Source organism: Snodgrassella sp. ESL0304 (genome assembly GCF_013344995.1).
GTDB classification, from domain to species: domain Bacteria; phylum Pseudomonadota; class Gammaproteobacteria; order Burkholderiales; family Neisseriaceae; genus Snodgrassella; species Snodgrassella alvi.
The window spans coordinates 57,672-115,342 of the sequence record NZ_JAAEDR010000015.1 but is presented as its reverse complement, the minus strand read 5'-3'; the positions used below and the strand labels follow the sequence as shown (position 1 = coordinate 115,342).

54 protein-coding genes, 2 tRNA genes and 1 other RNA gene (2 of these 57 cut by a window edge) are annotated in these 57,671 nt (G+C 43.9%); 37 read left to right on the top strand and 20 right to left on the bottom strand.

Annotated elements, in window-relative coordinates:
• Window positions 1–149: the 3' end of an SCP2 domain-containing protein gene (locus GYX91_RS08965; protein ID WP_174830633.1), read on the top strand. Its footprint begins 289 nt before the window's first position; only the last 149 of its 438 coding nucleotides appear in the window; its start codon lies off the left edge, out of view; its stop codon occupies window positions 147–149.
• A gap of 75 nt (window positions 150–224) precedes the next feature.
• Here the strand turns inward: GYX91_RS08965 and ubiG are convergent, their stop codons facing one another.
• From ubiG to GYX91_RS08945, 4 genes are all read right to left on the bottom strand, one after another.
• On the bottom strand, window positions 225–974 hold the full coding sequence (gene ubiG, locus GYX91_RS08960; protein ID WP_110414587.1) for a bifunctional 2-polyprenyl-6-hydroxyphenol methylase/3-demethylubiquinol 3-O-methyltransferase UbiG: 750 nt from the start codon (window positions 972–974) through the stop codon (window positions 225–227).
• Between the two features lie 5 nt (window positions 975–979).
• Window positions 980–2,644 (bottom strand): glycosyltransferase family 39 protein, encoded by a 1,665-nt coding sequence (locus GYX91_RS08955; protein ID WP_174830632.1) that lies wholly within the window; start codon window positions 2,642–2,644, stop codon window positions 980–982.
• Window positions 2,645–2,756: 112 nt separating this feature from the next.
• Entirely contained in the window at window positions 2,757–4,169 is a 1,413-nt protein-coding gene (locus GYX91_RS08950; RefSeq protein ID WP_219999562.1) for an amino acid permease, read from the bottom strand.
• 310 nt (window positions 4,170–4,479) lie between these two features.
• Entirely contained in the window at window positions 4,480–5,550 is a 1,071-nt protein-coding gene (locus GYX91_RS08945; RefSeq protein WP_084585615.1) for a metallophosphoesterase, read from the bottom strand.
• A gap of 306 nt (window positions 5,551–5,856) precedes the next feature.
• Here GYX91_RS08945 and GYX91_RS08940 point away from each other — a divergent pair.
• A tRNA-Arg gene (locus tag GYX91_RS08940) sits at window positions 5,857–5,932 on the top strand.
• Between the two features lie 313 nt (window positions 5,933–6,245).
• Window positions 6,246–7,139 carry a DMT family transporter gene (locus GYX91_RS08935; RefSeq protein WP_100125729.1) on the top strand — a complete coding sequence of 298 codons (894 nt, stop codon included), beginning with the start codon at window positions 6,246–6,248 and terminating at the stop codon, window positions 7,137–7,139.
• A gap of 95 nt (window positions 7,140–7,234) precedes the next feature.
• On the opposite strand, the gene GYX91_RS08930 is transcribed toward GYX91_RS08935, so the two are convergent.
• The 3 genes from GYX91_RS08930 to GYX91_RS08920 all read right to left on the bottom strand — a co-directional run bounded on the left by GYX91_RS08930 (window position 7,235) and on the right by GYX91_RS08920 (window position 9,577).
• Window positions 7,235–7,558 (bottom strand): rhodanese-like domain-containing protein, encoded by a 324-nt coding sequence (locus GYX91_RS08930; RefSeq protein WP_025331462.1) that lies wholly within the window; start codon window positions 7,556–7,558, stop codon window positions 7,235–7,237.
• 798 nt (window positions 7,559–8,356) lie between these two features.
• Entirely contained in the window at window positions 8,357–8,584 is a 228-nt protein-coding gene (locus GYX91_RS08925) for a ChaB family protein (protein ID WP_025331461.1), read from the bottom strand.
• A 336-nt stretch (window positions 8,585–8,920) separates the two neighbouring features.
• Entirely contained in the window at window positions 8,921–9,577 is a 657-nt protein-coding gene (locus GYX91_RS08920; RefSeq protein WP_084587176.1) for a protein-L-isoaspartate O-methyltransferase, read from the bottom strand.
• Between the two features lie 586 nt (window positions 9,578–10,163).
• Between GYX91_RS08920 and tpiA the strand changes: the two genes are divergently transcribed.
• The 12 genes from tpiA (at window position 10,164) to GYX91_RS08860 (ending at window position 22,242) form a co-directional block, all read left to right on the top strand.
• Window positions 10,164–10,919 carry a triose-phosphate isomerase gene (tpiA, locus tag GYX91_RS08915; protein ID WP_084563470.1) on the top strand — a complete coding sequence of 252 codons (756 nt, stop codon included), beginning with the start codon at window positions 10,164–10,166 and terminating at the stop codon, window positions 10,917–10,919.
• Between the two features lie 14 nt (window positions 10,920–10,933).
• Complete coding sequence (gene secG / locus GYX91_RS08910) at window positions 10,934–11,296, top strand: preprotein translocase subunit SecG (protein ID WP_025331458.1); 363 nt, start codon at window positions 10,934–10,936, stop codon at window positions 11,294–11,296.
• Between the two features lie 19 nt (window positions 11,297–11,315).
• Window positions 11,316–11,401: transfer RNA gene (locus tag GYX91_RS08905), tRNA-Leu, on the top strand.
• 236 nt (window positions 11,402–11,637) lie between these two features.
• Window positions 11,638–13,662: a prolyl oligopeptidase family serine peptidase gene (locus GYX91_RS08900; RefSeq protein ID WP_174830631.1), complete on the top strand. Its 2,025-nt coding sequence runs from the start codon at window positions 11,638–11,640 to the stop codon at window positions 13,660–13,662.
• A gap of 248 nt (window positions 13,663–13,910) precedes the next feature.
• Window positions 13,911–14,150: an acyl carrier protein gene (acpP, locus tag GYX91_RS08895; RefSeq protein ID WP_025331393.1), complete on the top strand. Its 240-nt coding sequence runs from the start codon at window positions 13,911–13,913 to the stop codon at window positions 14,148–14,150.
• 95 nt (window positions 14,151–14,245) lie between these two features.
• Entirely contained in the window at window positions 14,246–15,493 is a 1,248-nt protein-coding gene (fabF, locus tag GYX91_RS08890) for a beta-ketoacyl-ACP synthase II (protein ID WP_037393358.1), read from the top strand.
• A gap of 326 nt (window positions 15,494–15,819) precedes the next feature.
• Entirely contained in the window at window positions 15,820–16,800 is a 981-nt protein-coding gene (locus GYX91_RS08885) for an NAD(P)H-dependent glycerol-3-phosphate dehydrogenase (RefSeq protein WP_174830630.1), read from the top strand.
• 92 nt (window positions 16,801–16,892) lie between these two features.
• Complete coding sequence (locus tag GYX91_RS08880) at window positions 16,893–17,225, top strand: hypothetical protein (protein WP_037393362.1); 333 nt, start codon at window positions 16,893–16,895, stop codon at window positions 17,223–17,225.
• A complete protein-coding gene (locus GYX91_RS08875; protein WP_025331389.1) occupies window positions 17,218–17,520 on the top strand; it encodes a cell division protein ZapA in 303 nt (100 codons plus the stop codon). The genes GYX91_RS08880 and GYX91_RS08875 overlap by 8 nt, the downstream gene beginning before the upstream one ends.
• A gap of 6 nt (window positions 17,521–17,526) precedes the next feature.
• A non-coding RNA gene (ssrS, locus tag GYX91_RS08870) (6S RNA) lies at window positions 17,527–17,706 on the top strand.
• Between the two features lie 457 nt (window positions 17,707–18,163).
• Window positions 18,164–21,610, top strand: a complete 3,447-nt coding sequence (dnaE, locus tag GYX91_RS08865) for a DNA polymerase III subunit alpha (protein WP_174830629.1) — start codon at window positions 18,164–18,166, stop codon at window positions 21,608–21,610.
• Window positions 21,611–21,921: 311 nt separating this feature from the next.
• Window positions 21,922–22,242, top strand: coding sequence for a GIY-YIG nuclease family protein (locus GYX91_RS08860; RefSeq protein WP_078475390.1), 321 nt, complete (start codon window positions 21,922–21,924; stop codon window positions 22,240–22,242).
• Between the two features lie 38 nt (window positions 22,243–22,280).
• Here the strand turns inward: GYX91_RS08860 and GYX91_RS08855 are convergent, their stop codons facing one another.
• The gene (locus GYX91_RS08855) at window positions 22,281–23,297 is read right to left on the bottom strand and encodes a L,D-transpeptidase (RefSeq protein ID WP_174830628.1); all 1,017 of its coding nucleotides are present in this window, start codon (window positions 23,295–23,297) and stop codon (window positions 22,281–22,283) included.
• 116 nt (window positions 23,298–23,413) lie between these two features.
• Here GYX91_RS08855 and rlmD point away from each other — a divergent pair, with 116 nt between their 5' ends.
• From rlmD to GYX91_RS08840, 3 genes are all read left to right on the top strand, one after another.
• Window positions 23,414–24,727: a 23S rRNA (uracil(1939)-C(5))-methyltransferase RlmD gene (rlmD, locus tag GYX91_RS08850; RefSeq protein ID WP_174830627.1), complete on the top strand. Its 1,314-nt coding sequence runs from the start codon at window positions 23,414–23,416 to the stop codon at window positions 24,725–24,727.
• A 166-nt stretch (window positions 24,728–24,893) separates the two neighbouring features.
• Window positions 24,894–25,469 carry a YceI family protein gene (locus GYX91_RS08845; RefSeq protein WP_084587169.1) on the top strand — a complete coding sequence of 192 codons (576 nt, stop codon included), beginning with the start codon at window positions 24,894–24,896 and terminating at the stop codon, window positions 25,467–25,469.
• A 314-nt stretch (window positions 25,470–25,783) separates the two neighbouring features.
• A complete protein-coding gene (locus GYX91_RS08840) occupies window positions 25,784–26,230 on the top strand; it encodes a GNAT family N-acetyltransferase (protein WP_084551733.1) in 447 nt (148 codons plus the stop codon).
• A 97-nt stretch (window positions 26,231–26,327) separates the two neighbouring features.
• Here GYX91_RS08840 and GYX91_RS08835 read toward each other — a convergent pair whose 3' ends face one another.
• The 5 genes from GYX91_RS08835 to GYX91_RS08815 are packed head-to-tail and all read right to left on the bottom strand — an operon-like array spanning window position 26,328 to window position 29,148.
• A complete protein-coding gene (locus tag GYX91_RS08835; RefSeq protein WP_025331382.1) occupies window positions 26,328–27,089 on the bottom strand; it encodes a peptidyl-prolyl cis-trans isomerase in 762 nt (253 codons plus the stop codon).
• A 55-nt stretch (window positions 27,090–27,144) separates the two neighbouring features.
• Window positions 27,145–28,011 (bottom strand): SurA N-terminal domain-containing protein, encoded by an 867-nt coding sequence (locus tag GYX91_RS08830; RefSeq protein WP_084548346.1) that lies wholly within the window; start codon window positions 28,009–28,011, stop codon window positions 27,145–27,147.
• Between the two features lie 39 nt (window positions 28,012–28,050).
• Entirely contained in the window at window positions 28,051–28,326 is a 276-nt protein-coding gene (locus GYX91_RS08825) for a BolA family transcriptional regulator (RefSeq protein ID WP_084551735.1), read from the bottom strand.
• The gene (locus GYX91_RS08820) at window positions 28,319–28,612 is read right to left on the bottom strand and encodes a YciI family protein (RefSeq protein WP_084551736.1); all 294 of its coding nucleotides are present in this window, start codon (window positions 28,610–28,612) and stop codon (window positions 28,319–28,321) included. The genes GYX91_RS08825 and GYX91_RS08820 overlap by 8 nt, the downstream gene beginning before the upstream one ends.
• A complete protein-coding gene (locus tag GYX91_RS08815) occupies window positions 28,612–29,148 on the bottom strand; it encodes a septation protein A (RefSeq protein ID WP_025331378.1) in 537 nt (178 codons plus the stop codon). Before GYX91_RS08815 ends, GYX91_RS08820 begins: the two co-directional genes overlap by 1 nt.
• Before the next feature lie 443 nt (window positions 29,149–29,591).
• Here GYX91_RS08815 and GYX91_RS08810 point away from each other — a divergent pair, with 443 nt between their 5' ends.
• The 9 genes from GYX91_RS08810 (at window position 29,592) to accD (ending at window position 40,772) form a co-directional block, all read left to right on the top strand.
• Complete coding sequence (locus GYX91_RS08810; protein ID WP_174830626.1) at window positions 29,592–31,955, top strand: FimV/HubP family polar landmark protein; 2,364 nt, start codon at window positions 29,592–29,594, stop codon at window positions 31,953–31,955.
• Window positions 31,956–32,424: 469 nt separating this feature from the next.
• The gene (gene truA / locus GYX91_RS08805; RefSeq protein WP_174830625.1) at window positions 32,425–33,276 is read left to right on the top strand and encodes a tRNA pseudouridine(38-40) synthase TruA; all 852 of its coding nucleotides are present in this window, start codon (window positions 32,425–32,427) and stop codon (window positions 33,274–33,276) included.
• Window positions 33,277–33,313: 37 nt separating this feature from the next.
• Window positions 33,314–33,937: a phosphoribosylanthranilate isomerase gene (locus GYX91_RS08800; protein ID WP_174830624.1), complete on the top strand. Its 624-nt coding sequence runs from the start codon at window positions 33,314–33,316 to the stop codon at window positions 33,935–33,937.
• 817 nt (window positions 33,938–34,754) lie between these two features.
• On the top strand, window positions 34,755–35,957 hold the full coding sequence (gene trpB, locus GYX91_RS08795; RefSeq protein ID WP_174830623.1) for a tryptophan synthase subunit beta: 1,203 nt from the start codon (window positions 34,755–34,757) through the stop codon (window positions 35,955–35,957).
• An 18-nt stretch (window positions 35,958–35,975) separates the two neighbouring features.
• Window positions 35,976–37,154 (top strand): MFS transporter, encoded by a 1,179-nt coding sequence (locus GYX91_RS08790; RefSeq protein ID WP_100125740.1) that lies wholly within the window; start codon window positions 35,976–35,978, stop codon window positions 37,152–37,154.
• 89 nt (window positions 37,155–37,243) lie between these two features.
• The gene (locus GYX91_RS08785) at window positions 37,244–37,519 is read left to right on the top strand and encodes an ACT domain-containing protein (protein ID WP_025331370.1); all 276 of its coding nucleotides are present in this window, start codon (window positions 37,244–37,246) and stop codon (window positions 37,517–37,519) included.
• A gap of 9 nt (window positions 37,520–37,528) precedes the next feature.
• Entirely contained in the window at window positions 37,529–38,890 is a 1,362-nt protein-coding gene (locus GYX91_RS08780; protein ID WP_078475379.1) for a PFL family protein, read from the top strand.
• Window positions 38,891–39,046: 156 nt separating this feature from the next.
• Window positions 39,047–39,832, top strand: a complete 786-nt coding sequence (gene trpA, locus GYX91_RS08775; RefSeq protein ID WP_038649010.1) for a tryptophan synthase subunit alpha — start codon at window positions 39,047–39,049, stop codon at window positions 39,830–39,832.
• 67 nt (window positions 39,833–39,899) lie between these two features.
• Window positions 39,900–40,772 (top strand): acetyl-CoA carboxylase, carboxyltransferase subunit beta, encoded by an 873-nt coding sequence (gene accD, locus GYX91_RS08770; protein ID WP_025331368.1) that lies wholly within the window; start codon window positions 39,900–39,902, stop codon window positions 40,770–40,772.
• Between the two features lie 110 nt (window positions 40,773–40,882).
• Here the strand turns inward: accD and GYX91_RS08765 are convergent, their stop codons facing one another.
• Both GYX91_RS08765 and GYX91_RS08760 read right to left on the bottom strand, forming a co-directional pair.
• The gene (locus tag GYX91_RS08765) at window positions 40,883–41,230 is read right to left on the bottom strand and encodes a DUF488 domain-containing protein (RefSeq protein WP_078475377.1); all 348 of its coding nucleotides are present in this window, start codon (window positions 41,228–41,230) and stop codon (window positions 40,883–40,885) included.
• 219 nt (window positions 41,231–41,449) lie between these two features.
• Entirely contained in the window at window positions 41,450–42,304 is an 855-nt protein-coding gene (locus tag GYX91_RS08760; protein WP_037393391.1) for a DsbC family protein, read from the bottom strand.
• Between the two features lie 299 nt (window positions 42,305–42,603).
• Between GYX91_RS08760 and GYX91_RS08755 the strand changes: the two genes are divergently transcribed.
• The 3 genes from GYX91_RS08755 (at window position 42,604) to GYX91_RS08745 (ending at window position 45,317) form a co-directional block, all read left to right on the top strand.
• Entirely contained in the window at window positions 42,604–43,401 is a 798-nt protein-coding gene (locus GYX91_RS08755; protein WP_084548356.1) for a 3'-5' exonuclease, read from the top strand.
• Between the two features lie 58 nt (window positions 43,402–43,459).
• A complete protein-coding gene (locus GYX91_RS08750) occupies window positions 43,460–44,323 on the top strand; it encodes a prephenate dehydrogenase/arogenate dehydrogenase family protein (RefSeq protein ID WP_037393395.1) in 864 nt (287 codons plus the stop codon).
• A 583-nt stretch (window positions 44,324–44,906) separates the two neighbouring features.
• Window positions 44,907–45,317: an ACT domain-containing protein gene (locus GYX91_RS08745; protein ID WP_194240763.1), complete on the top strand. Its 411-nt coding sequence runs from the start codon at window positions 44,907–44,909 to the stop codon at window positions 45,315–45,317.
• 125 nt (window positions 45,318–45,442) lie between these two features.
• Here the strand turns inward: GYX91_RS08745 and GYX91_RS08740 are convergent, their stop codons facing one another.
• The 4 genes from GYX91_RS08740 to GYX91_RS08725 all read right to left on the bottom strand — a co-directional run bounded on the left by GYX91_RS08740 (window position 45,443) and on the right by GYX91_RS08725 (window position 48,861).
• Window positions 45,443–45,709: a hypothetical protein gene (locus tag GYX91_RS08740; RefSeq protein WP_174830622.1), complete on the bottom strand. Its 267-nt coding sequence runs from the start codon at window positions 45,707–45,709 to the stop codon at window positions 45,443–45,445.
• A gap of 60 nt (window positions 45,710–45,769) precedes the next feature.
• On the bottom strand, window positions 45,770–46,978 hold the full coding sequence (locus tag GYX91_RS08735; RefSeq protein WP_084565312.1) for an MFS transporter: 1,209 nt from the start codon (window positions 46,976–46,978) through the stop codon (window positions 45,770–45,772).
• 220 nt (window positions 46,979–47,198) lie between these two features.
• Window positions 47,199–48,080, bottom strand: a complete 882-nt coding sequence (locus GYX91_RS08730) for a LysR family transcriptional regulator (protein ID WP_025331360.1) — start codon at window positions 48,078–48,080, stop codon at window positions 47,199–47,201.
• A gap of 277 nt (window positions 48,081–48,357) precedes the next feature.
• Entirely contained in the window at window positions 48,358–48,861 is a 504-nt protein-coding gene (locus GYX91_RS08725; protein ID WP_174830621.1) for a phenolic acid decarboxylase, read from the bottom strand.
• Between the two features lie 120 nt (window positions 48,862–48,981).
• Between GYX91_RS08725 and GYX91_RS08720 the strand changes: the two genes are divergently transcribed.
• Complete coding sequence (locus GYX91_RS08720; protein WP_174830620.1) at window positions 48,982–49,857, top strand: LysR family transcriptional regulator; 876 nt, start codon at window positions 48,982–48,984, stop codon at window positions 49,855–49,857.
• Window positions 49,858–49,904: 47 nt separating this feature from the next.
• On the opposite strand, the gene GYX91_RS08715 is transcribed toward GYX91_RS08720, so the two are convergent.
• A complete protein-coding gene (locus tag GYX91_RS08715; RefSeq protein ID WP_025331357.1) occupies window positions 49,905–50,369 on the bottom strand; it encodes an Lrp/AsnC ligand binding domain-containing protein in 465 nt (154 codons plus the stop codon).
• Between the two features lie 177 nt (window positions 50,370–50,546).
• On the opposite strand from GYX91_RS08715, the gene GYX91_RS08710 reads away from it, so the two are divergent.
• The 6 genes from GYX91_RS08710 to pheA form a co-directional block, all read left to right on the top strand.
• A complete protein-coding gene (locus GYX91_RS08710; RefSeq protein ID WP_174830619.1) occupies window positions 50,547–51,803 on the top strand; it encodes a D-amino acid dehydrogenase in 1,257 nt (418 codons plus the stop codon).
• A gap of 257 nt (window positions 51,804–52,060) precedes the next feature.
• Window positions 52,061–53,119: an alanine racemase gene (gene alr / locus GYX91_RS08705; protein ID WP_025331355.1), complete on the top strand. Its 1,059-nt coding sequence runs from the start codon at window positions 52,061–52,063 to the stop codon at window positions 53,117–53,119.
• Window positions 53,120–53,238: 119 nt separating this feature from the next.
• Window positions 53,239–54,396, top strand: coding sequence for a succinyl-diaminopimelate desuccinylase (gene dapE, locus GYX91_RS08700; protein WP_172349918.1), 1,158 nt, complete (start codon window positions 53,239–53,241; stop codon window positions 54,394–54,396).
• Window positions 54,397–54,406: 10 nt separating this feature from the next.
• Window positions 54,407–55,405, top strand: coding sequence for an ornithine carbamoyltransferase (gene argF / locus GYX91_RS08695; RefSeq protein ID WP_370520384.1), 999 nt, complete (start codon window positions 54,407–54,409; stop codon window positions 55,403–55,405).
• Between the two features lie 35 nt (window positions 55,406–55,440).
• Entirely contained in the window at window positions 55,441–56,664 is a 1,224-nt protein-coding gene (locus GYX91_RS08690) for a multidrug effflux MFS transporter (RefSeq protein WP_084565316.1), read from the top strand.
• Between the two features lie 70 nt (window positions 56,665–56,734).
• Window positions 56,735–57,671, top strand: partial view of a prephenate dehydratase gene (gene pheA / locus GYX91_RS08685; RefSeq protein WP_037393084.1) — the 5' portion only. Its footprint extends 140 nt past the window's final position; 937 of the gene's 1,077 nt are visible here — the first part of the coding sequence; the start codon lies at window positions 56,735–56,737; its stop codon lies off the right edge, out of view.

Below are 57,671 nucleotides of genomic sequence, written 5' to 3'. Positions count from 1 at the left end.
TGTTGCGGCAGGAAGATCCGGACACGCTGTTTTTCAATCGCCGGCTGAAAATCGAGGGTGATACAGAGCTGGGATTGGTGGTAAAAAATCTGCTCGACAGTATTGACTGGTCGACTGTTCCTGTTATGAAGTCACTGGTAGGGCAGTAGCTACAGGCGGTGATTCAGGAACAGTTACAGTAGCCGGTATCTGGTTATGATACCGGCTTTTTAAACAGGCTGTTATTAATCTAAAGGACGGCGGCAGGCAATCATGTAATTGACATCCAGACTGTCGGTAAGGTGATAGCGTCTGGTTAACGGGTTGTAGGTAAAGCCACTGCTACCCAGCCATTCCAGACCAGCCTGACGACACAGGCGTGCCAGTTCTGCCGGCGTGATGAATTTGCGATGATCATGGGTGCCGTGCGGCATCAGTTGCAAGATGTATTCTGCTGCAATGATGGCTTGCATATATGATTTGATATTGCGGTTGATAGTGGAAAAACAAACTACGCCGCCAGGTTGGACTAATTGTGCGCAAGCATGCACTACACTGCCCGGATCGGGTACATGTTCCAGCATCTCCATACAGATAACTGCTCCGAAGCCGGCCGGCATTTCTGCGGCTAAATCTTCTACACTGACCATACGGTAGCTTACGTTGCCGACATGTTCCTGCATAGCGTGTAACTGGGCGATTTTCAGGGATTTTTTGGCTAAATCGATACCAGTAACGCTACTGGCACCGGCTTTTGCCATGGCTTCACTCAGAATTCCGCCGCCACAGCCTACATCCAGTACATCTTTACCGGCCAGCCGGGCATAACTATCAATAAAACTGAGCCGCAAGGGATTAATGTCATGCAGAGGTTTAAACTCGCTCTCTTTATCCCACCACTTATGTGCCAGCTGGCTGAATTTGTCGATTTCGCCGGCATCGACGTTGGCGGGTGTGGCCGGCAGACTGGTTTGTTGCTCTACTGGAGTATTCATAATTGTTATTCCTTTGTTGCAGTGGATTTAACCCACAAGGCGATGATGTTGTTTTTTTCACGCGGACGGGCACCAGACCAGATTTCATGCCATTCAGGCGGCGGAGTGTTTTTGGAGTCTCTGCTGATCAGACGATAGTTACAGTGCGGATTATCCGGCAGCAGAGGAATCCAGCTATATTGCTGCCATGCAATACGCATGCTAAAGCTATTCTGGTTAACACTGATGCAGTCATGCATATTAATAAAAGCCTGTTGTTGTTCTTCGCTCAGACTGTTTTGCATTTGCTGGACAACCGGCCGGGCGGATTTGGCTGCATCCAGCCATGGTAAGAACAGAGTAAGCAGCAGAGACCACACCAGTAATACGCCGGCAGCCCAGTTAGTGACTGCCTGTCTGCCGCGGATATGCTGTCGGGTAATGGCCCATAGCCATAATGGTGTCAGTACGCAGGCAACAATTACCGGAAAGTAGTTTACATCGTAGCGGTAGTACGGGCTGAAATAAACTGCCCGTTCGGCCAGTTTGGCCGGCCAGCCGTAATTCATGGCAATAAAGCCCAGCCAGAGAAATACAGCCAGAAAGCCGAAAGCCATAATGCCGAACCAGTTGAGAAATGCTATGGCGTTGCGACGCAGGGCATCCAGCTGTGCTGCTCCTAATACAGCCAGCGGTGGCAGGAGAAATACTAATAAATCCTGATATTGCTGTGGCAGCAGAGCAAATACAAGCAGAGACAGGCTCAGCCAGATAATACCGAGAATACCCCAGCGCAGATTGTTCAGTTTACAGCGTGTAGCTGTCCAGATGGCTAATGGCCATGCAGGAAAAGCAAACCAGATAAGATTTTTCAGGTAATACCCAAGTGAGAAATGTGCCTCAAAATGGCGGAAACCGCCGAATGGTGCGAGGGCATGGTATTGCCACCACAAATTGAATATATTGGCAGCAGTCTGATGTAAGGCCAGTGGCCAGATCAGCATCAGCGGTAAAGCACAGAGCAAGGAGATGAGTAATACCAGATGGTAGCGCCTGCTTTGCCATTTCGAATGCAGCAGCAGGCTGAATGCGATCAGAATCAGCAATAGCGGCCAAAGTAAACTGCCGGTTAAAGACAGAACTGCCAGACCGCCGCCGAGCATCATGCTGGCCATCATAATACGTCGTTCCGCCAGCGCAAAACCATACCAGCACATGGATGCACCAAGACAGAGAATCATGCTGTCGTTAATAAAGTGTGCCGGAATCAGCAGACCGGTACATCCTAATAAAATCAGTACCGCAATCCGGCCATAGCCACGCCCGAGAAATTCGCGTGCGGAACCGCCAATACAGGAAAACGTGAGTACTATAAGGATAACATTGGTAAGGCGGGTGGCTTCATAGACATCCATCCGTTTCGGGCTGAATAAGTGCTGACATAAGACTGCCAGCCATGTATATAACGGAGAAGCTTCCCAGTTTATCTCACCAAAAATAGTCGGAACTGCCCAGTTTGAAGTTTGCCACTGACTGACGGTAGTAAACAGATAAGGTTCACCCGGTGTCCATAAATCATGATGCAGTACACCCGGCCACAGCCACACAAATACCAGTAACAGCAGCAGCCATGAACGTTTTTTGTTCATCTGAGGTGAACTGCCGGATTTTGCGGGGGTATAGGTAAGCATGTGATTCTGACTGCAATAAATAATAAGTAAACGGGCTTAATGTTAGCTGAAAATGCAGCAGGCAGCCAGTTGTGGCTGCCTGTAGTCTGTATGATTAATGTAAATACCGGTTTTAATCGATATGTTTGCTGAGATTCACCTTATCAAGAGGTACTTTGCGAGTATGGTAGCGTAACTTGTGATACAGATAGAATGCTGCGAATACCGGCAGCCCCATATAGGTGATGGCAAAGCGCTGCCATTTAAAATCACCATGCAATAGTAACTGGCTGTCCTGTCCGATTATCACCAGAATACATAGTAAAAGCGCCAAAATGGGACCAAACGGGAACCATTTAGCACGATAAACCAGAGAATTCACATCATTACCTTGCCGTACAAAAGCACGCCGGAAACGATAGTGGCTGATGGCAATACCCAGCCAGGCAATAAAACCGGTAAGACCGGATGCCGCAACAATGTATTCGTATGCACCTTCATCGACACTTTCCAGCAGGAAAATAGCCAGTACGACAATTGCTGTCGCCAGCAGTGCCAGCACAGGTACACCGCGACGGTTTACTTCAGCAAAAGTGCGGTGAGCCATGCCGTCTTTACCCATTGCATACAACATACGGGTAGATGCATAAAGACCGGAATTGCCGGCAGAAAGAATAGAAGTCAGAATCACAGTGTTCATTATGGCTGCGGCAAAAGCCAGACCGGCACGCTCAAATACCAGTGTAAAGGGCGATTTTGCAACCTGATCCACATCTGCACCAAGCAGAGCATCGCTGTTATAAGGAATAAGCAGACCAATTACCAGCATGGCCAGAATATAAAAAATCAGAATGCGCCAGAATACCTGTTTGATTGCTTTGGGAATACTTTCCTGCGGATTTTCTGACTCACCGGCAGTAATACCGATAAGTTCTGTTCCCTGAAATGAGAAACCGGCAATCAGAAATACACCGAGTACGGTAAAAAATCCGCCCGACCAGCCATGTCCGAGAATTGGTGCGTCGCCGATAGTGAAATTACTTAAGCCTATATACTGGCCGCCAAGAATACCGAAAATAGTCAGTACACCCACGCCCAGAAACACAATTACCGTAACTACTTTAATCAGAGCAAACCAGTATTCTGATTCGCCGTAGGCTCGTACAGATAAAATATTCAGCAGAAACACGAGAGCAAAAAACAGTAGGCTCCAGCTCCATGCCGGCATAAAGCGCAATGGTTCCCAGTAGGTAATGACCAATGAAGCTATGGAAATATCGGCTGCAACGGTAATCACCCAGTTAAACCAGTAATTCCAGCCCAATGCAAATCCCAGTGACGGATCCACAAAACGGGCGGCATAGGTAGAGAAGGAACCGGAGGTAGGCAGATAAGTTGCCATTTCCCCGAGCGAGGTCATCAGGAAATACACCATAACCCCGATAGCCATATAGGCGAGCAGTGCACCTCCCGGCCCGGCATCGTGAATGGCACTGCCGCTGGCCATGAATAATCCCGTACCAATACTGCCGCCAATGGCAATCATTGACAGATGGCGGGTTTTCAGATGGCGTTTAACTTGATTGGAAGAGGAGTTGGCGTCTGTCATTCTGGTATTGAGTAAATAATCTCTGGTATACATGAATGTATGGCAGTATCCGGCATACATTCATTACTCTGATACCGGCATAATGATGCAACGGCACCATCTGAAACAATGTCCAGTGTGCTATACCAAAGTGGATTGCAGATTAATGTATAAACAGCATTTGCCGGAGTTATTATCCTTTTTGCATATACTGTTTTGCTGTAAAAACGTTCATTATAACAAATGTATTGTTGACTGGCAGGATTATTCAGCGATTGCGTTGAGCAGGGCAGTATTTACCACTATTTAACATGATGAGATTTTCCGGCCAGCGCAATGCGGCCAGATGCATCCGGCTGTCTGCCGGTAAGATGGCATTTTTGCGCTCACGCCAGCGGGCACCTATGGAAAAATCCACACAGAATACCTGTTGCTGCTTACCCAGCCAGTGAGTTGGCGGTTCGGGAAACAGATCTTTGCGATGTTCGGCTACTCCTGCTGTGCCATACCAGCTGCGCCAGTAATGCCCGATAATTACCGCCACCGGATCAGTATATTGCTGCCACCACGGCTTTCTTACCGTAAATCGCCAGCGGCCGTTTATATAAAATGGCTGCTGAGTTAAAGCCTGAATACCGCTGGTCAGTGCACGTATAGGATTATGGCAGCTACGTAATAAATCATAATGAGCAACACCGGGCTGAAATGGCATGGTGTAGTTTTCATCTTCCAGTTCTGTTTTTAGCTGCTGTGTTTCCTGTATATAAGATTCGTACCATTCAGTCTGACGAAAATCATCAAAAAAACGGTTCTCCCAGTAGTGATACTGTTTACTCAGAGATTTTTCGCCACAATGAATCAGTTTATCAATGCTGTCCGGCAGCCATGCGGCATGAACAATGCGTAAATCGTCGCGTTGCAGAATCAATGGCCATTGTGCCATGGTTTCCTGTAGTTGCCTGCGCTTGTCTTTCGGATAATGCTGCCATGGTGCAAAACGTGTTTCGTCCTGCGGACGGTTGTCAAAATACCAGCCCGAACCGTCTTTAGGATCATCAATCAATAAATTCAGTTCATGATTGCCAATAATGGTAAATGCATTTTCAGCTGCGACTGCTTGAATTACCCAGTCGAGTACAGCCGGGCTATCTGGTCCGCGATCACATAAATCGCCGACAAATACCAGCTTTCTGCCATGTTTATGCCGTCCGTTCTCATCATAACCGAGAAAGTGCAATAATTGCTGTAAAGCTTCCCACTCGCCATGTACATCACCAATAACATCCAGTGCAGTACTGGCAGGAAGAGGACGTATAAATGAACATGAATCAGAATACATATATGTGGCCTGTCAAACAGACCTTACAGCTGTCTGTAGGGATATTTCTTTGTTATAAAACAAAATTTAATGCACCAAAGTTATTAAACATAGCACAAAAATTTTACGTATGCCAAATTTACTGCAATTAATCTCTCATTTTGTGTGATTATTACCAGTATGAATAAAAATATGAATAAAATATTTAATTTCATATGGTTGCTTTTTAGAAACAGGCGGAGGATAATTTTTATGTTATATGGGTATAGATTGCTTTTGCCAAACTGTCTGATTTGGGCTAAAATCTGCCACTCTTAATATTTATCAGCATCCATAGCTCAGTTGGAAGAGTGTCGGTTTCCGAAGCCGGAGGTCACAGGTTCGATCCCTGTTGGGTGCACCAGAATTTTTTTAAGGGCTTTTAGTTTTACTAAAAGCCCTTAAATTTTATATGTATCAATTATTTTTGTTGATAAAGATATTTGATTTTAAATAACCTGTTACATTCTTTAATCATCAAATCATAATTGTTGCTATCATAATGTATTCATAATTATCTCTTATTTTGTTGCAAAGACTTTGAGTAATACATTCTGAACTATTTGCCTTGCCGAAAAAATTTATTAATTATTTAATTTAATATCAATAAAAGTTCAAACTGTTTTGGATAAAAAAATTCTGATGGCATTTGATTTATATAAATAGAGAGATTTTTCATGCTAGTGTCAAAAAAAGCCCAAGGGCATTTGATTGCGCTGTTTACGATATTTATCTGGGGAACAACCTATATTTCCACCAAGGTTTTACTGACAGAATTCAAACCTATAGAAATTCTATTTTTCCGATTTATGCTGGGTTACTTTACACTATGGGTTCTGGCTCCTCATTTTTTGAGCTGGCAGGGCATCAGGAAAGAGCTTTTGTTTATGGCTGCCGGTTTTTGTGGAGTCACCTGCTATTTTTTATGTGAGAATATTGCATTAACTTATACAACAGCTTCTAACGTGGGGGTAATCGCCAGTCTGGCTCCGGTATTTACCGCCATTTTAGCGATGTTCTTTTTAAAAGCAGAAACACCTTCTCTGCGTTTTTATATTGGCTGTCTGCTGGCAGTTTTTGGTGTGGTCTTAATTAGCTTTAATGGTAAGTTTGTTCTTTCTCTGAATCCGCTCGGTGATTTTCTGGCAGTTGTAGCCTGTCTGTTCTGGGCTGGCTATTCGATTTTAACCAAAAAAAGCAGCAGTTTTGATTGCAATATTATTTTACTGACCAGACGCTTCTTTTTTTATGGCTTGATTCTGATGTTGCCTGCATTGTATTTATTTAATTTTGAATGGGGACTGGTACGTTTTTACAAGCCGGTTAATATGCTTAATATCCTGTTTCTAGGAGTAGGTGCTTCTGCAATCTGCTTTGTTTCATGGAATTATGCGGTTAAGTTAGTCGGGGCTGTTAAAATCAGTATTTATATTTATTTAGTACCTGTTATTACAATAATCAGTGCAGTAATTATTTTGAAAGAACCATTTAACTTAATTGCTGCTGTGGGTACATTGCTGACACTAAGTGGTGTGGTATTATCACAGGGTAAGAGGAGTAAAAAGCAGTAATTACTATGTATTCTGATAATAATTAAAATTTTACTGTGCCAAAAAAAGCTCCATGAATTAAGGAGCTTTTCAATTTAAATTGTCAATGCTGATAATTAATAGGTTGGTACACTTGCATCTACTTCATGTGACCATGCATTGATACCGCCGTTGAGATTATAGAGATTTTCAAAGCCGGCTTCCTGCAGATATAAAGCTACCTGCATGCTGCGCATACCAAGGTGGCAATATAAGACGATGGGTTTATCATCCGGTAATTCATTCTGGCGTAACGGAATCATATTCATCGGAATGTGTATAGAGCCAGGTATGGCTGCATACTGAACTTCATTATCTTCCCGAACGTCGAGTAAGACAAAATCCTGATTTTGCTGTTGCCATTGCTGCAATTGGACAGCGTTCAATGTTTGGATACTCATATTATAAACTGATTTGTGAAATGTCATTTATGGTTTAAATTATAGAAACTGATTTATTCCTCAAATTCTACTCGTACGTATTCAACCATAAAATTGGATAAGTTATCTACCTCAATGTATTCTCTTACTATAGGAAGAGTAATTTAAGCGTTTAGATTGTTATAATTATATTGCTTAATCAAAAATCTTCCGTTTGTTTTTTGTCTTAAACTGAGTCAGCATTCATAATTTAAAGCTCTCGCTAAGATGGTGATAAAAATCTTCATTTGAAAGTTTCTGACAAAACTATCTTGAAACTCCATCATGGTTTTATCTCTTTTTAGTTTATTCTGTCTGACTTTTTAGTATGTCCTATTTCTAATGAGAAATTCACTGTCACAGTATGCGGTTTTAGAGGAAAGTAAGGTCTGTACCGCGCTAATTACGACAATGTTTTGTCAAATGGCATATATATAATCACTATATTTTGTTCTAGTGATGGTTGATAGTAATCAGACGATAACTGAAAGAGGATAAAACCAAAGCAGGTTTTGGTTTGATACATGAAATGTAATATTGATTAGTGCTTCATCTAGCAGGAAAAAGTCTGGCGGGCAGGGTGTTAAAAGAAATGTGTTCTCATAATTATCATTTGAGATACACGCTATGCTTTGGAAAAGAGACTTACACCTGCATCCCCACAGTGTAATTAAAATAGAGTCAACAAATTGATTGCCTTAAATACAGGTTTGCGTTGCTTTTTTGTCGTTTACTCTTACAGATTATTGCTGGTGGTTGGTATTAAGGCAATCACAAAGATTATTTAGGCTGCCACTTGCCATCTTTACCTTTATGGTAAGTTTTTTCTACTGCCGCCCACGCAACTTTATATGCAATGGTTTCGGCATCACTGTTATCACGGCGTTTTTTCGGATCCTGATATTCCTGAATTGCGTGATTAAAAGCTTCTTTGAAAATATCCTGTGCATGTTCAGGCAATGCCTGTTTTACTGCTGCCGGTAAGTCTGCGCGGGTTTGATAAGGCATGATTCTGCTCCTGAAGATAAAATTATTTTAAATATTACCAGAGCAATGAAATAAGTATTCGAAATTTCGGAATATCTTTTTTATTTTACAGTTTTTAAAACAATGTGTTGCTGTTTTTCAATATACTGGCTTATGGTTGCCGGGATTGCTATTTAAAGTAGTATCAGACAAAAAAATAAAAAATAAATTTATCTGTTAAATACTGATATTAATTAAAGTTTGCGGATGATTATTGATAGCCTGTCAGGTGTATATTGTCTTAAAAAAAGAATTTTCTGATAACAGCACAATTTTCAAAATGATAAATTGCGCTGCTTATTTTGAATTAAAGTTTGTTCAGAATTTAAACTGACTTGGTGCAGGTATTTCTAAGCTATGTAGAGCTGGTGCTACAGTTTCAAATAAAACAGTTTCTCTAAGCTGATTATTCTGACGTTCAAATAAAATAGCACGCATTACCGGCGCTTCACCGATAATAGCAACCATGCGCCCATCCTCTGCCAGCTGATCCAGTAATAAATCAGGTAGTTTGGGTAATGAACCGCCAACATAAATGGCACTGAACGGTGCGCCGGGGAGTTTGTCCGCCAAGCCATCACAGGTTTTATAGCTGATATTAGTATAGTCCATATCGCTAAGTATTAACTGGGCGCGCTGTTGCTGTTCAGCATCAATATCAACACTGATTACTTTACCGGCCATTTTTGCCAGTATGGCTGTAGCATAGCCGGAGCCTGTGCCGATTTCTACTACGGTATCGGTCAGATTAAGTTTCAGTGCCTGAATCATTCTGGCTACGACTTTGGGTTCAAGCATTTTGCCACCGTTAGCCAGCCCGAGTGCCTGATCTGTATAGGCTACTTCCTGCTGCTGAGGCAGGACAAAACGTTCACGCGGAATGTCGGACAGGACATCCAGTAAATCAAAATCTAATACGTCCCAAGGACGGATTTGCTGCTCAACCATGTTATAGCGGGCGTTATTGAAATCCATGTCTGCTCCGAAATGCTGATACCCGCCGGGCGGGTGGAATAGTAAGTGGTTTAGAAAGCAATATGCTCTGTTATTAGGCTATTATATACGAATATAGTTTAAGTGAATTATAAAACTATTTACGGTACGGCAGTAGGGTATTGGTTAATCAATTCTGCTGTTCAGATTACAGGTAGTCAGACAGAATCATGTCTGATGCTTTTTCTGGCATGGAAAAAATCATACGGCTATTTATTCAATACGATATAAGATAATTGTTTTTAATTTGTTTTTATCTGTTTTTTTGCAGATAAGTAGATTTCCTTATGGCTGTTTTCTATTATTTTCTTTCTATTAGAAGATATAAAGAATAAATCTGGTCAACAGAATTATTTTGATCAAGTTAAGACAATATTTACCTTGGGTTAAATGTATATAGTTGCAGTTAAACATGTGCTTAATTCTGAGTAATGACAAGGCACAAATGGTAATTTTCCGTTACAATGCCGCCATTTTAAAGCTGAAGCTAATTTATGGCATGAATAATAGCTTTCTGTCATAGCCATACGCTCAGGTTTGGCATGTTATTTGTCTTAAGGGAAAATATATGTGGCAGCAAAAGTGGGTAATAGGTAATTGGAAAATGAATGGCAGTAATGCAGCTAACCGCACGCTGCTGCAAGGATTGCTTCAACCTGTAAACGCGGCTGCGGCACAGGTATATTGTGGTATTGCCGCCCCGAATGTTTATCTTGCCGGTATCAAAGAATTTGCTGCCAATACAGCACTGGCTGTAGGCGCGGAAGATGTCAGCCGGTTTGCTGTTAATGGAGCTTTTACCGGTGAAGTAAGTGCACAGATGCTGGCTGATGTCGGAGCGCAGTTTGTGCTGGTCGGACATTCGGAGCGCAGACAGTATTTTCAGGAAGATAATACTATTCTGCTGGAAAAGATGCAGAACAGTATTGCAGCAGGATTGCTGCCTATTTTGTGTGTAGGCGAAACACTTGCCGAACGGGAAGCCGGACAGGAAGAGCAGGTAGTAGCTGCACAGTTGTCATTGCTGGCAGAGGCAGATCTGAGTGAAGTAGCGGTGGCATATGAGCCGGTATGGGCAATAGGGACGGGGAAAGTTCCGGTTACAGAACAGATTGCCGCCATGCATGAGTTAATTTACCGGCAAATCTTGTCTTTATGTGGTAAAGATGTTAAAATCCGCGTCCTTTATGGCGGTAGTGTCAATGCGGGCAACGCGGCTGAAATTCTGGCTGTGTCACATGTTGACGGTGCTTTGGTTGGCGGTGCCTCATTGCAGGCTGACAGTTTTGCCGCTATTATTCAGGCTGCATATGCGCCTGCTTGATAAAAGTTGATATCATGGAAGCATTTAAAACCCTTATTTTAATCGTGAATATTTTCGCGGCGCTGAGTGTTATTGTGCTGGTGCTGATGCAGCAGGGCAAAGGTGCTGATGCGGGCGCGGCATTTGGTTCCGGTAGTGCTCAGGGTGTTTTTGGTGCAGCCGGCAATGCAAATTTCCTCAGTCGCAGCACAGCAATTGCTGCTACTGTATTCTTTGTTACCTGTTTAGCTTTAGGCTATATTTCCACACACCGGCACAGCGGGCTGGATTTTAGTAATGTGAAACCGAAGCAACAGGTAGTAGTACCGGCAGCCACACCTGCCAGTGCGCCAGCCGTACCGGCGAAACCGGCACAAAAACCGCTGATACCGGAATAAACATTTTTTACAGTTAATTGCCGACATGGTGAAATTGGTAGACACGCCATCTTGAGGGGGTGGTGACCTCAGGTCGTACGAGTTCGATTCTCGTTGTCGGCACCATATAAAAATTAATAATTTATATTTTGTACATCGTATATACGAATGTGTGTGGCTAGTAAAAAGCATAATGAAATTATATTGTTGATTTTATTTAAATAATAGGGCAGCCTGTCTGGGCTGCCCTATTTGTTTATATTTATATCTGTATACCGTCTGATTCGTCCGGCCAGATAAACAGTCTGCTATATCAGAAGTGTTATATGGATTAAAAGATATAAATTATTGGAAAAATAAAGATGACAGATACTGATCCTTTTGTGCATTTTGAAGACCTGGATAGTGAACTAACTCAGTCTTTTATTCAGCAGGCAGATGCAGCTGCTCAGGCTGAGTTTGCATCGAGTGATGAATATACAGCGGTGCGTGATGATATTGTGACAATGTTGCAGGATGAGCAGCAAATTCCTTTTTGTCAGGAACACCGTGCACATATGTATCATTTTTATCAGTCAGCGGAATTTCCGAAGGGTGTGTACAGGGTATGTTCTGCGGCCAGTTATCGTGCAGGCTTGCCTGAATGGAAAATTTTGTTTTCAGTAGCTGATTTTGATTCTCTGCTTAACGATGATGTGTACTTACAGGGAGTGGCTCATTATGTGCAGGCACCGGAGCATGTATTAATCAGTCTGAGTGCGGGCGGATCTGATGCTGCTTATACAATTGAATTTAATCTGGCTGAGCGTAAAGTTGTCGAAGGCGGTTTTCATTTTCCGCTCAGTAAAAGCATTATTAGCTGGCGTGATACTGAAAGCGTATGGGTATGTCCGGCCTGGGATGAGCGGCAGTTAACGCAGGCGGGTTATCCCAGACAAGTGTGGCTGATGCGCCGCGGACAATCTTTTGCAGAAGCACTGCCGATACTGGAAATGGCCGCAGAAGGCATGATGGTTAATGCCTGGCGTTATCTGGATAGCCAGGGCGCACCGATTGATTTACTTGAAGCAGCAGAAGGGTTTTATCACAAACAGTATTATCAGGTACTGGCTGATTTTAGTGTTAAGCCGCTGGGATTGCCGGATGATTGTGAATTGATGGGTTATCTGTACGGGCAATTGCTGGTGCAGTTACGCAGTGACTGGCAGCGGGCAAATAAATCCTATCCGGCAGGCAGTCTGGTGGCAGTGAAGTTGCACAAAGGTGAGCTTGGTGCGGCTGAGCTGATTTTTTTACCAACTGAAACTCAGGCTATTGAAAATATTGAAACTACACGACGGTTTGTGCTGGTGTCCATACTGGATAATGTGCATAGCCGTTTGCTGGCGTGGCATTTTGCAGATAGCCGCTGGCAGGAAATTACTTTGCCGAATTTGCCGGAAGGTGCACTGGAAATTACTGATCAGCCGTGGGGCGGTGATGTGGTGTATCTAGCTATCAGTAATTTTCTTGAGCCTCTGACTTTATATACGCTGGATATACATCTGGGTGAGTTGTGTGTTATGCGCCGCCAGCCACGGCAATTTAATCCGCAAGGAATGCAGGTACGGCAATTTAATGCAGTTGCAGCTGATGGCACATTTATTCCTTATTTTCATGTTGGTAAACAAATCGGTGAGGATACGCCAACAATTGTTTATGTGTATGGTGGTTTCGCTATGCCGCAACTGCCGTATTATCTGGGCAGTATTGGCAGGCACTGGCTGGCCAGAGGCTATGCTTTTGTGCTGGCAAATGTCCGTGGCGGAGGTGAATTCGGACCATTATGGCATCAGGCTGCTCAAGGGATTAATAAACATATCAGTGTTGGTGATTTGCTGGCTGTGCTGCATGATTTATATAAACATCATCGAGCTGTGGCAGCACATACAGCGATACAGGGCGGTAGTAATGGCGGTCTGGTAGTGGCATCTGCTTTCTGCCGTGAGCCGCAGAGTATGGGGGCAATGGTGTGCGAAGTGCCACTGACAGATATGTTGCGTTACCCTTATCTTTCAGCAGGTTCTTCGTGGATTGATGAATACGGAAATCCTGAGAATTCTTTGGAAAGACCGGCATTAAAGCTGCTTTCTCCTTATCATAATTTGGGTGATTTGCAACACTATCCGCCGGCATTGATTACTACTAACCGGCACGATGATCGTGTGCATCCGGCACATGCACTGAAGTTCTATGCACGTCTGCGGCAGCTGAAGCAGCGGGTATGGCTGGCAGCACCTGATACTGGCGGGCATGCAGGTGGCGGAACACAGGAAAATACAGCAGCGGAGCTGGCTCTGATTATGAATTTTTTATATAAAACTATTGTTAATAATGATTCAATATAAATCATATTGCTTGTCGCAAAAAATCAGGCTGTGCTAATATGGCTGCCGCTTGCTGTTAAATTTGCACTTGGGTGATAAGTAAAAGTGCGGTGAAAATCACTGAAAACCACGGAAAAGACGGCAAAAAACAATTTAAATGGAAAACTCTATTTTTATTAGGTACAATAATATCAACAACTAAAAAAGTTGATTTATTCAATTAACCCTGTCCGCACTTACTGCCGGGCAAAGAAAAGAAAGATCAGTCAATGGATAATAATATCGAACAACGTGTGAAAAAGATTGTTGCAGAACAATTAGGCGTGAGTGAAGCTGAAGTAAAAAATGAATCTTCTTTCCAGGAAGATCTGGGTGCTGACTCACTGGACACCGTTGAATTGGTAATGGCTCTGGAAGAAGCTTTTGGTTGCGAAATTCCGGACGAAGAAGCTGAAAAAATTACTACCGTACAACAAGCTATCGACTTTGTTGGCGCTCACTTGAATTAATTCCGTGTAGTGTTGGTCAAATTCAAATTCCTCTGTCGAAATAAGGCGCACTTTTCGTCTGATTCGGTAGAGGTTTTTTTCTTACGAGCAAAATTATGAGTAAAAAAAGAGTAGTCATTACCGGCCTGGGTCAGGTATCTCCTGTGGGTAATGATGTAACCACAGCATGGCAAAATCTACTTGCAGGTAAAAGCGGCATTGGCACTATTACCCATTTTGATGCTTCGTCTTTAGTTTGCCAGATTGCCGGTGAAGTTAAGAATTTTGATGTAACTCAGTACATCAGCGCAAAAGAAGCACGCAGAATGGATTCGTTTATTCATTTTGGTGTAGCTGCTGCGATGCAGGCAATTGCAGATGCCGGACTGGATGACATACCGGGGCTGGATAAAACCCGGGTAGGGGTGAATATCGGTGCCGGTATCGGTGGATTACCTGCGATTGAAGCAACGGCACGGACTGTTGTGGAACATGGGGCACGTAAAATTAATCCGTTTTTCATTCCCAGTTCTCTGATTAATCTGATTTCCGGTCATGTTACTATTCTTAAAGGCTATCAGGGACCGAGCTATGGCATGGTTTCAGCCTGTACCACCGGTGCGCACAGTATTGGTGATTCAGCACGTCTGATTAAGTATGGTGATGCAGATATTATGATAGCCGGCGGGGCAGAGGCGGCTATTTGTGAGCTGGGTGTAGGTGGTTTTGCTGCAATGAAAGCATTATCAACCCGCAATGATGATCCGGCTACAGCATCCAGACCATGGGACAAACAGCGTGACGGCTTTGTGATGGGTGAAGGTGCCGGGGTAATGGTGCTGGAAGAGTATGAGCATGCACGTAAACGCGGTGCCAGAATCTATGCTGAACTGGTGGGTTTTGGTATGAGTTCAGATGCATATCATATTACTGCGCCCAATACTGAGGGGCCGGCACTGGGTGTGACACGTGCTCTGAAAGACGGTGGTTTAAACCCTGAAGATATTGATTATGTGAATGCTCACGGTACATCGACCCCGCTGGGTGATGTAAATGAAACCAATGCATTAAAACTGGCTTTGGGTGAGCATGCTAAAAAACTGGTTGTGAATTCAACTAAATCCATGACCGGCCATCTGCTGGGCGGTGCCGGCGGTGTGGAAGCGGTATATACAGTAATGGCTATTCATACCCAAAAATCTCCGCCAACAATCAATATCTTTGAACAGGATACTGAAGCGGGATGTGATCTGGATTATTGCGCCAATGAGGCGCGTGATTTGCCGATTCGTGCAGCTATTTCCAATTCGTTTGGTTTTGGTGGTACGAATGGTTCACTGGCGTTTAAACGCTTTGAGGATTAATCATTTTTAAATGTATTTTATGAGCACAGGTTGTCTGACAACAGGCAGCCTGTGTTTTTCTATTCATGCAGCTATGATTGAATTGAGCAGATTAATGCCCGAAGCGTTCTTTGCAGACTGGTGCATAATGTGAATCAGCTGTATTCTGCTAATTTGGTACGGTATTTCAGGCAACCTGAGTCTGAGTTTTTGGATACAATATGTTTCGTTAAAGCTGTTTGTGCCGGTAATGAATGAAATGCCGTATTTGTAAGTTATCTGGCTTCTGAAAGTATTGAGAAACAGGGCAGTTATTTGCTGATAGTTTGTTAAAGGGAATATTTGACATGAATATTGGTGTGCTGGGTGCAGGAGCGTGGGGAACGGCTCTTGCCATTCACTTTTCTCTGCATGCACACAAGGTCTGGTTATGGACACACAATATCCGGCATGTGCAGCAATTACAGCAGGAGAGGGTAAACAAACGGTATCTGCCTGATTTTGTTCTGCCAGAAAACCTTTCTGTTGTTGATGCGTTTGCGCCGGCAGATTTAATCATTATTGCCACACCGGTATCTGCTTTGCGGGAAAGTGCCCGGAAGCTGGTTGAGGCCGGTATGGGTGAAGTACCTGTTATTGCAGCCTGTAAAGGATTTGAGCAGCAAACCGGCTTGTTACCGCAACAGGTACTGGCAGAGGTTATGCCGGAGAATAATAACTGCATCGGTGTGCTGTCCGGACCAAGTTTTGCACAGGAACTGGCTCAGCAGTTACCTTGTGCTGTTACGCTGGCATCGGAAAATTTTGCCTGGATTCAGTCTCTGGCGGCTACGCTGAATAATACTGTTCTGCGCTTATATGCGAATGCTGATGTGATCGGGGCGGCAGTAGGCGGGGCAGTAAAGAATGTCATGGCTATTGCAACGGGGATTGCTGACGGTCTGCACTACGGGATTAATGCCAGAGTGGCATTAATGACACGGGGTATGGCAGAAATATCGCGCCTGAATCATGCTCTGGGTGGTCAGGCTACAACGTTAATGGGTTTGTCCGGTATGGGGGATTTGATTCTTACCTGTACGGGATCACTGTCGCGTAATCGCCGGGTAGGTTTATTGCTGGCAGAGGGTAAATCACTGCCTGAAGCATTAACTGAACTTGGACATGTCGCCGAAGGTGTATATACTGTAGAAGAGGTTTGCAGGCAGGCGGATTCACTGGGGGTTGATATGCCGATTGCCAATATCCTGAAACAGCTGTTTCATGGTCGTACTGAGGTACAGGCAATGGCAGAAATTCTGATGGAAAGAGCGCCTAAAGCGGAATAATAATTATTTGTTATAACGAAAAAACCGGATTAGCAGTACTGAGAAATCAGGTAATTCATGCTGCATTAATTAAGGACGGAAGCGGGTAGGGAATGGAAAATCAATTAGAACAACTGGAAGATAGTGTTAAGCGGCTGGTAATACAATTCAATTCTCTTTTGGCAGAAAAACATCAGCTGACTCAGCAGCTGGCAACTGCAAAAGAACAGTTACACAAACAAAATGAAGATTTTCAGTTAGAACGTGAACGGATACGTAGTCAGCATGAAAAGGAAAAATTTCATTTACAGGAAAGCATGCAAACTACTATTGACGGGCTGATTGCTGAAAAGAACCGCACTACTTCGGTAGTGAAAGCATCCAGTGATGAGCTGCTGCGGCTGCTGCAACGGCTACCTCAAATGCAGGAGGATTTAAATGGATGAAATTCAACAGGTTCGTGTGGAAATTCTTGGTCGTCCTTTTAATATAGGCACGCCCAGAAGTGAACACGAAACGTTGATGCAGGCAGTAAAAATGCTGAATGAAAAAATTACTGCTATTCAGAGTTCCGGAAGAATTGTTGAAACAGATAAAATTGTAATTATGGCTGCGCTCAATCTGGCTCACGATCTGCTCAAACTGACCGTGCACGGAAATTTGGCAATTGGCGATTATGAGCGTAAAATGCAGGATATGATACAGTTGTGTGAAAGTACACTCACACTTGTGGTAAAATAAAGTTTTCTTCCCCTGCGGTGTTCGTAAGGACATATATTCCTTTGAACCAATAATTCGCTTTTTTGGCGGTTGGGTAATGGTGGGCGTGAGCATTCCCTGTGAATGAACCCGAAGCCATTCGATACTGCCAGCCTTGTCCTCAAGGTTCAAGCGGATGGCGTCCAAACCGGCACCTGCGGGGGAAACTTTCATAAACAGGCTGTCTGATGATTCAGGCAGCCTGTTTTCATTAGCCGATTTGCCGTATGTATCGGTTAGCTGCGTAGCACTTGCTGAATTTCCAAGTTCTGGCGGCTCAGTTAAATGACAAAGGTTTTATGGGTAGTTTGGTGGCCGGATATATTTCTTTCAACTGTAGAAGTATGAATTAATGCTTTTTGGTCTGTATATTTATATTACTACCCGCTTTACTGCTGCTGAATAATCAACTAGCCAGTTTTTAACCCAGATTATTGCTGTTCACTTGAACAAATCAGGTAAAATTAACGCGGTAATAATGTGCTTGTGCACTGGCCGACACACTGGATGCTGTTATTTGTAATTTTCAGTATATTGCTCAGAAAGCTGAAAGTTCAGCCGGCCGGTTTTCTCTCTTTTTATTTCGGATAAACCAGATAATAATTGTTCTGGTATGAAAAGTACTATGTCCAAAAATTTTTCCTATGTTCCATTGCGTCTGCATACCGAATTTTCTATTGAAGACGGTATTGTACGGATAAAAGAGGCAGTTAAACGCGCCAGTACTTTGGGAATACCTGCATTAGGTATCAGCGACCTGATGAATGTATTTGGCATGGTGAAATTTTATAAGGCATGCCGTAATGCGGGAATCAAGCCGATTATGGCGGTAGATGTGCGTCTGGAGAATCCGGAACAGCCGGACAAGCCTTTTCGCCTGATGCTTGTGGTCAAAAATCATGCAGGTTATTTACGTCTGAATGAGTTACTGACAAATGCTTATGTGGGTGAAGACCGCAATCCGCATCAGGCAATAGTACGTCAGCAGTGGCTGGCAGAAGGAGACAATACTGGCTTAATCTGTTTATCCGGAGCACAGTATGGTGAAATTGGTCAGGCTTTACTGTCACAGAAACCTGAGCAGGCTGCACAAGCTTTAATTAAATACCGGCAATGGTTTGGTGATGGTTTTTATCTCGAAGTGCAGCGTTTGCCTGAGCGGCCGGAATGGGAGGCAGTGGTAGCCGGTAGTGTGGCGCTGGCGGCTGAGCATCAGATAGCCGTGGTGGCAACCCATCCGGTACAGTTTATGGATACTGATGATTTTCAGGCACATGAAGCACGGGTTTGTATTGCCAGCGGATATGTACTGACTGATAAACGCCGTCCGCATGATTTTGTGCCCAGTCAGTATTTTGTTACGCCTGAAGAAATGGCGGCACGTTTTGCCGACATACCTGAAGCTTTATCCAATACGGTGGCTATAGCTCAACGCTGTAATCTGACGCTGACACTGGGGAAAAACTATTTGCCGCTTTTTCCGACACCGGAAGGGATGACGCTGGATGATCTGCTGGTTCAGCTGAGTAATGAAGGATTGCGTGAGCGCATGGTATTTCTGTATCCGGATGAAACTGAGCGGGCACAGAAAATGCCGGAATATCAGCAGAGACTGGATTATGAGCTGGGAATTATTATTCAAATGCAGTTTCCCGGTTATTTTCTGATTGTGCAGGACTTTATTAACTGGGCTAAGCAGAATGGCTGTCCGGTAGGTCCGGGACGTGGTTCCGGTGCCGGTTCGCTAGTGGCGTATTCATTGAAAATTACTGATTTGGATCCGTTGCGTTATAACCTGCTGTTCGAACGTTTTCTGAACCCGGAACGGGTATCAATGCCAGACTTCGATATCGATTTTTGTCAGGAAAACCGTGGTCGGGTTATTCAGTATGTACGCCATAAATATGGTGTGCCTGCGGTTAGTCAGATTGTTACTTTCGGTACGATGTCGTCGAAATCTGTGGTACGTGATGTCGGGCGTGTGCTGGATTTACCGTTTGGTTTGTGTGACCGTTTGTCCAAACTGATACCGGTTGAAACAAATAAACCACTCAGTCTGACAAAAGCAATGGAAGCAGAACCGCAAATCCGGCAACTATTGCAGGAAGAAGAAGCTGAAGAGCTAATGACGCTGGCGCTGAAACTGGAAGATCTGACGCGCGGTCTGGGTATGCATGCAGGCGGTGTGCTGATGGCTCCGGGAAAAATTGCCGATTTTTGCCCGATTTATCAGGCTAGCGGTGATGATGCGTCTCCGGTTTCGATGTTTGATAAAGATGATGTTGAGCAGATTGGTTTGGTGAAATTCGACTTTCTCGGACTGCGCAATTTAACCATCATCGAAATGACGCAAAAATTTATTCTGGAAACCACTGGTCAGAAGGTTGATGTCAATCATATTCCGCTGGACGATGCAGAGACGTATGCCAGTATTTTTGCTAAAGGTAATACAACAGCAGTATTCCAGTTTGAGTCGGTAGGTATGAAAAAGATGCTGGTGACAGCACGTCCGACCAAATTTGAAGAAATTATTGCGTTTGTGGCTCTGTATCGTCCGGGGCCGATGGATCTGATTCCGGATTTTATCCGGCGTATGCATGGTGAGGAAAAAGTAGAGTATCTGCATCCCAATCTTGAACCGGTATTAAATTCTACTTACGGGGTGATGGTTTATCAGGAACAGGTAATGCAGGCAGCACAGGTTTGCGGCGGCTATACACTGGGTGGTGCCGATTTGCTGCGTCGTGCTATGGGTAAGAAAAAAGTTGAGGAAATGGTGAAGCATCGCGCCATTTTTGAGGCTGGTGCCGCTGAAAAAGGCATAGATAAGCAAACGGCCAATGAAATTTTCAATTATATGGAAAAGTTTGCCGGCTATGGTTTCAATAAATCGCATGCTGCGGCTTATGCTCTGGTGTCTTATCAGACTGCATGGCTCAAATGCCATTATCTGGCTGAATATCTGGCCGGTACGATGTCCAGTGAATTGACTAATACAGATCAGCTGAAAATTTTTGTTGATGATGGTATTGAAAACGGGATTACTTTCCTGCCACCGAGTATTAATGAATCCTTTTACCGGTTTACCCCGAATAATAAAAAGCAGATTCGTTATGCACTTGGAGCAATTAAGGGAACGGGCGAAGGTGCTGTAGAGGCTATTGTACGTGCGCGCGAAACAGGTGGCGCATTTACAGATTTATTCGATTTTTGTCAGCGAGTAGATCGCCAGCATCTGAATCGTCGTACGATTGAGGCTTTGGTGCGCGCCGGTGCTTTTGATGAATTGAATCCGAATCGGGCTCAGTTACTGGCCAATATCGGTCTGGCGATGGAGAATGCTGAGCAGGTAGCTGCCAATGCGAATCAGGGCGGGCTGTTCGATATGGTTGAAGATGCTATAGAGCCTTTACAAATGGAAAAGGTGGCACCATGGCCACTGGCAGTAAAGCTGGCCGAAGAGAAGCAGGCAATGGGTTTTTATTTTTCCGGCCATCCGTTTGAACCATATGCTGATAAAGTACGTGCACTGGTTAGCAGCAAACTGGCAACACTGAAACCATCTAATAATAAGCAGAAAGTAGCCGGTTTTGTTACCGGTGTCCGCTATATTATGGGAAAACGCGGCAAATTTGCTGTGGTGCAGCTTGAGGATGGTACCGCTAAACAGGAAGTTGTAGTAGCGGGGCAGGCGCTGGAAGAATACGGAGCCAGCCTGAAAGCAGATCAGGTATTGATTATGGAATGTAAGGTTGCTGTTGATGAATACAATGGCGGTGACGGATTACGTATCACTGCTGATGATGCATTCACGCTGGCACAAGCCAGCGCCCGCTATGCACGCAGTCTGCATTTACACATTACTGCGGATACTCCTGTCGGACAATTGGCCAGATTACTGGAACCATACCGTGAACAGCAGGCTCATGTGCCACTGAAATTTTGCTGCCGACATCAGCAGGCATATGGTGAATTGCGAGCGGATAGAAACTGGCTTATCAAACCTGAGGCTACCTTATTTGATGAACTGTATACCTTGCTTGGCGATGAGGCAGTACAGGTGAGTTTCTGAGTGTAAACCTAAAAATTGAGCGTATTTATGTACGATATGTACCCTCTTGTCTGAATGTATGATAAAGATAATTATTTTAAATTTTATGTGTTATTGGTAAATGTTTAAGAACATCGGCGAAGTGCGGCCAGGTGTTCGGCCTGTATTCAGTATCTGTAAAATTTGAAATTATCGGTTTTTGCTTAAAATCATATTATTTTATTGCTGTGAATTAAGTGTGTTTATTATTAACACGCTGTATATCATAATTTTTACCGGAGTTTGGAATAACTGAATTTCAATCAGTCCGGGATTGCGGTTTATACTGAACTATGAAGCTGATTTTGTCTGCATCTGTTCTGAATGCATTACCACCCTTACCTCAGACAGATGCTGATTGGGCTGTCTATTTTTTATACTGTGCTAATGATACATTTTATTGCGGGATAACTAATCGGCCGTTAAAGCGCTGGCAGGCGCATTATGCGGGTAAGGGGGCAAGATATACACGCATGTATCCGCCACTTGAGATGCGTCTGATTTGCCGGAACATTACTAAAGCCGCTGCAGCACGATGTGAATATCGGCTGAAGCGGCTTAAATCTTCAGACAAGGCAGTTTTATGGCAATTGCTGGAAAATTATCTTCCTTAAAACTGAGTTTATATATCAGTTAAACTGCTAGTCCGATGTTACATCAGAGAATCAAAACCCTCATCGGATGAGGCAGGAGTGGTAGTAATTGGAACCTTCTTTACTGATGTGGGTTGTTTTTTTGCAGGTGTGGTGGTTGGATGTAACGGAGTAATATTTTGTTGCTTAGGTGTTTCGTCCGTGTCCTCATCTACTTCAATACTACTGCCTTCCGGTGTGATTTCCTGTTTAGAATTGATATTGTCTGAATTAACGTTTTTGAATTCTACAGTTTCACCTTTACCGCTTGTCCACTGTAGTGAGCTCAGATTGCCGCTAACTTTGGTTTTGCCCGTACTGCAGGTAAGACAAATCAAAGTATTGGCCGGTTTGCCCAGAGCATTGTTTAAACGTTGCTGGTCAACCCGAAGCTGATGCTGTTCTGCCCATGAACTGATACTCTGGTTTAAGAGCTTTCTGTTCAGGTTTCGTTTATTATAAGGATCGCGATAAACGGCAATCCAGATATCATTTTGTTCATCTGTGTTAACTGATACCTGCTGGTAAATGACGGCAGCATCAGCACCGCTTTGTACTGTTGCGGCAAAATCCAGTGCATTCGGGCTGCGTAAACGCACACAGCCATGACTGCGTACACCAGGTACGCTGCTGGGTACATTGGTACCATGAATGCCAAGCCCCAGCCGCGGTTCACCGAGACGGACAAATACGGGACCAAGCGGGTTATTCGGGCCGGGTGGTACAGATTTTTGTACGGCTTTACCGCTTGCCGCCATTTCTTTTTGAATACTGCGCGGGACACTCCATGTAGGATTAGATACTTTGGCACCAATTTTGTATTCACCCAGCGGTGTTTGTGTGCTGGCTTTACCTACAGTTATCGGATAAGTTTTAATTAATTTTCCGTCCTGAAACAGAAATAACCGCAGTTGCGGAACATTCAGGATAACTTGCTGTCCCTGACTGGGTACTGCGTAGTCAGGCATGGGAATGGCAGCATATACACCAGTGGAGATAAGGGTAGTGGCCACTGCATAAAGTATTGGTTTTAACATTATTCTTAAAATCCAGTATGGCAATATGGATATAATCATAACGTAATTTGTCTGTAATGTGAGAAATTAAATACAATTAAATTTATTTAAGTTCATTTCTGGCTTGAGGTTATAGCTTGGAACAACGATTTACAGCACAAATTACAGACTGGAATCAGGAAGGGCGCGGCGTTGCCCGGGTAGACGGTAAGGCGGTATTTATTGATGAGGCATTACCAGGTGAATTAGTAGAATGGCAGCCGGTGCGGATAAAAAAATCCTATACTGAAGGTAGGATTAGCCGAATACTGATGCCGGCTAATGCTCGTGTACAACCGCCTTGTGAATATTATGCTCATTGTGGCGGTTGTAACAGCCAGCATATCGAGTTTACTGCTCAGGTGGCACTAAAACAGCGTGCATGGCTAAGTCAGATGCGGCGTCTGGGTAAGGTTCTGCCTGATGAATTGATGCCGCCTGTTTATGGCTTAGCATGGCATTATCGCCAACGAGTGCGATTACGTGCAGTCTATGATAAAGGCCGGTTAAAGCTGGGTTTTCAGGCCAGACAAAGCCATGCAATTATAGATATTGATTATTGTCTGGTATTACCTGAGGTAATGTCGAAAGCTTTAAAACCAATTAAGCTGTTTTTACAAAACTGGTCTGCAAATACGGTTAAGGGCATTATGCTGCATCAGGGTAATGATGCTATTGCACTCACTATACAGGCTGATGAGTTAAATCAGGCCAAGCGTATGCAGATTGATGGTCTGCTGCAACAGTTACAGCAGCAAAGCGGTTATGTGTGGCAGTGCTGGTTACAAAAAGGTAATAAAACCACTTTAATATCTTCATCTGCGACTTCGGTTCTTGCTTATCGTCTGCCTGAATATCAAATTGAGATTCCATATCAGCCTGAAGATTTTACTCAGGTTAATCATGTGACTAATGCGCTTATGGTACAGCGGGCAATGCAATGGTTGCAGCCATGTGCCGGCGAGCGGATTATTGACTGGTTTTGTGGTTTAGGGAATTTTAGTTTACCGATTGCACGGATGCAGGCAGAGGTGCTGGGTATTGAGGGTGTTGCAGCCATGTGTCAACGTGCTGTGCGTAATGCCAGGCATAATGGTTTGGCCAAACTTGTACGTTTTCAGCAGGCTGATCTTTTTGCTATGAGTACGCAGCGTCTGCGTGAGCTGGGTTATGCGCATAAATGGTTGCTTGATCCGCCACGTGCAGGTGCTCAGGCATTAATACAGTCTTTAAATGAAATTGAAGAGCGGCTGTTACCACGCCGGATAGTTTATATTTCCTGCGATCCGGCTACTCTGGCACGAGACGCAGGTTTACTCGTTAAGCGCGGTTACCGTTATCGCGCCGGCGGTATTATGAATCTGTTTGCGCAAACAGCACATGTGGAGTCGATCGCTGTATTTGACTGGTAAAACAATAATAATGAAACAGGTAAAATTATCTGTTTAGTTAAAAGTAGATGAATATCCTGTAATTATTTCATGATAAGAAATAATATTTTTACTCTTCGAGATGTTGTTATCTGGTTATTCACGTTAATATTGTTGCTGTCAGACTAATGTTTAGAGGTGTTTCTTCATGAATAAATTGGCCAGTATTTTGATGGCAGCGTTGCTGGGAATAACCGTGCCGGCTGTAGCTGCAAATTATAAAATCGATCCTTTGCATGCCAATGCCCGTTTTACACTTGATCACTTTGCAACCTCCAGTAATGTGGGTGGTTTTTATAATCTTAATGGTGAACTTCAATATGATGCTGGTGCGAAAACTGGTTCTGTAGATATAACTATCCCGCTTAGTACTCTGGATACTGGCCGCAGTGAGTTCACGAAACACCTGCAAAGCGAAGCTTTTTTTAATGCGGCAAAGTATCCGAATCTGCGTTTTTCTTCACAGGACTGGATTTTTGATAAGCAAGGCAAGGTCAGAGCATTACGTGGCCAGCTGACTATGGTTGGACGAACTCATCCTGTGACATTACGGGCAACTAAATTTAATTGTTATAAAAGCCCTATGACTCAGTCTCAGGTATGCGGCGGTGATTTTGAGGCTATTATTGATCGCTCACAATGGGGGATCGATGAATATCTGACGGCCATACCAGCCAGCCGGTATGTTAAAATTAATATTCAGATTGAAGCAGCCAGACAGTAAACTAACTGGGTAATTTACACGGATTATCTGTTTTAATAGCAGATAATCCGTTTGTGCTTTGCACAATACTCAGTTTTTAGCCGGTTAGGTATTTAATATACCGGATTGTAATACTTAACCGAGCGCATTTTGATTAAAAGGGTTGCTTTTATTGAAAACAATATTAGATCACAGAGCGGATTTTAAGCTAGAAACAGGTGTAAAGCTGAAATGTTGATTCAAAGATTTGATATTGGTACTCTGTTAATATTATGATTAGGGTTATGGTGTGAATAATCAGATATTCGTTCTTAATGTAAAAGGTGGAAATCGTTATGTGGTGTATCAAAAAATTTAATGAAATTTCATCACACGATTTTTTTCATATTGCTCGCTTGCGTATCGATACTTTCATAGTAGAACAACAACGTATTTATCCTGAGCTGGATGATTGGGATTTGCAGGCTAAACATGTTTATTATCAGCGGGACGGGCAGATACTGGCATATGCACGAATGTTTCTGACTGGTGTTCACTTTACCTTTGGACGGTTTGTGATACATCCAACGGTACGCGGTACCGGATTGGGTGATCAGCTGGTTAAGCTTATTCTGCATTACGCAAAAAATCATTATGCTGAATATCCGGTTAAAATTGAGGCTGACCGGCGAGTACTTAAATTTTATCAGCGGCATGATTTTCAGATACAGGGAACGCCCTATATTTCTAATGGAATCCCTTACGTACAAATGCTGTATCAGCCAAAAAAAACAACGGGCTGAACAGAGTCGGTTATCAGAACTTGTTTATCGCTGTGATTAATATTCTGGCAATAGAAAAAACCGGTACGATTGTACCGGTTTTATTTTTCAGCAAAACTTATTGATCATTCAGACTAATACCATTTTTTTGTAAAAGCTGATTAATTTGTTCCTGTACCTTTTGCTGTTTGGCCTGTTCACGCAACTGCTCTTTAATCTGATTAAATGCAGGTGCGTTAGGAGCCTGACGCATACCGGCTACTTTCAGCAGAAAAAAATGACCATCAATGTTGATGACATTAGGTGAGATCTGACCATTTTTCAGCTGAGAAGCTAACTGAGCAAATTCAGGCGGCAACTGTTGCGGGTTCATCCAGTTGCTGGCAGGAGCCTCCGGATTAACCTGTTTATACAGGGTTTCGTAAGCCAAACCTTTTTTCAGTTTAGTTAAGCCTTCTTCAGCCGCTTCTTTGCTTGGAAAAACAATTGGCAGTAAATTGATTTCCTGACTCACTTGTTCATATTGCCGGCGCAAATCACTGTCGTTGATTTCAGTTTTGGCAGCCAGATAATCCACATACTGGGCAGCATAAAATTGTGCCTGTACATTTTGCCATGCAGCCTGAGTATCAGGTTGTTTATCGAGCCCGGCCTTAATAGCTTCAGCTTTTAATATTTCAGCTGATTGCAGGCGCAAGGTGATTTCTTTCTGAATTTCTGCCTTATCCGGTGCCGGAGCATCTGGCTGAGTCTGCATCTGACGCTCAATCTGTTTCAGCATAACGTTAATACGCTGGCTGTCAATTTTGGGCGCATCAGCAAAAGCGAGCCCGGCCGCCATGATACTCAGCCCGGCCAGCCAAGGAATGCTTTTTTTCATGTTGAGTATTCCTTATTTTATCTTCTGATTAGTCAATCAAACCAGAGTTAAATTATTATTTGATTGTTGCATTTTTATAAAGCTGATCAATTGCCTGTGCTATTAAAGCGCTTTGCAGACGGCGTGACAGAACAGGTGTCATTTCTTTCTGACTCGGCAGTTTAACATTGCGCTTATCGTTTACATAGAATACAGCATATATATTGCTGTTACCCTGTACTGGTGTGGCAGTGTACTGACCTTTTTTCAGGTCTTTAATGGCGTTATAAACCGGAGTGGCACTTTCCTGTAAATCTTTAATGGCAACGTAACCTTTAGGAATGCCTCCGTTTTCGCGACCGGCAGGATCAATAGTGTATTCTTTAGCTACAGTGCTAAAGTTTTTATTCGCTTTTAACTGAGCAATGGCCTTATTTGCAGTATCAGCATCACGGGTAATGATTTCACCTAATTGTACTTCCTGTGTGCCGCTGTAATATTTGACCATGTCGTTATATGCGTTACTTACATCCTGAGGTTTTACCGGATTGTTTTTTGCCACGTTGGCCAGATAGGCCTGAGTCAGCAAATTGTCTTTAAAGAAAGACCATTCTTCTTTGAAACCCGGTTTTTTATCATCGCCCAGACGTTTGGCTTCCGCTTCAGCCTGACTTAAAGCTTTCAAGTATTCAGGATCTTTATCCAGATTCTGGTTTTTTGCAGCCTGAATCAGCAAAATTCGGGTAATCAGGCGGTTGGTAATATTTTTACGCAATTCAGGGGAATCCTGAATCTGATTCTGGCTTTCCTGTACCAGTATGGCTACCTGGTTATCGACTTCTTTGCTGTCAATTTTGGTTCCGTTAACAGTGACTACTGTCTGGGCAGCAGCAATACCGGTTAATCCAAACATAATGGCAGCAGCAATAAATTGTTTTTTCATGGTTCACTCTCTTTTAGTTTAAGTAGATAAAGTAAATTATTATCTGGTTAAATATTCAATGTTTGTGCATGCCCTGATGCTTAAAGCATGAATGGTATTTGTTCTGAATAAATCTTCAAGTAATTGATGGATCTTACGCTGTCGGGCTAAACGTGATAAACCGATAAAAGCATCGCTGACAATCAGCAGGCTGTAATGTCCGCCACCACCGTGACCTTTATGTCCTGCATGTAAATGACTGTCATCGGTTAGTTCCAGTTGCTGCGGAGCCAGTATTTGCAGACGTGTTTGAATAATAGTCTGAATATCAGTCATTTGGCAGAATTTTTTTAAAAGGGCGGATGAGAATTTCTTCAAATACTCCGGCATCAACGTAAGGATCCTGTTCGGCCCATGCTTGCGCTTCGTCCAGAGAATCAAATTCAGCAACAATCAGACTGCCAGAAAAATGGCTGTCGTCATCCGGGAGGGGATTGGGACCTGCCAGAACCAAACGGTTTTGTGCCTTTAGTTCTTCTAAACGCGCCAAATGTTTTGGCCGTGCTTGCATACGCGCTTCGTGACTGTTATCGGCATCAGTGGCCATTAGCATAAACAGCATTACAACTCATCCTTTTTAGTATACTGACTAATATATACTGCTTGTCCAATAAGAAATAAAAATAATATGGTGGTACTGCCAAAGAGTTTGAAATTAACCCATTGTGCTTCTGTAAAGGTATAAGCCACCCAGAGATTAAGCGAACCCAGTGCCAGCAGAAATACTACCCAGATATAAGTAAGTTTACGCCATGCAGGTTCAGGCATATTTATTTCTTTGCCAATGGTACTTTTCAGTACATTTTTACCACACAAATGTGAAATCATCAGACCGGCGGACATAACCCAGAACAGGACGGTCGGCTTCCACATAATGAAGTGCGCATTTTTTAAAATTATAGTCGCTCCGCCCAGTATGACGACCAGTAACAGACTAACCCACTGCATTGTTTGCAGGCGCCGGTATTTAAACAGGCACCACACAGCCTGAATAATACCTGCTGCGACGGCTACTTCGGTGGCAAGAATAATATTTTTAGTTAAGGCATAGGTAGCAAAGAAAAGAATGACTACCAAAAATTCAAATGCAGCTTTCATTATCAGGACTGAATATCTTTATTTTCCGGTTACGGGTTAAATTAAAGGTGACAGATATACGCCATGATACCCTGAGTTTTTACACTTGGCACGTGTTAAAGCAAGGTATTAAACAAAATTTAACAGTTGTTGTATCAGTTGTTGTATATTGGTTTCAGGCCTTCCTGAGTGTGGTTCGTATGAAAATGTCCACAGATAAATACAGTTAGAAAGCAAATCAGGTACAGGTAACTTGGCATTAAAGTGTCGCAAAAGCTATTATAGCGTGAGATAATATAAAAACAGGTTTAGTGAAAGTTAAACGCCAATTGCATTTATTTAAGTATACTTGTAGAAATTTTCATAATGAATAGGCACACGCTTGACGGCATTGGTGCATTACCGGTGAGGGTACGGGATTGAAAAACGCAAATAATTTAAAGATCATCGCACTGTCTTTATGTATGTTGGCCAGTGCACCTGCATGGGCAGGTCTGGGTAGCTTACAGGTTAATTCGGCGCTGGGAGAGCCGTTCTCAGGTAGTATTGTGGTAACTGGTGATGAAGCCAAAGCAGCATTGCACGGGCGACCTGCTGTTTCCGGAGCTCCGTTACAGGTGCGTGTAACAGCACAAGGACAAAATGCCGTAATTCATTTGCGCTCCAGTAAACCTGTGCATGATCCGATGCTGACTTTCAGTCTTGCTGCCGGTAGTCAGGGGCGGCAGTATACTGCGTTGCTGGATCCACCTGAACGCCATCATTCGGCTGGAAAAAATAAAGCAACCGGCAAACATCCTAAATCTGTACATTCTGCACCAGTGCGTTCTGCAAGAGAAAAATCTGCAGCACGAGCTACTGTCGCACTGCAAAACGGCCTTGCTTCCGAAAATGCGGTAGTGAAATATAATGTCGATAATAATGAAACCTTGATGGATGTTGCGCGTAAGGTACGGCCGCAGGGACTGAGTTTAGAGCAGACCATGCATGCTATACAGGTTGCTAACCCGAATGCTTTTCGTAACGGTAATCCTGATTTGATGTATCGCAATATTAGTCTGAATATTCCTTCTACTTCACAGCTGAAAAAATTATCCAAAGTACCACTTAAAACAGCTGTAAAACCGGAAGTGACACAAAATACAACACCGGCGGTAACAAAAGAAAAAGACAATCCCAAAGTAGCCGCTAATACCAGAGATACGGCTGCGTCGGAAGCTCAAACTAAAGAAAACACTGTTAAAGCAGAAACATCAGCAGCGTCTTCAGTTCCTGCTCAGGCTTCAGCCACTATTCAGGCTTCAGAAGTTGCACAGGCTTCAGCTCCGGCTGCAAGTGCGGCATCTGTGGTGAAGGCAGTACCTGTACAGCCTAAAGTTAATACACAACCTGTTCAGCCTGCAGAAGAACCGGCTGAAGAATCCATGCTGCCTTCATGGTGGCCATATGCTCTGGCCGGTTTGGCCGGTGTTCTGTTGATTGCTGCCTTACTCTGGCAACGAAGCAGAAAACGCAACAGCATAGAATACAGTACTGAGTATGATGAAGATTATTCTTCTGATGATGAAGATGATGATGTGGTATTTGAGACTGAACCTTCTGTAGTCAGTCAGTCTACATCTGTACCAGCTACTACAGCTAAAACAGCTGCGGCTGCTACAGCAGTAACGACTACAGCCAATGCTGCTGCAGATGACGACGATTGGTCGTGGCTGAATGATGCCGCTGCATCGGATAAACCGGCTCAGGCAGATAATAAATCTGCTCCTGCTAAGGAAGTACATTCAGAGCCTGTATCACAGGTACCTGATAAAAAAGTAACAGAAGCCAAGCAGGAAGAAGACGATACTGACTGGCTGAATTTCAATTTCACTGATAATACACCTGCAACTAGCGCAGATACGGCTGCACCGTCATCTGCTGAGCTGGATAGTAATGACGATTTATCATGGCTGGATCAGATTGATGCAACTGAACAGCCCGAAGTTCTGACTTCGCATGAACAACCGGCTGTTACAGAACCTCAGCAAGAGGTGGCAGACAATACGGATTTTGAATGGGTAGTTGCGGAAGAGCAACACCCGGATGAATCTCAGGCTGAAGCACATCAGGATTTTGTGTTACAGGATAACGCATCATCAGACAGTAATGATTTACAACCGTCAGATATATCCTTTAGCTCTGATTTGGATGCGGTTCAGCCCGAACAACAGTCTAAACCGGCAGCAGCAGAAGATGACTCATTAAATTCTCTGGCTGATTTGCAGTGGGATGAAGACTTTAAATTTGATGATGAATCTAAACAGGATACTTCTGCCCTTGAAGAAGTGCATTCCTCTATTGAGCAGACTTTGGCTCCGCATGATCAGCATGCATTTGCAGCAGAAGATGATGCCATTTCCACAGATATTGATTGGGATTCACTAGGAGTAAGTGATGATTCCGACAATCAACCCATTGTTGTTCCTGAGGCCGACACGGAAGAGATTGATATTCCGTCCATGGACTTTGCGCTTGAAGACGATAACTCTAAACCGGCACCAGCTGTTAATGCAACTACTGCACCAACAAGGTCGACCTCTTCATTTGCTACCGGTGATGGTGGGCAGGACTGGCTGGAACAATCAGCCAAACCTGAGCAGGTTGATAAACCTCTGACTCCTGAACAGCAGGCTATTCCATTACAAGCAAAGCTGGAACTGGCAAAAATGTATCTGGAAATGGATGATGCAGTTACTGCTCGTCAAACGTTGCGTGAATTGGTTGATGAAGCTAATGGCGCGATACTGGCAGAGGCACAAAATCTGTTACAGCAATTAGGTGGCTAATTCGCCTTATTTTGGTTGAATTGTCAGTTGCTTTAATTTCTGTATCTGAAACACTAAAATGGTCGAATTCTGTTTATGGAATTCGGCTATTTTATTTGCTGTAAATTTGCCGTATTTTTTAATATATTACGCATATAAATTTCAGTTATTAATTGATTTTATTGCGGTTTATAAGTTTGCATTTAAGGTGTATCAGCTTATGAAACAAGCTGAATAGAATTGTTAAGAAATAGGGTAGTGGTGCGTAATGGCGCGCAGAAGCGGGTTTTGTCGTCAGATAAAATCATTCTGAACTAATATATATTCTGATTTGACTGGACTATTAATGATGTAAGCGATTTATTACCAGGCAATTTTTTATTGCTGCTTTGCTATGAGTAATTATATAGGTTTCAAATATGAAGGCAGTTAACGGCTATGCGATAATAATGGATGTGGTTGATGTGATTTATTTGGATTAGAAACAGGCATGGTTGCTAACAGAGAAGAAAATCAGGTGATTACGCATGAAGGTGGTTTGCCTGTACAGCGCTGGGCATTAACTTTGGCTTATGATGGGCGTGCCTTTCATGGTTGGCAAAAGCAGCCGGATGGTTTGTATACTATTCAGTCGGTTCTGGAAGATGCTTTGAGTTCCATTGCTGCTGAACAAATCAATGTTGTGGTAGCAGGACGTACCGATGCCGGTGTTCATGCAACGGGGCAGGTGGTACATTTTGATACGAGTGCGCTGCGAAGTGCCGAAGCATGGTTGCGCGGTACGAATACAGCGATGGATAAAAATATTCGTATTATCAAAGCACAACCGGTAGCCGCTGAATTTCATGCCCGTTTTGACGCATTCGGGCGACGTTATCGTTATATGCTTGAATCCAGCAGGGTACGTATGCCGCAACTGCGTAGCCGTGTCGGCTGGACTCACTATCCGCTGAATATGGCGCTAATGCGTGAAGCTGCGGCAATGCTGGTGGGAGAACATGATTTTTCCAGTTTCCGCTCCAGTGACTGTCAGGCTAAATCACCGGTAAAAACTTTATATAAACTAAACCTTGTCGGCAGCCCGGAATTAATGGCGATCGATTTTTATGGCAGTGCGTTTTTACACAATATGGTACGTAATATTGTTGGTGCTTTGGTGTATGTGGGTGCAGGTAAATTGAGTGTGGCCGGCTTTGCTCAATTGCTGGCAGCCAGAAACCGGCGGCTGGCACCGCCAACATTTATGCCGGACGGATTATATCTGACCGGTATTGATTATCCGCAGCAATGGGGTGTGGAAACAGCTGCTTTACCGGTATGGCTGTGGCCATATCTGGATTAATGCCAATATTGCGGGCAAGTTTAAAAAGGGGCCGTGGATGAAAATTCGAAGCAAGATTTGCGGGATGACCCGCGCTGAAGATGCAATACTCGCTGCCAAGCTTGGGGCAGATGCAATCGGACTGATATTTTTTTCTGGTAGTAAACGCTGTGTTTCTATTGAGCAGGCGCAGACAATTGCTCAGTGTATACCTCCGTTTGTAACAGTAGTAGGGTTGTTTGTTAATGCTGCTACAACTGAAGTACAGGAAGTGCTGAGGCATGTGCCTCTGGATGTACTGCAATTTCACGGGGATGAAAATGCTGAATTCTGCCGTCAGTTTCAGCGTCCGTATATTAAGGCAATAAGAGTACGTGAAACAGCTGATATTGAAGCTGCAGCAGCTACATATACAGATGCCCGTGCTTTGCTGTTTGATGCAGCTGTTGCCGGGCAGTATGGCGGTACAGGTCAGACTTTTGACTGGCAGATGCTGCCAGACAGGCTAGATATTCCATGGATACTTTCTGGTGGTCTGAAGCCGGAAAATATTACTTCGGCAATCAGACAAAGCAAAGCTATGGCTATTGATGTATCCAGTGGTGTGGAAGCATCGCCCGGAATTAAAGATGAGCAAAAAATGCGGGCTCTGATGGCGGCAGTTAATCAGTTTTCTGAATAAGTAATAATCTGATTTTATAATAAAAAATAAGAATTTTTATGCGGTATTTATTATTGCATAGGAACTGAAAGCAATATCCGCAAGTCTGATTTTTATTCAGTTTATTACTGAGCAATAAAAATATATTTATAAGGAAAGTGCGGTTCTGGTTTTGAAGATGAAAAGCCGGAGAGTGAAATCATCCTGTTTGAATATTATTTTTGTACTCAAACAAATATGGCTGAAATGATTGAACTTGTGGATATTCTGGTGCTGAAACTGGCTATTTTACGTTTTATTGACAGATCATCATAACAGACCCGATAAAAATAATACTAACCAGTACGACTGATTTATTTTTCTGTTTTAAAACAGAAAAATAAAAGAAAATTTTGTATCGTGATTCTATTTTTCCAGATTTTTATTGGAAGTAATGTCTTGATGTTGGTGCTAGATTATCAGACAGCCGATATTGGTTTTATTAAGATTGGGTTTTTAAATAATGACAGCTATATCAATAAGCATGTAATCAAGTTCATGTTGTTATTTGAAACAGCGCTTATTTATGAATTTAACAACCTGTATTTTTTATTGGTTTTCGTTTTTAATATTGTATTGTCTGATACAAAGCATTTATGCTGTTCTGCCGCGGTATGCTGATATCTTTCTGGATAGCAGGGTTTATATTGGTGATATCAGGATTTTTTATTAACACAGAAGCAGAACTCTTTTATTTATTCCGGATTAAGTATGGATAACGGGATAATGGATTTAAAAGGTGATAATATGACCGGATAGTTTTACTTTGCGGGTAAATTGTCGCTCAATGGAAAAAAATATGGAAAATTATCACTATCCTGACGAACAGGGCTTTTTTGGTGAGCACGGCGGGCTGTTTGTATCGGAAACACTGATTGCAGCTTTGACTGAATTAAAACAGGTTTATTATGCAGCGAAAGCTGATCCGGCATTCTGGGCACAGTATCATGAGGATTTAAAATATTATGTAGGCCGCCCCAGTCCGGTTTACTATGCACGGCGCTTGTCTGACTATCTGGGCGGAGCACAGATTTATCTGAAACGGGAAGATTTAAATCATACCGGTGCACATAAAATTAACAATACGATCGGTCAGGCTTTACTTGCACAGCGAATGGGTAAAAAGCGCGTTATCGCTGAAACCGGTGCTGGTCAGCATGGTGTGGCCTCTGCTACGGTAGCCGCGCGTTTTGGTCTGGAATGTACGGTATTTATGGGTACTGAGGATATCCGCCGTCAAGCACCGAATGTCTACCGGATGAAGCTGCTTGGTGCTCAGGTGGTTGGGGTGGATTCCGGCTCATGTACGCTGAAAGATGCCATGAATGAAGCATTGCGTGAGTGGGTGGCACGGGTGGATGATACCTATTATATTATTGGTACCTCAGCCGGTCCGATGCCTTATCCGGAAATGGTGCGAGATTTTCAGTGTGTTATCGGAAATGAAGCAATACAGCAGATGCAAGAAGCTATCGGTCGTCAGCCTGATGTAGCAGTAGCCTGTGTCGGCGGCGGTTCGAATGCGATTGGTCTGTTTTATCCTTATATTAATGTGACTGAAACTCGTCTGGTAGGGGTTGAGGCAGGTGGTCTGGGCTTATCCGGTTCTCAGCATGCCGCGCCTATCAGCTCGCACAGCCCGATGGGGGTATTGCACGGATTCCGCGGTTATCTGATGCAGGACGAAAACGGACAGGTGATGAATACTCATTCTGTTTCCGCCGGTCTGGATTATCCCGGTGTAGGTCCGGAGCATGGTCTGCTGCATGATATTGGCCGGGTTGAGTACGAAGCCATGGGTGATGAAGCTGCGATGGAAGCATTTCATTTGCTGTGTCATAAGGAAGGTATTATTCCTGCACTTGAATCCAGCCATGCGCTGGCATGGGCAGTAGCCAATGCACCGAAAATGAGTTCGGATGAAGTCATTCTGGTGAATCTGTCCGGCCGAGGGGACAAAGATATTAATACGGTTGCCCGGCTGGACGGAATTAGTCTGTAGTAAATATTTGTTGTATGTATGAATAAGAGTATTAAACTGTCTTCCGGTCAGATTTTTATGATGGCTCTGGCCATCGGTCTGGCCGTAGCCAGTAATTATTTTGTCTTTCCGCTGATAGAAGTAACTGCACGCTATTTTGGTATGAATGTTGCCAGTAGCGGCATGCTGATTACGCTGACGCAGCTTGCTTATGCGCTGGGGCTGATTTTTCTGGTACCGCTGGGTGATTTGCTCGATAACAAAAAGCTGATTGTATCGCTGTATGTTGTAGTAGGTATCAGTGCGCTGCTGATAGCTTTTGCTCCTGATTTATGGCTGTTTATTGCCGGTCTGGTGATGGTCGGCGCCTTTTGTACAGTGGCTCAGGTGCTGATGCCGCTGGCCGCCAGTCTGTCAGAACCCGAACAGCGCGGGCGGGTAATCGGTACGCTGATGAGCGGGCTGTTACTGGGTATTCTGTTGTCACGTACTTTTTCCGGTATGGTTGCCCATTGGTGGGGCTGGCGTACGGTATATATGCTCGGTGCGGCAATGCTGCTGTTAATGGCACTGATTTTGCAATGCAAACTGCCTCATGTCCAGCGTGAACACAGTACTCTGGGTTACTGGAAAACGCTGGTATCGGTTTGGTCGTTATTATGGCGTACACCGTTATTGCGGCAGCGTGGTGTGCTCGGGGCGCTGGATTTCTGTTTGTTTTCAGTGTTGTGGACACCATTGACGTTATTGCTCAGCCATGCACCTTATCATTTCAGTTTGAGTACAATTGGTTTATTTGGTTTATTTGGTGCGCTGGGGATTTTTGGTTCCAATGTAGGTGGCTGGGCTGCAGATAAAGGCCACACTTATGCGATGACAATAGTTTGTGCCTTACTGTTTTTGCTTAGCTGGTCACTGCTGTATGTCGGAGGGGTGCATTTATGGGCATTGATCAGCGGGGTAATTTTGCTGGATTTTGCGATTCAGGCATTGCATATCAGTAACCAGTCGCTGATTTATCGTTCTGATCCGGCGCTCAAAGGCCGGATTACTTCTGGTTATATGAGTATGTATTTTATCGGTGGTGTACTCGGCTCACTTGCTTCTGCTATGGCTTATGCACATTATGGCTGGAACGGGGTTTCGTTGCTGGGCGGAGGAGTGGCAACGCTGATTTTGCTGTGTGCACTATTCTTTAAATGTGAACGTATATCTTAAATCTGTGCTGCTGAACTGATCTGGCTGCCGGCCGGCGGCGGATTAGTTTCTGTGGTTGGTAATAATTATTATTGTGAATAGGATTATTTATGTCTAATCATGCTGTGATGACAGTGATTGGTAAAGACCGTATTGGTATAGTTGCTGAGGTAGCCACGCTGCTGGCAGAGCATCAGGTTAGTATTGTGAATATCAGTCAGCAGTTAATGGATGATTATTTCACTATGATTATTCTGCTGGATGCGGAAAAATGTACTTTACCACGCTTAGAGTTCAGTAAATTTCTGGATAGTGAAGGCGAAAAACGGGGATTGCACATCCGTGTGCAGGATGAAGCATTGTTTAATGCCATGCACCGGATTTAGGAGTTATTTATGTCTTTTTCTATTCAGAATAATGAAATTCTGGAAACTGTACGAATGGTATCCGACCAGCATTTCGATGTGCGTACGATAACTATTGGCATTGATTTGCATGATTGTATTGATACAGATATTAAGCGCCTGAATGAAAAAATTTATGCCAAGATTACCCGTGTCGGTAAAAACTTGGTACAGACGGCAACTGAGCTGTCGGCTAAATATGGTGTACCAATTGTGAATCAGCGTGTTGCTGTCACACCTATTGCTCAGATTGGGGCTGCCACCGGTGCTGATTCTTATGTATCGATAGCACAGACACTGGATAAAGCGGCAAAAGCCATTGGTATTTCGTTTATCGGCGGTTTTTCTGCATTAGTACACAAAGGAATGAGTGCTGCCGATGAGATATTAATCCGATCAATTCCTGAGGCTATGGCCTGCACAGATGTCGTATGCAGCTCAGTAAATATCGGTTCTACCCGTGCCGGCATTAATATGGATGCTGTACGGCTGATGGGAGAAACCATCCGCCAGACTGCGGCAATCACGCCGGAAGGTTTTGGCTGTGCCAAACTGGTGGTTTTTTGTAATGCGGTAGAAGATAACCCGTTTATGGCCGGTGCCTTTCATGGTGCGGGAGAAGCAGACTGCGTCATTAATGTCGGTGTATCCGGACCGGGCGTGGTATGTGCTGCGTTGCAGAATACACAAGGGCTGTCCCTGACTGAAGTTGCCGAGCTGGTGAAAAAAACCGCATTCAAGATTACTCGCGTGGGTGAACTGATCGGCCATGAAGCCAGTAAAATGCTGGGTATTCCGTTCGGTATTCTGGATTTGTCTCTGGCACCTACTCCGGCAGTGGGGGACAGTGTTGCCCGGATTCTGGAAGCGATGGGGCTGAGTGTCTGCGGAACGCACGGCACGACTGCGGCACTGGCATTACTGAATGATGCTGTGAAAAAGGGCGGTATGATGGCTTCAAGCGCAGTAGGCGGACTAAGCGGTGCGTTTATTCCGGTATCTGAAGATGAAGGTATGATAGCAGCGGTAGAAGCCGGTGTGCTGACTCTGGATAAACTGGAAGCTATGACGGCGGTGTGTTCGGTCGGGCTGGATATGATTGCTGTGCCGGGCGATACTCCGGCCAGTACATTGGCGGGAATTATTGCTGATGAAGCCGCTATCGGCCTAATTAATAGTAAAACTACAGCCGTGCGGGTGATTCCGGTTACCGGTAAGGATGTCGGTGATTACGTAGAGTTTGGCGGTTTACTCGGTCGAGCTCCGGTTATGCCGGTGAAATCCGGTTCCTGTGAGGTATTTATTAATCGTGGCGGACGAGTACCGGCACCGGTGCAGTCAATGAAAAATTAAGGAATGTGCTGTACCGCATGGTATGATGCAGGCTATGATAATCAGCACTGGCAGTGTTGCAGGCAGATAAAATCTGGCTGTCCGCAGGGAGCGGCAGAATGATGGCTGGCTGAATCAATATACTGCTAAAGTGTTCGGAAATGAGTTGAGAACATAATGAGTAGAATTCAACATACGTTTGAGCAGCTGCATGGACGGACTGCTCTGGTATCGTATATCACTTGTGGTAATCCGGATCTGGCTACAACAGTACAGCTGATGAAAACGCTGGTAGCCAATGGTACAGATATTATTGAACTGGGTGTGCCTTTCTCTGATCCGATGGCCGACGGGCCGGTGATTCAGTCAGCTGCCGAGCGTGCTTTACGCCAAAATGTGTCTCTGAATGATATATTTCAGGTGGTCAGACAGTTCCGGCAGGAAAATCAGACGACACCAGTGGTGCTCATGGGTTATCTGAATCCGGTTTATCATATGGGTTATGAACGTTTTGCCAGTGCTGCTGCGCAGGCTGGTGCGGATGGTGTGCTGACTGTAGACTGTCCGGCCGAAACAATTGATGATTTGCATGAGCAGCTCAGGAAATACGGGCTGGACTGCATTTTTCTGATTGCCCCTACTACCACTGATGAGCGGATTAAACTGATTGGCAGTAAGGCCAGTGGTTTTGTTTACTATGTATCACTTAAGGGAGTGACCGGTTCATCACAGTTGGATACGGCCGAAGTTTCGCGTAAAATTGATCATTTACGCCAGTTTATACAGGTGCCTATCGGTGTGGGTTTTGGTATTCGCGATGCCGACAGTGCCCGCCGTATCGGAGCAGTAGCGGATGCCGTAATCGTTGGCAGCCGCTTTGTGCAGACAATAGCCGAGCATATTGGTCATGAGGCCGAAGCTCTGGCTCCTGTTGTCGCTGAGCTCAGACAAGCTCTGGAATAATCTGTGTAACATCCTAATTCTGTATGGCGGCCTGTTCCGGCTGCCGGCAATAACCGGGAATAAAAGAATGAGTTGGTTAGATAAAATCCTGCCGCCTAAGATTAAAAAAGATGCAGCGGTTAAATCCGCAGGTATCCCTGAGGGATTGTGGCAGAAATGTCCGTCCTGTGCGGCAACTTTATATGCCACGGATTTGAAAAAGAATATGGAAGTGTGCCCGAAGTGCGGATATCATAATCCGGTGTCAGCACGGGAACGTATCAGTATGATGCTGGATGAAACCAAACAGTATGAAATTGGTAAAGACATCAAACCAGTTGATATTCTCAAATTCCGTGACAGCAAGAAATATACTGACCGCTTAAGTGCTGCCCGTAAGCTGACGCAGGAAGATGATGCGCTGCTGGTGGTACGCGGAACCATGAATGGTGTACCTGTGGTTGTGGCCGCTTTTGAATTCAACTTTATCGGCGGTTCAATGGGTTCTGTTGTGGGTGAGCGCTTTGTTCGCGGTGTACGTGAGGCGGTAAAACATAACTGCACCTTTATCTGTGTGGCCGCTTCCGGTGGTGCACGCATGCAGGAAGGTCTCAATTCATTAATGCAAATGGCTAAAACCTGTGCTTCATTACATTTGCTTGCTGATAAATCACTGCCTTTTATATCAGTATTAACCAATCCGACTATGGGCGGTGTGTCTGCCAGCTTTGCGTTCATCGGTGATGTTGTTCTGGCTGAGCCGAATGCTCTGGTTGGATTTGCCGGTCCGCGGGTGATTGAACAAACTGTACGTGAAACTTTACCGGAAGGCTTCCAGCGTTCGGAGTTTTTACTGGATAAAGGGGCAATCGATCAGATTGTTGACCGGCGTGAATTAAAAGATCGAATTGTTCGACTGATTGGTTTGTTACGCTCAGAAGCCAGTGCGGATGCCGCCTGACACAGTTTGTGTATCTGTATAATAGAATAATGGTTATAGCAATGCCCTGATATGTTTTTCAGGGCGTTTTTATTGATAGAGACTAAAAGAATACATCAGTTAATTTTGAGCTATGCCTGTAACTGTGCCAGTAATACCGGTACATGGCTGTGGGCAATATCTTTGGCCGCCGTAAGCAGCCATAGTTGCTGATGCTGCTCATGCAGTTGCTTCAGTGTACGCAATGCTTCCTGTTGTTGTGGCAGGCTGAGTTCCTGCTGATACAGCCGGCAAAATTCCTGATAATGATTTTCAGGATTCTGGTGCAGCCATTTTCTGAGTGGGCCGGACGGGGCAACAGCTTTAATCCACTCAACTCCGCTTAGTCTGATTTTACTGATACCCCGTGGCCACAGGCGGTCTATTAATACTGCCGGCTGCTGATGCTGATAGGTATATACACGTTGAATGTTATACATGGCGATTGAGTTTAACTCTGTAAATTATCAATCATAATTTTTAATATTTGTATCGGCAAGCATGGTAGTGTACCAGTAGCAGGATGGGTAAGCTGATGTGGTAAAAAACTAATAATCAATATCGGCCAGCGTCATGGTTCGAATGTAATAATCAGTATTGTGTATCGTAACAGAAAATTAAAAAGCAGCCGGTGCGGCTGCTTTTTTCTATAAATAATGCTATTTCTGATTTTTATTCAGTTCCTGCTCTAACTCATTTTTAAGCATTAGCCCGGAAATGGTTTTGCCATTCGGGAAAACTAAGGTAGGTGTGCCATCAAAGCCATATTTATTGCCCAGTTTTATGACGTCAGCTACCGGATTATCACAATTAGCCACAGCAGCAGGTTCTTTGCCCTTGCGCATCCACTGAGTCCATGCGGTTGTACGCTCTTTCTGACACCATATCTGTACAGCTTTTTTCTGTGCATTTGGATGTAAATCAGGCACCGGCATCAGGAAAGTATAGACAGTGATATTGTCTATCTGGGCAATTTCTTCTTCGAGTTTTTTACAGAACGGGCAGTCAGGATCGGAGAATACAGCCATTACTCGCTGACCATTACCGCGGACCTCTTTAATTGCTTTTTCTAATGGCAATTCTTTAAAGTCTATTTTGGACATATCGCTGACTCGCTGTTCGGTAAGATTTTTCCGGTGTTCCAGATCAATCAGATTACCAATCATAACATAGGCAGCATTTTCATCAGTATAAATAATCTGATTGCCGGTAATGACTACTTCATAAATACCTTGTAACGGTGTGGTATATACACCCTGTATATTTAATTCGGAACCTTTGAGCATTTTGCTCATTTTACTGGCCAGATTGGCATTTATTTTTTTACTGATTTCCGCATCAGCCGGGCGACCCGCGTCAGTTACATTATTGGCTGCTGATACAGATGCAGTTGTACTACCTGAGGCCGACTTTGCCGCAGAATCAATATTATGTACAGGTGTACCGTCACATGAAGCAATTAGCGGTATGGCCAGTAGGGGTGCAAGCCATTGCCATAGATAAGATTTTTTCATATTGAAATTCTTTTTCTGTCTGTTAATGTATGCCCTGACTGAGAAAGGCATAAAAGTATCCAAGTGGGAAGTTTTGCTATTTTATCGCTAAACAGGATAAATCCGGCAGAACGCCAGACTAGCTGAAAACAACGAAATCTATAGTCTGTTTTATCTGCTTGTATGCAAGGCCTGTCCGGCTACGCGTTAGTATAAAGCAATCATGTTATAAGTGTAATGTTGTTTTGTAGTTAAACGGCTGGCGCAGCCAGTGGCTTCATGCCACAATACTTATCCGATAATTAATGTGAATTCTTGCTATGACTCCGATTTTGGCTTTCGACATAGAAACTGTGCCGGATGTAGCCGGCATTCGTGTTCTGAATCATTTGCCGGCAGAGGTCAGTGATGCTGATGTGGTGGAATTTGCCTTGCAGCAGCGACGAGCCAAAACCGGTAACGATTTTATGCAGCTGCATTTGCAGCAGGTAGTGGCTATTTCCTGCTGTATGCGCTGGGGTACGGATAAAATTCATGTGGGCAGCATCGGAACACCGGAAGACAGCGAAGAAACTTTAATTGCGCGTTTTTTTGAGCTGATTGAAACTCATACACCTCAGCTGGTGAGCTGGAACGGCGGCGGCTTTGATTTACCAGTATTACATTATCGTGCTTTGATTTATGGCATCAGTGCGGCACGCTACTGGGATATGGGCGAGGGTGATTTTGGCGACAGCCGAGATTTTAAGTGGAATAACTATATCAGCCGCTATCATGCACGCCATTGTGACTTAATGGATTTACTGGCTTTATATCAGTCCCGTGCCTGTGTACCTCTGGATGATATGGCCAAACTATGCGGCTTTCCGGGAAAACTGGGTATGGACGGTAGTAAAGTCTGGGCAGCTTATCAGCAGGGTGAACTGGCACAGATCAGACATTATTGCGAAACCGATGCAGCCAATACTTATTTAATGTATCTGCGCTTTAATCTGTTACGCGGTTTTCTGGATGCAGACGAATATGAGCAGGAAATCCGTTGTCTTAAAGGTTATCTGAGTACGCAACAGGCAGCACACTGGCAGGAATTTCTGAGTGCATGGGGCAGATCGGTCTGATTATCAAAATAAATAAGCCGAAAACTGAAATGATGATTTGTATGAGATGTTTTCTGAGATGAATATGCGCAGGCTGGTGCTGGTCGGAGTGGGGCTGATTGGCGGTTCGCTGGCACTGGATTTAAAACGTGCCGGACTGGTTGCTGAAGTAGCCGGTATTGATATCGATGCCGATAATCTGACTCGTGCACTGGAACGGCGGGTAGTTGATTATACCTATACGCAGATTAATGCAGAGAGTGTGGCAGAAGCCGATATGGTGCTGATAGCCACTCCGGTGAATACTTTACCGGCAATTTGCCGTCAGCTGGTTCCCTATTTATCTGAGCATTGTATTGTTACTGATGTGGGCAGTACCAAGCAGCTGGCATTAAAAGCCTTTGCTGCTGAATTACCGCATCATTATCCGCGCTGTGTGGCCGCTCACCCGATTGCCGGTTCAGACCGGCATGGTGCACTGGCGGCGCAGTTTGGTTTATTTGCCGGAAAAAAATGTATTGTTTGCGCTCATGAACAGCAGGACGAAGCTGCATTACATACAGTTGTTGCTATGTGGCAGGCTGTACAGGCGCAGATTTATCATCTGGATGCGGCACGACATGATGCAATTTTTGCCGCTGTCAGTCATTTACCGCATATGCTGGCTTATGCATATGTACACCAGTTGGCCGAAGCAGCAAATGCCGATGAATTGTTGCAATTTGCCGGCAGCGGATTTCGGGATTTTACCCGCATTGCAGCCAGTAATCCGCAGATTTGGACAGATATCTGTCTGGCTAATCGTCAGGTACTGGCTGGCTTACTCCAGCAGCAACAATATGAACTGGCATATTTACAGGACTGTCTGCAACAAGGGGATGCACAAAAGTTGACTGCTTTTTTTGCAAAAGCACAGAAAATACGCGAAGACTGGCATAATTAGTATTTATAAACCGAAGTCAGCGGTAATGTTGTCTGACGACGGTTTATTTTGGGCTAAGTTATGGTTAGATAAAGTGTTTTTTTATGCTGTTTGCGGTATAAAGATATGTGCAGTTAATGAATTTTGCGGTATTTTTAATTAAAATAACTATATTTTGTCGAATTAATACAAAATATGACTTGCTATGCATGCGTAGTTGAGGCATAATTCGCTTCGTTAAATCAGCTCCTAGTTGGTTTAACAGTTTCTCCTCTATTTCTCCTTTGTAGACTTGGCGCACACTTAATCGTGTGCGCATTTTTTTATCTTTTTTTCTTTATGCTAATGGAATTTTAAAGCAGATGGTGTGTATTAATATTTTTTTGATGGCTGAGTAAATATAGCCTGATGTTTAGTTGCTTTCAGCTTCGGTGACAGAATTGTTCATTACGGCCTGAGTAAGTGAATTTACCAGACAGATATGAATACTGGTAAGCAAAGGTATTCGGTGCTGTCATGTAAATAGAATTAATGCCAAGATAAATTCTTTTGACCAATTTAGTCATTAGATGACCGGTTTGATTGTTTCTGAGGGTACTTTGATATGGACGCTAAAATCTCTGGTGAAAGTAATCTGCAAATTTTGCTGCAATCTGCTTCACCGCAGCATAATCCGGGCAAATATGTATTTTGTACTGTACAGCAGCCTGAACCAGCATTACTGACCGCTGCTGTGGCGATTATGCAGGAAAACGAAGGTACTACGCTGGTTTTACCGCAGGCAGTTGCTGATGAGTATCAGCTGAATTATGAATATATTGCCGGCTGGATTACATTAATGGTGCATTCTTCGCTGGCGGCTGTCGGGCTGACTGCTGCTTTTGCGCATGCACTGGCACAACAGAATATCAGTTGTAATGTTATAGCCGGTTATTATCATGATCATATTTTTGTAGCTGATGATGATGTGCAGCAGGCTTTGGTTATTCTGAATAATCTGGGTCAGGCATCATAGTCAGCTTATGCAATAGATAAAACTATGAATGATGATGTTCAATAACAGCGTTGGTGGTTTTGTTAAGCGGAGAAAGAAAATAATTTTGATTGTTTCTATGCTTTGGTAAAACCAAGTACAGGTATTCAGGGTCTTATCAGTACGTAACCAAGCTGTGTAGCTGTAACACTGACTTGCAATCGTTCTTTTAACGTAGGGAGTGTTTTTAAAGTTTGGGCAGCAATCGTATCGACCCATTGATGCCATTCGGCATTAATTTTAGGATGATCATTCCAAATGGGGGCGCCAGTGACTAAAGGTTGTAATGCCTGACTCACTGTTGATGGATTTGGAAAATGTTGCATAGCCACTTCTGCCGTGTTCGCAAGTGTTGTTTGTACAAAAGTTAGCATAAACATTAAAGCCGTCAACTTGAATTTTATTTGTGATCCTTTTTATCTATATGAGATTGATTAAGCAAGATTGCCTGTTGCTTTTTTGTATAAACTAAAACACAAGGCGGTAATGATGGCACCCATAATACAAATAATCGTGGCCGTGATAAAAATGCCACTAAACCCTAATTGGTCAAAGGTCATTCCACCAACACCAGCCGCTAAACCAATGGAAAATTGAATCGCGGCAACCGATAATCCACCAACCAGTTCAGCTTTATCAGCAAGCGTTCGAGTGATCCACGTTGACCAACCAACAGGGATAAATCCAAACACAAATCCCCAAGCAATCACTAATGTAGTATCCATAGTCACATTATCAGAACTTAAAAACCTATATTTAATAAATAAGAGCATGGCTATAGCGGCTAAAACTAAATGAATGGCGATCATCACAGGTCTAAAAAATCGGCCAAGTAGTAAACCCGCAACAAAGGTTCCGATGCAATTAGCGATACCAAACACCAATAAAATAAGGGTTAACGGACCGGCTTGTAGTGCTAAATTGTGCTCTAAAAACGGTCGCAGATAAGTAAAAAAGAGGTGATAACCTCCATAACTAAAAATTGTCCCGATAATGCCAAGAAAACACCAACTTTGCTTAAATAGGGCAAACATATTTTTAAAATTACTGCTTTCACGCGGCGGTAAAGATGGTAGGGTAAGCCGTTGCCAAACTAGCGCGATAAAACTTAATGCCGCAGCAATAAAAAACACATTACGCCAACCGACTAAATGACCTAAATAACTGGCAAGAGGCAGTGAAATAATCGTTGCAACCGACACTCCGGCATAGACAATACTTAATGCCCGAGGAATATCTTTACTCGGCGCTAATTGTAATACTACAGCAGATGCCATTGACCAAAATCCGCCAACACAAATCCCTAATAGCGCTCGACCAATCAGCATAATGAAATAATTAGGTGCAACAGCAATGAACAAATTGGATAATACTAATAAAATAGAAAAAGTGAGTAATACTACCCGACGATTAATATTTTGGGTCATGGGTGCGAGAACCAAACTGGTGACTACTGCAAAAATCCCCACCATTGTAACGCTTTGGCCTGCTTGACCTTCAGTAATATTGAAATCTTGTGCGATAGGTGTTAATAAGCTAACGGGAATAAATTCCGCGGTAATCAAACTTGTTACCCCAATAAATAGCGAGAATATTGCTCCCCAATACGCCGTAGTTGGGGAATTTGATGTGTTATCTGACATGGTTAATCCCATTATTATATTAAAGACGAATGAATTGAATGGGTCATAGTCTAAATAGCAGCTAAAGATATGTAAATTACTTATATTTTATGGTTATTTATGCCTTAAAAGCATGGGTATAAGCTGTATTTAATGTCATTAATATCAATAAAAAGAAGTCATAAGAATAAGCTCAGCAAAATAGGAGAATCATTTTGCTCACTTCTATATTCAGAGGGATTTATTGAGAAAAAGCCTGTTTCATTCGCTGTAAACCGATTTCAGCTGCTTTTGAAAAAATTTGATAACGTTTCCAAACTATGTGAATATCAACCGTTAATTGTGGCTCTAAAGGTTTAAAACAAAGATGACTATTACCAGTCGTGTTAATCAGCTTATCAATACTTAATGCATAACCCATGTTTTTTTCGACCATAAGTGAGGCATTGTAAAGTAGGTTATATGAGCCAATCACATTGAGTTTATCTAAATCACGTTTTAACCAGCGCGTAATTCGGATATCGACTTCTTTCTGTTTAGAGATAATAAGTGGCAAGTTCCATAAATCGCTAGGTCTAATCACATCTTGATGCGCAAGTGGACTATCTTTACGCATTAATACTCCCCAAGTATCTTTTTCGGGCAATAGTAACGACTCATATTTGCTAATATTTTCCACACCAATTAATAATCCAAAATCGAGTAAGCCTTTATCGATACGTTCTGTTACTTCATCAGCATCACCACTATAAATATGCACATGAATTTGCGGATAGTCGTGTTGTAATGCCTTAACAACCTCAGCAATTAATCCCATGGCATGGGTTTCACCACAGCCAATATAGATATCGCCACTGATTTCCTCAGCTGAGGTTTGAAACTCTAATTCAGTTTTTTGCACTAATTCTAAAATTTCTTCAGCACGTTTGCGTAAACGCATACCTTCATCGGTTAAGGTAATTTTACGACTGCCTCGAATAAATAAGGTTTTACCCAATTCTTGCTCTAATTCAGCCAGTTGACGAGATAATGTTGGCTGAGTCAGATGTAAATACTCAGCAGCCGCAGTGATACTTTCCTCTCTAGCAAGAGCTAAAAAATAACGTAATACTTTAATATCCAAAATGACCTCACATACAACTATTTTTTATGCTTAAAAAGTATAACAATAATTAAGTTATAGGAAAGAGGCATGTTGTTTTTATGTACAGTTCGAATGTAGAGTTATGTATAGTTAAAATGCAGACCATACATATAATTTTACCGGTCAGTAAAAAATAACCATGCTAAGTGTTAACGCTACTATAGTTATCTTTCTGTATTTAAAAACAGGGGTTTTTGCCAAATAAACAGAACAGGGCAGACAATTTATTGTCTGCCCTGTGGTTCAGGATAAGTACTTAATGGTGATGCGGAAAATCTGCCGGTAATTCGCTGGCCGGACAGTTAATAATGTTTTCATTATTTTCGCCGCAATTTTCAATAAAAGTAATGGTAGCAAATTCGTCAATAACTTCTGTCGGATAAACCGGGCCCGCTTCACGATAAGCTTCCATTTGTGCAATATGCTCGTTCTGGAAACAAACAGTATGTTCGGGATTATTCATTACCCAGCGCGGGAAGAAGATGGTGCCGTGAAATAATTTGTCTTCCAGATTGATAATCAGACTAACATCTGTACCGGTAGGTTCTGTCCATGAAATTTTATATACACCGGCTGCTACGCGTACCAGATAAACTTTCTGATCTTTTACCCAGCGGTTACCCACCAGACCGCTATGAATACGATAATCGATGGTAGTGGCATTTTTAACATAAACTTCGTAGTTCCAGCCATTGTCGTAGGTATAAACCAGATGTTTACCAAGAATGTTACTTAAATCGGCAGTATCAAATGCAGGCATTTTTTCACCTTTTGAATTGAAGTTAATCTGAATAAAACAAATGAAGTGTAAACCTGTATTTATCTGATGAATAACGCTAATATTGGTTTAAACCGTTCCAAAATTTCGATTGATTAAGTAATGAAAACAACGCTGGAGCAATGGCAGTTATTGCAGGCCGTAGTCAGTTACGGCAGTTTTGCCCGTGCCGCTGAAGCTTTTAATCGCAGCCAGTCTTCGCTAAGTTATCAGCTGACGCTGATGCAGGAGCGTCTGGGGGTAACGCTATTAACTATTGTCGGCCGTCGTGCAGAACTGACGGCATCCGGACAGCAGTTGCTGGCACAGGCATTACCACTGTTGCAGGGGTTTGAAGCACTGGAAAATCGTTCCCGGGCTCTGAAACGCGGAGAGCGGGCAAGATTAGACTTGGTAGTAGACAGTATTTTTCCTAAAGATCGCCTGTTTTCAGCATTGCGTTGTTTTCAGCAGGCTTATCCGTCTACTCAGATACATCTCACAGAAGTATTGCGCAGTGAAAGTTGTGCTGTTTTACAACAGCGGCAGGCGGATGTTTATATTATCACCCCAAGTGCTGAGATGATGAGGCAGGGTAAGTTATTGCTGGAGGTGAATTTTGTAGCAGTTGTGCGGCATTCGCACCCTTTACTGGATTTACCGGCACCATTGAGTCAGGATGTTCTGATGCGTTATCCGCTGATTGAAATTGTTAGTCGTGAACAACAGCAACTGCCTTACAGGCAGATTACTGCATCTGAAAACTGGACATTCACCACGATTGAAACAGCTATTGAGGCAGTCAGTCAGGGAGTGGGTTATGGCTGGCTGCCGGAAGAACGGATTAAAAATCAACTGGCCTGCGGAGAATTAAAATTATTGCCATTGCGCCAGGGTATGTGCCGTGCAACACCGGTTTATTTATTTCTCAATCAGGAAGAAGAACAGCTGGATGATGAAACTGCATTGCTGGTAAAGTATATTCAGGATGCTGAATAAGTATACAGCTGCGTTGTAATGGTACCGGACATAATGCAGCCGAAGATTTATTCCAGATGCAACATCTGTTCTTCCTTCACTTCTTCCATAACAACATAACTGCGGCTTTCAGCCGCCGCGGGCAATTGCAACAGAATGTTACCCAGCATATTGCGGTAAGCGTGCATATTTGGCAGGCGAACTTTTATCAGGTAGTCGTATTCGCCGGAAATCAGATGACATTCTAGCACATGCGGAATAGTCAGAACTTCACGCCGGAAGTCTTCAAAAATATTGCCGGATTTAGAGCGCAGTTTGATTTCAACAAATACCAGCAGGCTCTGATTCAGGGCACGAGGATTGAGGCGGGCGTGATAGCCGGTAATAATATTTTCCCTCTCCAGCCGCCGTACCCGTTCGGTAACAGGTGTGGTGGAAAGACCAACCTTATCGGCCAACTCGGTCATGGTCATCCGGGCATTTTTCTGAAGCAGGGACAAGATTTTCATGTCCACTTTATCTATAGGGTGCATGGTTTTTGATAGTATGAATGTGAGTATTTATTAAAATACACCATTTTTTTGTTTAAATAAAGTGAAATTCACTATCAGGCTTTGTTTACACTAGGGAAAGTAACTGAATTAATATATTTGTGAAATTTGTGGTTAAACCAATAGGTTATTCCGGTTAATTACCAGAGAGAGGATATTATGAAAGTGCTGATTATGGGAGCCGGTATTGTGGGGGTAAGTACTGCATGGTATCTGGCTAAAGCAGGACATGAAGTCACTGTGCTGGAGCGCGCTGATCAGGCCGCAATGGAAACCAGTTTTGCCAATGCCGGTCAATTATCATATGGTTATACCACTCCGTGGGCAGCACCCAATATTCCGGCCAAAGCATGGAAATGGCTGTTTAAAGAACATTCCCCTTTGCTGTTTCGTCCTGATGGCAGTCTGTTTCAGCTGCAATGGCTCTGGCAGATGTACCGTAATTGTAATGCCCGAAGCTATGCTACTAATAAAGAACGCATGGTGCGGATTTCTGAGTACAGCCGTGCGATGTTACAGCAATTGCAGGCAGAAGAAAATATTCAGTTTGAAGGCCGCAGCAAAGGTACCTTACAGATTTTCCGTACAGAAAAAGAGGTTATCGATTCCCGTTCCGATGTGGCTGTTTTACAGGAATTCGGTGTGCCTTTACAGGAGCTCAGCAGTGTTGCCGAATGTGTCCATTATGAGCCCGCGCTGGCACATATGACCGGAAAGCTGGCCGGCGCCCTGTATTTACCACAGGACGGCACGGGTGACTGCCATTTATTTACTACTGAGCTGGCCAGAAAATGTGAAGATCTCGGTGTAAAATTCCTCTACAGACATGCTATTACTGAAATACAGCAGGATAAATGCAGTATTAAGGGTGTTATGGCCAATGGTCAGTACTTTACTGCCGACCATTATGTTTGTGCTCTAGGCTGTTTTAGTCGCAGTATGCTGGGCGGGCTGGGTATTAATTTGCCGGTATATCCGGTTAAAGGTTACTCACTCACTATTCCGATTACCGATGAAGCAAAAGCACCGGTTTCTACTGTGATTGATGAAACTTATAAAGTGGCAGTAACGCGTTTTGATAAACGTATTCGTGCCGGTGGTATGGCTGAGTTGTCTGGTTATCGTATTCATCTGAACCCCAAACGTAAAGCAACACTGGATTTGGTGGTGAATGATTTATTTCCGGATAGCTGCCGGACTTCGGAAGCTTTTTTCTGGAGCGGTCTGCGCCCGATGACACCGGACAGTACGCCGATCATTGGCGCCAGCCGTTTTGTGAATCTGTCTATCAATACCGGACACGGTACGCTGGGCTGGACAATGGGGCTGGGTTCGGGAAAAATTCTGGCTGATTTGATTAGTGGTGTTAAACCGGAAATTGAAACCAGTGATTTATCGCTGGCTCGTTATGTTTAAGCAAGTTCAGAACGGTTCGGGTAAATTTTGCTCTTATCGGCACTTATTTTGTCCCGTTTGTCAGGGCAGACAGAAACGGTAAAATTTTTTATCATAATATTAATATATTATTAATTTATCTGATACGGCTGGCAGTTATGGTGATATATGAAATTCAGATAGAGATAATGATAAAATTTTATTACTGAAAGCTGTTGCTGCATGGCGGCTTTGCTTAAATAATGAAATTTGATAATCAGGATAACAGGGGAGCAATGATGCGTCCGTTAGTTGCGCAGATTCGTTTGAATCACTTGCGTGATAATTTTCTGGCTTTAAAGCAGATGCATGGCGGCGGCAAAATGCTGGCCGTGGTTAAGGCCAATGCTTATGGACATGGCGCTGTACGCTGCGCGCAGGCACTGGCTGATATAGCTGATGGTTTTGCGGTAGCCTGTATCAGTGAGGCAGTGCAGTTGCGTGAAGCAGGTATACAATTACCGATCATCATGCTGGAAGGGGTTTTTGCTGCTGAAGAATATGCGCTGGCAGACCGTTACCAGTTGTGGCCTGTAGTAGGTAATTTATGGCAGCTGGAAAGCTTACTGGATTATGACTGGCAGAAACCGGTAACAGTATGGCTGAAAATGGATTCCGGTATGCACCGAACCGGCTTTTTCCCTCATGATTATGCACCTGCCTATCAGGCTCTGATTCAAAGCAGTAAGGTTGCTGATGTGGTGAAAATGACCCATTTTGCCTGTGCAGATGAGCCGATGAAAACCATGACGGCTGAACAGATTCGTACTTTTGAGCTGACCTGTGCCAATTTGCCCGGTGAGGTAAGTCTGGCTAATTCAGCTGGCATAATGGCTTATCCGCAAACACAGTGCGGCTGGGGACGGGCGGGGCTGGCACTTTATGGTATTTCGCCGATGGGTGGTGCTGATAGCCGTTTCAAGCCGGTAATGAGGCTGGTAAGTAAAGTATTCGGAGAACGGGTTTTGCAGATGGGAGAACCGATTGGTTATGGTGCCAGTTATGTCACTACCCGTTCAACCCGTGTCGGGCTGGTGGCCTGCGGCTATGCAGACGGCTATCCGCGCCGTGCGGCAACAGGCACACCGGTGGCAATTGACGGGGTACGCAGTTGTGTTCTCGGTCGGGTTTCCATGGATATGATGACAGTTCAACTGGATGACCACCGGCAGTCACTCGGCAGTGAAGTGGAATTATGGGGTGATGTTGTTAATGTAAATGAAGTAGCCGCCGCCGCCGGAACCATTTCCTATGAGCTGCTGTGTAATGTTAAACGTGCTGAAATGGTGTATGAATAAATGGTATGGATTGTCAATTATTGGGTAAATGTTTGGCAAGACAGAAAAATTGGTTTATAAAGATGTAATATGTTCTCAGGCAGCCTTTCAAGCTGCCTGAAGTTATTTTTTTTGAGTTTATGATAATGGAAATAGAAACACTGAAACTGGCCAAAGATTTGATAGCACAGCCATCTGTCACGCCGGATGATCATGGTTGTCAGCCGCTGCTGATGAGCCGTCTGACAGCACTGGGATTCAATATTGAAACCTTCAGATTCGGGGAAACGGATAATTTTTATGCCGTTTACGGCCGGCAGGGGCCGCTGGTTTGTTTCGCCGGACATACTGATGTAGTACCGACCGGCGATGAAAGTCGCTGGACTTCGCCTCCGTTTACACCTGCAGAGCGTGATGGATACCTGTATGGGCGTGGTGCTGCCGATATGAAAAGCAGTATTGCAGCTTTTGTGACCGCTTGCGAACGCTTGCTGGCTCAGCAACCTGAATTGCCGTTGCGTCTGGCTTTACTGATTACTTCTGATGAAGAGGGTGACGGACACGATGGTACCAAACGTGTGGTCGAAGTTTTAAAAGAGCGGGGAGAGCATATTGATTACTGCATTGTGGGTGAGCCTACGGCAGTTGATACACTGGGTGACATGATAAAAAACGGACGACGTGGTTCTTTATCGGGTACGCTGCAGGTGCACGGACGTCAGGGACACATCGCTTATCCTCATCTGGCTGCCAATCCGGTACATCTGGCTGCTGCGGCACTGGCTGAGCTAACTGCCACGCACTGGGATGACGGAAATGCTTATTTTCCGCCTACCGGATTTCAGATTTCCAATATTCACGCCGGTACAGGGGCTACTAATGTGATTCCCGGAGAGCTTACCGTACAGTTTAATTTCCGGTTCTCAACGGAATCGACAGCGGAAAGTCTGCGCCGGCAGGTACATGCCATTCTGGATAAACATAATTTAAACTATGATTTGCAGTGGGCTTTGTCCGGAGAACCGTTCCTGACCGCTGCAGGACGTCTGACTACGGTGGCACAGGCTGCCATTGAGCGTGTTTGTGGTGTGAATGCTCAATTATCTACCACGGGCGGTACGTCAGACGGTCGCTTTATTAAGGCTATCGCCAGCGAATTAATAGAACTGGGTCCGGTTAATGCCACGATTCATCAGATAGATGAGTGTGTGGATATTGCCGCAATAGCTCAGTTATCGGCTATTTATGAGAATATGCTGCAACAGCTGGCACAGGCTGATTTTACTCATGCTGCATAAGGAGAGACTAATGGGGATGCTGAAACAGAAACATTTTTTAAAACTGCTGGATTATACGCCGGCAGAAATTCAGACACTGCTTGATCTGGCCGCCAGCGTGAAAGCTGAAAAGAAAAATGCAGCGGAGCAGCCGCGTCTGACTGGTAAAAATATTGCTCTGATATTTGAAAAAACATCTACCCGTACCCGTTGTGCTTTTGAAGTGGCTGCGCATGATCAGGGTGCACATGTGACTTATCTGGACAGCAGTGGCAGCCAGATAGGGCATAAAGAAAGTATCCGTGATACTGCACGGGTTCTGGGGCGCATGTATGACGCGATTGAGTATCGTGGTTACGGACAGGAAATTGTTGAGCAGCTGGCTGAATATGCCGGTGTTCCGGTGATTAATGGTCTGACCAATGAATACCATCCGACGCAAATGCTTGCTGATTTGCTTACTATGAAGGAAAACAGCAAAAAGCCCTTGAATCAGATTGCCTATGCTTATGTGGGTGATGCCCGTTACAACATGGGTAATTCTTTGCTGGTTGCCGGTGCCAAAATGGGCATGGATGTACGTATTGGTGCACCGCGGGCTTTCTGGCCGAATGACGCTCTGGTAGAACAGTGCCGCTCAATTGCTAAGCAGACCGGTGCACGGATTACATTAACTGAAGATGCAGGCGCAGCTGTTGATCAGGCTGATTTTATTCATACCGATGTCTGGGTATCAATGGGAGAAGCGAAAGAAACCTGGAAAGAACGGATTGAGCAGCTCAGACCTTACCGCGTTGATGCACGTCTGATGGCTGCCAGCAATAATCCTGAAGTGAAATTCATGCATTGTCTGCCGGCAATTCATAACCGCGATACTCAGGTAGGACAGTGGCTTTTTGATGAGTTTTCTCTGGATGGCGCCGAAGTAAGTGAAGAAGTATTTGAAAGTATTGCTTCTATTGTTTTTGAACAGGCAGAAAACCGGATGCATACCATTAAAGCAGTATTGGTAGCATTATTAACTACCTGACCGGGGCAGGCCTGTAGTAAATGGAAAGAATGGTTATGAAAACATCCCCCAATCAGTTACCTATTAATCCGCATTATCTGGCATTATTGTTGTCAGTGATGGTGGCTATTATGCCGTTTTCCACAGATATTTATTTATCTTCTGTACCGGAAATGGCGACTTCTTTACACGCACCGATTGATCAGATTGAACGCAGTCTGGCCAGTTTCATGTTTGGTGTTGCGCTCGGACAATTGCTTGGGGGGGCAATATCCGATATTAAAGGGCGCAAAATCATTGCTATGATTGGTCTGAGTGTCTATCTGGTGTCAGCTATTGCCATTGTTTTTATTCACTCAGCCGGAGAGTTGCTGTTCTGGCGCTGGATTCAGGCACTGGGCGGCGGTATGGCCACTGTTACAGTTGGTGCAACTGTACGTGATTTTTTTCATGGCAATGAAGCCGCGAAAATGTTTGCCACCATTGGTATTATTACTCTGGCTGCACCACTGGCTGCGCCTATGCTGGGTACAGCACTGGCTGCTCTTGGCGGCTGGCGGGTTATCTTTATATTTCTGCTGCTATATGCTCTGGCCGTACTGATTTGTGTATGGCGGTTTATGCCACAGGTTAAAATGGATATTCAGCCATTGGATAGCAAAGTTTTTCGCAAGATAAAAGAAAATTTTTCAGTGGTTTTTCATGAACGCGAAGCGTTGGGATTTATGTTTTTTCAAACTGCTGCTTTTGCAGCCATGTTTGTATTTCTGACTGAATCTTCCTTTTTGTACATGAATATATATGGTCTTAGCCCGCATCAGTATTCATGGGCCTTTGGTGCCAATGTGATTACTATGATGCTGTTTAACCGGGTAACAGCCTATCGTCTGCGTACTACGCCGGCTCGCAACATTTTGCTTGGCGGTGTGCTGTTGCAGTTAAGCTGTAATTTATTATTAACCATTGTGGTATGGAGTATGGATCGTCCGCCTTTCTTCCTGTTACTGTTGCTGATTATGTTTTCAATTGGTTCACAGGGTTTGATTGGCTCCAATACTCAGGCGTGTTTCATGAGCTATTTTCGTAAAATTGGCGGCAGTGCCAATGCTGTACTGGGAACAATGCAGTTTCTGATTGCCGCTACTGTAGGCTGGCTGACTACATTGCTGCATAATGGTTCGACACATGTTATGCCGACAATGATGCTGATTTCCACCAGTTGTGGTGCCGTATTATTATGGGCTTTATCACATACCGCATGGCAAAAAAAACATAAATAATAACGGGCAGCCCGCAGTAGGCTGCCTTTTTCTTGTTTTTCCGAATAAACTATTAATAACACTACTAATTATGTCTGATAACGATAAACTCAAACCACACCGCGATGCTATAGACCGGATTGACAGTGAAATTCTGCGCTTATTAAACCAGCGAGCCACTCATGCCCAGGCCATTGGTACATTAAAGGGGGAAGGCATAGTGTACCGTCCTGAACGTGAAGCAGTCGTTTTACGCCGGATTCAGGAACAGAATCCGGGACCGCTGTCCGGTCAGGCAGTTGCCCGTTTACAGCGGGCGATTATGAGTGAATGTCTGGCACTGGAACGACCGTTAACTGTGGCTTATCTCGGACCTAAGGGTACATTTACCGAACAGGCTGCTATTAAACATTTCGGTCAGGCTGCACAGACACATCCGTGTACTTCAATTGATGAATGTTTCCGTCTGGTCGAAGCGCAGCAGGCCGATTATGTAGTGACACCTGTCGAAAACTCTACTGAGGGGTCGGTGGGGCGCAGTCTTGACCTGTTATTAACCACGCCTTTAAAAGCCTGTGGTGAAGTCAATCTGCGCATTCATCATCAGCTACTGCGTGCTGTAGCATCGCAACAGGATATCACTAAGGTTTATGCACATGCTCAGGCACTGTCTCAGTGCCGGAACTGGCTGGATAAAAACCTGCCGGAGCAGGTAGCCCGAATAGCTGTTGCCAGTAATGCAGAAGCAGCACGACTGGCTGCCGCAGACAGTAGTGCTGCAGCCATTGCCTCACTGATGGCTGCCGATTACTATCAGCTACAGATACTGGCTCAGAATATCGAAGACGAGCCAAATAATACTACCCGTTTTCTGGTATTAGGACGGAATATCACGACCAGCAGCGGTAAAGATAAAACATCACTGGTTGTGGCTGCGCCCAATAAAGCCGGTGCCATGCATGATTTACTTCAGCCTTTTGCAGATCATCAGGTATCTATGACAAAACTAGAAAGTCGCCCCAGCCGTG

Coding starts and splice junctions, on each gene's coding strand:
- ubiG (WP_110414587.1), bottom strand. CDS start 974: ATGAATACTCCAGTAGAGCAACAAACCAGTCTGCCGGCCACACCCGCC.
- GYX91_RS08955 (WP_174830632.1), bottom strand. CDS start 2,644: ATGCTTACCTATACCCCCGCAAAATCCGGCAGTTCACCTCAGATGAAC.
- GYX91_RS08950 (WP_219999562.1), bottom strand. CDS start 4,169: ATGATTGCCATTGGCGGCAGTATTGGTACGGGATTATTCATGGCCAGC.
- GYX91_RS08945 (WP_084585615.1), bottom strand. CDS start 5,550: ATGTATTCTGATTCATGTTCATTTATACGTCCTCTTCCTGCCAGTACT.
- GYX91_RS08935 (WP_100125729.1), top strand. CDS start 6,246: ATGCTAGTGTCAAAAAAAGCCCAAGGGCATTTGATTGCGCTGTTTACG.
- GYX91_RS08930 (WP_025331462.1), bottom strand. CDS start 7,558: ATGAGTATCCAAACATTGAACGCTGTCCAATTGCAGCAATGGCAACAG.
- GYX91_RS08925 (WP_025331461.1), bottom strand. CDS start 8,584: ATGCCTTATCAAACCCGCGCAGACTTACCGGCAGCAGTAAAACAGGCA.
- GYX91_RS08920 (WP_084587176.1), bottom strand. CDS start 9,577: ATGGATTTCAATAACGCCCGCTATAACATGGTTGAGCAGCAAATCCGT.
- tpiA (WP_084563470.1), top strand. CDS start 10,164: ATGTGGCAGCAAAAGTGGGTAATAGGTAATTGGAAAATGAATGGCAGT.
- secG (WP_025331458.1), top strand. CDS start 10,934: ATGGAAGCATTTAAAACCCTTATTTTAATCGTGAATATTTTCGCGGCG.
- GYX91_RS08900 (WP_174830631.1), top strand. CDS start 11,638: ATGACAGATACTGATCCTTTTGTGCATTTTGAAGACCTGGATAGTGAA.
- acpP (WP_025331393.1), top strand. CDS start 13,911: ATGGATAATAATATCGAACAACGTGTGAAAAAGATTGTTGCAGAACAA.
- fabF (WP_037393358.1), top strand. CDS start 14,246: ATGAGTAAAAAAAGAGTAGTCATTACCGGCCTGGGTCAGGTATCTCCT.
- GYX91_RS08885 (WP_174830630.1), top strand. CDS start 15,820: ATGAATATTGGTGTGCTGGGTGCAGGAGCGTGGGGAACGGCTCTTGCC.
- GYX91_RS08880 (WP_037393362.1), top strand. CDS start 16,893: ATGGAAAATCAATTAGAACAACTGGAAGATAGTGTTAAGCGGCTGGTA.
- GYX91_RS08875 (WP_025331389.1), top strand. CDS start 17,218: ATGGATGAAATTCAACAGGTTCGTGTGGAAATTCTTGGTCGTCCTTTT.
- dnaE (WP_174830629.1), top strand. CDS start 18,164: ATGTCCAAAAATTTTTCCTATGTTCCATTGCGTCTGCATACCGAATTT.
- GYX91_RS08860 (WP_078475390.1), top strand. CDS start 21,922: ATGAAGCTGATTTTGTCTGCATCTGTTCTGAATGCATTACCACCCTTA.
- GYX91_RS08855 (WP_174830628.1), bottom strand. CDS start 23,297: ATGTTAAAACCAATACTTTATGCAGTGGCCACTACCCTTATCTCCACT.
- GYX91_RS08845 (WP_084587169.1), top strand. CDS start 24,894: ATGAATAAATTGGCCAGTATTTTGATGGCAGCGTTGCTGGGAATAACC.
- GYX91_RS08840 (WP_084551733.1), top strand. CDS start 25,784: ATGTGGTGTATCAAAAAATTTAATGAAATTTCATCACACGATTTTTTT.
- GYX91_RS08835 (WP_025331382.1), bottom strand. CDS start 27,089: ATGAAAAAAAGCATTCCTTGGCTGGCCGGGCTGAGTATCATGGCGGCC.
- GYX91_RS08830 (WP_084548346.1), bottom strand. CDS start 28,011: ATGAAAAAACAATTTATTGCTGCTGCCATTATGTTTGGATTAACCGGT.
- GYX91_RS08825 (WP_084551735.1), bottom strand. CDS start 28,326: ATGACTGATATTCAGACTATTATTCAAACACGTCTGCAAATACTGGCT.
- GYX91_RS08820 (WP_084551736.1), bottom strand. CDS start 28,612: ATGCTGTTTATGCTAATGGCCACTGATGCCGATAACAGTCACGAAGCG.
- GYX91_RS08815 (WP_025331378.1), bottom strand. CDS start 29,148: ATGAAAGCTGCATTTGAATTTTTGGTAGTCATTCTTTTCTTTGCTACC.
- GYX91_RS08810 (WP_174830626.1), top strand. CDS start 29,592: ATGTTGGCCAGTGCACCTGCATGGGCAGGTCTGGGTAGCTTACAGGTT.
- truA (WP_174830625.1), top strand. CDS start 32,425: ATGGTTGCTAACAGAGAAGAAAATCAGGTGATTACGCATGAAGGTGGT.
- GYX91_RS08800 (WP_174830624.1), top strand. CDS start 33,314: ATGAAAATTCGAAGCAAGATTTGCGGGATGACCCGCGCTGAAGATGCA.
- trpB (WP_174830623.1), top strand. CDS start 34,755: ATGGAAAATTATCACTATCCTGACGAACAGGGCTTTTTTGGTGAGCAC.
- GYX91_RS08790 (WP_100125740.1), top strand. CDS start 35,976: ATGAATAAGAGTATTAAACTGTCTTCCGGTCAGATTTTTATGATGGCT.
- GYX91_RS08785 (WP_025331370.1), top strand. CDS start 37,244: ATGTCTAATCATGCTGTGATGACAGTGATTGGTAAAGACCGTATTGGT.
- GYX91_RS08780 (WP_078475379.1), top strand. CDS start 37,529: ATGTCTTTTTCTATTCAGAATAATGAAATTCTGGAAACTGTACGAATG.
- trpA (WP_038649010.1), top strand. CDS start 39,047: ATGAGTAGAATTCAACATACGTTTGAGCAGCTGCATGGACGGACTGCT.
- accD (WP_025331368.1), top strand. CDS start 39,900: ATGAGTTGGTTAGATAAAATCCTGCCGCCTAAGATTAAAAAAGATGCA.
- GYX91_RS08765 (WP_078475377.1), bottom strand. CDS start 41,230: ATGTATAACATTCAACGTGTATATACCTATCAGCATCAGCAGCCGGCA.
- GYX91_RS08760 (WP_037393391.1), bottom strand. CDS start 42,304: ATGAAAAAATCTTATCTATGGCAATGGCTTGCACCCCTACTGGCCATA.
- GYX91_RS08755 (WP_084548356.1), top strand. CDS start 42,604: ATGACTCCGATTTTGGCTTTCGACATAGAAACTGTGCCGGATGTAGCC.
- GYX91_RS08750 (WP_037393395.1), top strand. CDS start 43,460: ATGAATATGCGCAGGCTGGTGCTGGTCGGAGTGGGGCTGATTGGCGGT.
- GYX91_RS08745 (WP_194240763.1), top strand. CDS start 44,907: ATGGACGCTAAAATCTCTGGTGAAAGTAATCTGCAAATTTTGCTGCAA.
- GYX91_RS08740 (WP_174830622.1), bottom strand. CDS start 45,709: ATGCTAACTTTTGTACAAACAACACTTGCGAACACGGCAGAAGTGGCT.
- GYX91_RS08735 (WP_084565312.1), bottom strand. CDS start 46,978: ATGTCAGATAACACATCAAATTCCCCAACTACGGCGTATTGGGGAGCA.
- GYX91_RS08725 (WP_174830621.1), bottom strand. CDS start 48,861: ATGCCTGCATTTGATACTGCCGATTTAAGTAACATTCTTGGTAAACAT.
- GYX91_RS08720 (WP_174830620.1), top strand. CDS start 48,982: ATGAAAACAACGCTGGAGCAATGGCAGTTATTGCAGGCCGTAGTCAGT.
- GYX91_RS08715 (WP_025331357.1), bottom strand. CDS start 50,369: ATGCACCCTATAGATAAAGTGGACATGAAAATCTTGTCCCTGCTTCAG.
- GYX91_RS08710 (WP_174830619.1), top strand. CDS start 50,547: ATGAAAGTGCTGATTATGGGAGCCGGTATTGTGGGGGTAAGTACTGCA.
- alr (WP_025331355.1), top strand. CDS start 52,061: ATGCGTCCGTTAGTTGCGCAGATTCGTTTGAATCACTTGCGTGATAAT.
- dapE (WP_172349918.1), top strand. CDS start 53,239: ATGATAATGGAAATAGAAACACTGAAACTGGCCAAAGATTTGATAGCA.
- argF (WP_370520384.1), top strand. CDS start 54,407: ATGGGGATGCTGAAACAGAAACATTTTTTAAAACTGCTGGATTATACG.
- GYX91_RS08690 (WP_084565316.1), top strand. CDS start 55,441: ATGAAAACATCCCCCAATCAGTTACCTATTAATCCGCATTATCTGGCA.